At 69.8% G+C, this 57671-nt stretch carries 38 protein-coding genes and 7 pseudogenes (1 of these 45 running past the window's edge); 22 read left to right on the forward strand and 23 right to left on the reverse strand.

Annotated elements, in window-relative coordinates:
- Positions 1-135 precede the first annotated feature (135 nt).
- The 7 genes and pseudogenes from ABZW10_RS17815 to ABZW10_RS17845 form a co-directional block, all read left to right on the forward strand.
- On the forward strand, positions 136-597 hold the full coding sequence (locus tag ABZW10_RS17815; protein ID WP_355366074.1) for a hypothetical protein: 462 nt from the start codon (positions 136-138) through the stop codon (positions 595-597).
- 150 nt (positions 598-747) lie between these two features.
- Entirely contained in the window at positions 748-1668 is a 921-nt protein-coding gene (locus tag ABZW10_RS17820) for a hypothetical protein (RefSeq protein ID WP_355366077.1), read from the forward strand.
- Positions 1653-5159, forward strand: coding sequence for a DEAD/DEAH box helicase (locus ABZW10_RS17825; protein ID WP_355366080.1), 3507 nt, complete (start codon positions 1653-1655; stop codon positions 5157-5159). Before ABZW10_RS17820 ends, ABZW10_RS17825 begins: the two co-directional genes overlap by 16 nt.
- 249 nt (positions 5160-5408) lie before the next feature.
- Positions 5409-5591 (forward strand): annotated as a pseudogene (locus tag ABZW10_RS17830) (HNH endonuclease); the annotation flags it as partial.
- Between the two features lie 151 nt (positions 5592-5742).
- On the forward strand, positions 5743-6075 hold the full coding sequence (locus tag ABZW10_RS17835) for a trypco2 family protein (RefSeq protein WP_355366083.1): 333 nt from the start codon (positions 5743-5745) through the stop codon (positions 6073-6075).
- 78 nt (positions 6076-6153) lie between these two features.
- The gene (locus ABZW10_RS17840; protein WP_355366085.1) at positions 6154-9444 is read left to right on the forward strand and encodes a tetratricopeptide repeat protein; all 3291 of its coding nucleotides are present in this window, start codon (positions 6154-6156) and stop codon (positions 9442-9444) included.
- Between the two features lie 66 nt (positions 9445-9510).
- Positions 9511-9642 (forward strand): annotated as a pseudogene (locus ABZW10_RS17845) (HNH endonuclease); the annotation flags it as partial.
- A gap of 153 nt (positions 9643-9795) precedes the next feature.
- Here ABZW10_RS17845 and ABZW10_RS17850 read toward each other — a convergent pair.
- Positions 9796-10437, reverse strand: coding sequence for an alpha/beta fold hydrolase (locus tag ABZW10_RS17850; RefSeq protein ID WP_355366088.1), 642 nt, complete (start codon positions 10435-10437; stop codon positions 9796-9798).
- Between the two features lie 420 nt (positions 10438-10857).
- On the opposite strand from ABZW10_RS17850, the gene ABZW10_RS17855 reads away from it, so the two are divergent.
- The gene (locus tag ABZW10_RS17855) at positions 10858-11493 is read left to right on the forward strand and encodes a hypothetical protein (protein WP_355366091.1); all 636 of its coding nucleotides are present in this window, start codon (positions 10858-10860) and stop codon (positions 11491-11493) included.
- Between the two features lie 190 nt (positions 11494-11683).
- Complete coding sequence (locus tag ABZW10_RS17860; RefSeq protein ID WP_355366094.1) at positions 11684-13912, forward strand: hypothetical protein; 2229 nt, start codon at positions 11684-11686, stop codon at positions 13910-13912.
- A gap of 118 nt (positions 13913-14030) precedes the next feature.
- Here ABZW10_RS17860 and ABZW10_RS17865 read toward each other — a convergent pair whose 3' ends face one another.
- Positions 14031-15173: an ATP-binding protein gene (locus tag ABZW10_RS17865; RefSeq protein WP_355366097.1), complete on the reverse strand. Its 1143-nt coding sequence runs from the start codon at positions 15171-15173 to the stop codon at positions 14031-14033.
- A gap of 188 nt (positions 15174-15361) precedes the next feature.
- Positions 15362-16129 carry a transposase gene (locus ABZW10_RS17870; protein ID WP_355366100.1) on the reverse strand — a complete coding sequence of 256 codons (768 nt, stop codon included), beginning with the start codon at positions 16127-16129 and terminating at the stop codon, positions 15362-15364.
- 34 nt (positions 16130-16163) lie between these two features.
- Here ABZW10_RS17870 and ABZW10_RS17875 point away from each other — a divergent pair, with 34 nt between their 5' ends.
- Positions 16164-16583 (forward strand): hypothetical protein, encoded by a 420-nt coding sequence (locus tag ABZW10_RS17875; protein ID WP_355366103.1) that lies wholly within the window; start codon positions 16164-16166, stop codon positions 16581-16583.
- A 386-nt stretch (positions 16584-16969) separates the two neighbouring features.
- Here the strand turns inward: ABZW10_RS17875 and ABZW10_RS17880 are convergent, their stop codons facing one another.
- On the reverse strand, positions 16970-19039 hold the full coding sequence (locus ABZW10_RS17880) for a Shedu anti-phage system protein SduA domain-containing protein (RefSeq protein ID WP_355366106.1): 2070 nt from the start codon (positions 19037-19039) through the stop codon (positions 16970-16972).
- A 166-nt stretch (positions 19040-19205) separates the two neighbouring features.
- The gene (locus ABZW10_RS17885) at positions 19206-20729 is read right to left on the reverse strand and encodes a recombinase family protein (protein ID WP_355366109.1); all 1524 of its coding nucleotides are present in this window, start codon (positions 20727-20729) and stop codon (positions 19206-19208) included.
- A gap of 138 nt (positions 20730-20867) precedes the next feature.
- Between ABZW10_RS17885 and ABZW10_RS17890 the strand changes: the two are divergent.
- The 3 genes and pseudogenes from ABZW10_RS17890 to ABZW10_RS17900 form a co-directional block, all read left to right on the forward strand.
- Positions 20868-21005, forward strand: a pseudogene (locus ABZW10_RS17890) (exodeoxyribonuclease III); the annotation flags it as partial.
- A gap of 549 nt (positions 21006-21554) precedes the next feature.
- Positions 21555-22004 (forward strand): endonuclease domain-containing protein, encoded by a 450-nt coding sequence (locus ABZW10_RS17895; RefSeq protein ID WP_355366111.1) that lies wholly within the window; start codon positions 21555-21557, stop codon positions 22002-22004.
- Between the two features lie 397 nt (positions 22005-22401).
- Positions 22402-24291 (forward strand): hypothetical protein, encoded by a 1890-nt coding sequence (locus ABZW10_RS17900; RefSeq protein ID WP_355366114.1) that lies wholly within the window; start codon positions 22402-22404, stop codon positions 24289-24291.
- A gap of 258 nt (positions 24292-24549) precedes the next feature.
- Here the strand turns inward: ABZW10_RS17900 and ABZW10_RS17905 are convergent, their stop codons facing one another.
- Positions 24550-26694, reverse strand: coding sequence for a CHAT domain-containing protein (locus ABZW10_RS17905; RefSeq protein WP_355366117.1), 2145 nt, complete (start codon positions 26692-26694; stop codon positions 24550-24552).
- Positions 26695-27077: 383 nt separating this feature from the next.
- Here ABZW10_RS17905 and ABZW10_RS17910 point away from each other — a divergent pair, with 383 nt between their 5' ends.
- Positions 27078-27680, forward strand: a complete 603-nt coding sequence (locus tag ABZW10_RS17910; RefSeq protein ID WP_355366120.1) for a hypothetical protein — start codon at positions 27078-27080, stop codon at positions 27678-27680.
- Between the two features lie 337 nt (positions 27681-28017).
- On the opposite strand, the gene ABZW10_RS17915 is transcribed toward ABZW10_RS17910, so the two are convergent.
- The 3 genes from ABZW10_RS17915 to ABZW10_RS17925 are packed head-to-tail and all read right to left on the reverse strand — an operon-like array spanning position 28018 to position 32879.
- Complete coding sequence (locus tag ABZW10_RS17915; RefSeq protein WP_355366123.1) at positions 28018-30075, reverse strand: hypothetical protein; 2058 nt, start codon at positions 30073-30075, stop codon at positions 28018-28020.
- Positions 30076-30120: 45 nt separating this feature from the next.
- Positions 30121-32202: a hypothetical protein gene (locus tag ABZW10_RS17920; RefSeq protein WP_355366126.1), complete on the reverse strand. Its 2082-nt coding sequence runs from the start codon at positions 32200-32202 to the stop codon at positions 30121-30123.
- A complete protein-coding gene (locus ABZW10_RS17925; protein ID WP_355366129.1) occupies positions 32199-32879 on the reverse strand; it encodes a hypothetical protein in 681 nt (226 codons plus the stop codon). Before ABZW10_RS17925 ends, ABZW10_RS17920 begins: the two co-directional genes overlap by 4 nt.
- Before the next feature lie 463 nt (positions 32880-33342).
- Here ABZW10_RS17925 and ABZW10_RS17930 point away from each other — a divergent pair, with 463 nt between their 5' ends.
- Positions 33343-35889 carry a tetratricopeptide repeat protein gene (locus tag ABZW10_RS17930; RefSeq protein ID WP_355366132.1) on the forward strand — a complete coding sequence of 849 codons (2547 nt, stop codon included), beginning with the start codon at positions 33343-33345 and terminating at the stop codon, positions 35887-35889.
- 444 nt (positions 35890-36333) lie between these two features.
- Here ABZW10_RS17930 and ABZW10_RS17935 read toward each other — a convergent pair whose 3' ends face one another.
- The gene (locus ABZW10_RS17935) at positions 36334-37848 is read right to left on the reverse strand and encodes a recombinase family protein (RefSeq protein ID WP_355366135.1); all 1515 of its coding nucleotides are present in this window, start codon (positions 37846-37848) and stop codon (positions 36334-36336) included.
- A 138-nt stretch (positions 37849-37986) separates the two neighbouring features.
- On the opposite strand from ABZW10_RS17935, the pseudogene ABZW10_RS17940 reads away from it, so the two are divergent.
- Positions 37987-38127 (forward strand): annotated as a pseudogene (locus ABZW10_RS17940) (exodeoxyribonuclease III); the annotation flags it as partial.
- A 398-nt stretch (positions 38128-38525) separates the two neighbouring features.
- Here ABZW10_RS17940 and ABZW10_RS17945 read toward each other — a convergent pair.
- From ABZW10_RS17945 to ABZW10_RS18005, 13 genes and pseudogenes are all read right to left on the reverse strand, one after another.
- The gene (locus ABZW10_RS17945; protein ID WP_355366370.1) at positions 38526-39098 is read right to left on the reverse strand and encodes a family 20 glycosylhydrolase; all 573 of its coding nucleotides are present in this window, start codon (positions 39096-39098) and stop codon (positions 38526-38528) included.
- Positions 39099-39135: 37 nt separating this feature from the next.
- Complete coding sequence (locus tag ABZW10_RS17950) at positions 39136-40791, reverse strand: DUF4127 family protein (RefSeq protein ID WP_355366138.1); 1656 nt, start codon at positions 40789-40791, stop codon at positions 39136-39138.
- Positions 40788-41489 carry a putative N-acetylmannosamine-6-phosphate 2-epimerase gene (locus ABZW10_RS17955; RefSeq protein WP_355366141.1) on the reverse strand — a complete coding sequence of 234 codons (702 nt, stop codon included), beginning with the start codon at positions 41487-41489 and terminating at the stop codon, positions 40788-40790. The genes ABZW10_RS17950 and ABZW10_RS17955 overlap by 4 nt, the downstream gene beginning before the upstream one ends.
- Positions 41486-42523 carry an ROK family protein gene (locus ABZW10_RS17960; protein ID WP_355366144.1) on the reverse strand — a complete coding sequence of 346 codons (1038 nt, stop codon included), beginning with the start codon at positions 42521-42523 and terminating at the stop codon, positions 41486-41488. Before ABZW10_RS17960 ends, ABZW10_RS17955 begins: the two co-directional genes overlap by 4 nt.
- On the reverse strand, positions 42520-43359 hold the full coding sequence (locus ABZW10_RS17965) for a carbohydrate ABC transporter permease (RefSeq protein WP_355366147.1): 840 nt from the start codon (positions 43357-43359) through the stop codon (positions 42520-42522). The genes ABZW10_RS17960 and ABZW10_RS17965 overlap by 4 nt, the downstream gene beginning before the upstream one ends.
- On the reverse strand, positions 43349-44311 hold the full coding sequence (locus tag ABZW10_RS17970) for a sugar ABC transporter permease (protein WP_355366150.1): 963 nt from the start codon (positions 44309-44311) through the stop codon (positions 43349-43351). The genes ABZW10_RS17965 and ABZW10_RS17970 overlap by 11 nt, the downstream gene beginning before the upstream one ends.
- A gap of 2 nt (positions 44312-44313) precedes the next feature.
- Positions 44314-45597, reverse strand: coding sequence for a sugar ABC transporter substrate-binding protein (locus ABZW10_RS17975; RefSeq protein WP_355366153.1), 1284 nt, complete (start codon positions 45595-45597; stop codon positions 44314-44316).
- A 29-nt stretch (positions 45598-45626) separates the two neighbouring features.
- Complete coding sequence (locus ABZW10_RS17980) at positions 45627-47222, reverse strand: FAD-dependent oxidoreductase (RefSeq protein ID WP_355366373.1); 1596 nt, start codon at positions 47220-47222, stop codon at positions 45627-45629.
- Position 47223: 1 nt separating this feature from the next.
- Positions 47224-48249 carry a LacI family DNA-binding transcriptional regulator gene (locus ABZW10_RS17985; RefSeq protein ID WP_355366156.1) on the reverse strand — a complete coding sequence of 342 codons (1026 nt, stop codon included), beginning with the start codon at positions 48247-48249 and terminating at the stop codon, positions 47224-47226.
- Between the two features lie 604 nt (positions 48250-48853).
- Positions 48854-48979, reverse strand: a pseudogene (locus ABZW10_RS17990) (transposase); the annotation flags it as partial.
- A 98-nt stretch (positions 48980-49077) separates the two neighbouring features.
- Positions 49078-49149 (reverse strand): annotated as a pseudogene (locus tag ABZW10_RS17995) (TetR/AcrR family transcriptional regulator); the annotation flags it as partial.
- Positions 49150-49281: 132 nt separating this feature from the next.
- Positions 49282-49428: pseudogene (locus tag ABZW10_RS18000) on the reverse strand (ATP-binding protein); the annotation flags it as partial.
- 181 nt (positions 49429-49609) lie between these two features.
- Positions 49610-50047 carry a helix-turn-helix domain-containing protein gene (locus tag ABZW10_RS18005; RefSeq protein ID WP_355366159.1) on the reverse strand — a complete coding sequence of 146 codons (438 nt, stop codon included), beginning with the start codon at positions 50045-50047 and terminating at the stop codon, positions 49610-49612.
- Positions 50048-50172: 125 nt separating this feature from the next.
- On the opposite strand from ABZW10_RS18005, the gene ABZW10_RS18010 reads away from it, so the two are divergent.
- From ABZW10_RS18010 to ABZW10_RS18035, 6 genes are all read left to right on the forward strand, one after another.
- Entirely contained in the window at positions 50173-51657 is a 1485-nt protein-coding gene (locus tag ABZW10_RS18010) for a DHA2 family efflux MFS transporter permease subunit (RefSeq protein ID WP_355366162.1), read from the forward strand.
- Positions 51658-51990: 333 nt separating this feature from the next.
- Positions 51991-53637, forward strand: coding sequence for an ABC transporter substrate-binding protein (locus ABZW10_RS18015; RefSeq protein ID WP_355366165.1), 1647 nt, complete (start codon positions 51991-51993; stop codon positions 53635-53637).
- A 1-nt stretch (position 53638) separates the two neighbouring features.
- Positions 53639-54616 carry an ABC transporter permease gene (locus tag ABZW10_RS18020; RefSeq protein ID WP_355366168.1) on the forward strand — a complete coding sequence of 326 codons (978 nt, stop codon included), beginning with the start codon at positions 53639-53641 and terminating at the stop codon, positions 54614-54616.
- Positions 54613-55467, forward strand: coding sequence for an ABC transporter permease (locus tag ABZW10_RS18025; RefSeq protein WP_355366171.1), 855 nt, complete (start codon positions 54613-54615; stop codon positions 55465-55467). Before ABZW10_RS18020 ends, ABZW10_RS18025 begins: the two co-directional genes overlap by 4 nt.
- Positions 55464-57242: an ABC transporter ATP-binding protein gene (locus ABZW10_RS18030; RefSeq protein WP_355366174.1), complete on the forward strand. Its 1779-nt coding sequence runs from the start codon at positions 55464-55466 to the stop codon at positions 57240-57242. Before ABZW10_RS18025 ends, ABZW10_RS18030 begins: the two co-directional genes overlap by 4 nt.
- Positions 57239-57671: the start of an acyl-CoA dehydrogenase family protein gene (locus ABZW10_RS18035; protein ID WP_355366177.1), read on the forward strand. Its footprint extends 758 nt past the window's final position; only the first 433 of its 1191 coding nucleotides appear in the window; its start codon is at positions 57239-57241; its stop codon lies beyond the right edge, outside the window. The genes ABZW10_RS18030 and ABZW10_RS18035 overlap by 4 nt, the downstream gene beginning before the upstream one ends.

A 57671-nucleotide genomic window follows, 5' to 3' on the forward strand; every position in this document is an offset into this window, starting at 1 on the left:
CGCATGGCTCCACACCTACAATCACCACCGCGGACACACCGCACTCGCAGGCAAGCCACCCGCCAGCCGCGTCCCCAACCTCACGGGGCAGAACAGCTAGTCTGCGGCGACGTCCCCGCGCTGCTGTGGGAGGCCATGATCGGCTCCGCGCCTGTCCAGCTCCGGCGCCTGGACGGGCCCGCCGGTCCGCTGCACACCTCGCACATGGACGGCACCCACCGCCTGCACCTGTGGCGGGTCCTGGACCTGCCGGTCTTGTACGCCTGGGTCGAGGCCACCGCTCTCCCCCGGCGGCTGACGCCGAACGCGGTGTGCGGCGACGGTGCCGGGCGCGGTGCTTCGGAGCAGGTCGCCCGGATCTGGGCCGGCCTGCACAACAAGGGCCTCCTGCACGGCGACCTCACCCACCCCGGCGAGTCGTACGGCACGCTGGAACTCCACACGGTCCCGGCGCTGTGGCTGCTCTACCCGCCCGCCCTCGCCGCGGCCTACGGCCGCCGCTACGCCGAGGTCTACCCCGGGGCCTGGGAGCACACCGGAATCCCGGCGGACGTCTTCACCACGGCGGAAACCTGGAGCGCCTGGGCAGCCGGCTGACCCGTCGCAGGGTGGCAGGAGCGGCCCAGCAGACCGACAGGCCACTGCCGGGCGCCCGGTCGCTGGTAGCCGTCGGCGGGCAGCAGCCGGATCAGCGGCTCGCTCCGCTTGGACGTCGGGCGCGGTTCCCCGCATCGGTAGGGTATCGGCGTGTCCCTGCGGTGGGGCTCGATGCGGCTGGAACGGGAGGTGGGGCGGGTGACGGTACCTGCGCAGCGGGCGATGGAGCGCGCTCTTGCCGCCGGCAACCGCCTGGTCGACCTCACCCGGCGCGAGCCCCGAGGCCAGGAGCAGGTGTGCCGCTGGGAGCTGGTGGTGACCATCGGGCAGGAACCCGAAGACCGTGCGGCGGCGGCTTGGATCATCGCGGACGAGATCATGAAGGCCCGCACCGACCTGGACGACCTCGGCTACCGGCTCTGGCGCGAGAACGTCCTGGCCGGCACCAAGCCGGTGGGCGTCGACCGCGAGCACGTCCTGCTGCACGCGTCCCCGGTGTTCGAGGCCAACGACACCACCGGCGTGACCGGGTACGTGGGCGAGTGGCTGTGGTACCTGCTGACGCGCGACCTGCCGCCCGAGCCGGGGCGCAGCGTGGTGGTGCTGGATCCGCCGAAGTCGGCGGTGAACGACGGAGGGCCGGACGGGCTGGTGATCCACCGGGTGCCCGGCAGTGAGCTGGGGTTCGTCTTCCGGCTGTGGGAGATGAAGAAGTTCACCGGAAAGTCCGCCACGCCGGCCGACACGATCCGCAAGGCGTGGCAGCAGATCAATAACGAGGGCTCCCGCTACATGGGCCAGTTCTCGTGGGGAGGGCGGGCGCTCGCACCTGACCTGCGGATCTTCGTCGGCTCGATGCCGCGGCAGTGGGTGGATCGGAAGGAGTCGGGCAACGGCGGTGTCAGCATCGCGCTCAACGCTACGGACACCCCGTCCGCCGCCTTCGACCTCTCACACACCCACTTCACCACTCATACCCACGAGGGTGCGCTGCAGGGCCTGATGGTGGCGATCGACGATCTTGAGAACTTCGCGAAGGACGTGAGGAGGTACATATGGAGCGCACTCTAGATCCGGAGGTGCTCGCCTCGGCACTCGGCGAGTACCGGCCGGGCGGCGTGCTGCCCAGCGCGCAGGACCTGCTCAGGGCGATGACCGATCTGGAAATCGCGGCGTTCCGCGGCGAGCGCGAGATCGAGGACGAGACCCTCGCCACCGCGTGGTACCTGCACGGCCTCGCCGCCCTCGACCCGGACACGCCCGGCTACGACGCGGATCGCGTGCGTCGGGCGTTCGCCGCGAGCGCGCACCTGATGGACCTCGCCGTGGGCGACCGGCGCCGGCCGCCGGCCGAGCGGCTCCAGATCGCCTTCGCCGCGCAGGCCGGCTACCGGCGCTGCGAGCAGGATCCGAATGCCACCGCCGTCTACCGGCAGGTGCGCGGCCTGATCGACACCAGCGGGGAACTCCGTCTGCACATCGGCACCCTGGCAGTCGAGGCCGGTGTCGTCTTCCTCGGCTTCGAGAGGACGGATCTGGGCCGGGCACTGCGGAGGTGGCGGCGGCAACTGCGCGAGGTCCGTGCGGTGATGCGCCGCGACTCCCTGGCGCGGACCATGTACGGACCGGCGGAGGCCGTCGTGGAGGCGGTCTTCCACCTGTACCAGTACCTGGGGACCGGCGAGGAAGCGGACCTGGCGAGCGCGCGGCGGCTGCTGGTGGACGTGATGACCGAGACGGCGGGCCGCGGCGACGGTCTGGCACGGTGGGTGGCAGCTCACCTGTTCCAGTTGAGCGGCGAGATGGCGCGCAGCAGCCTGTACCGGCTGCTGCCTGCGGGTACTCCTGCGGCGGTGGCGCGCAGCTTCGCCATGTCGGAGCCCCCGGTGATGACCCTGTGGCCGCCACAGCGCCAGCTCCTGCAGCTGGAGCGGGGCAACCCGCTCGACCCGGCCACCTCGCGCAGCCTGATCAGCGTGCCCACCAGCGCGGGCAAGACGCTGATGGCCCAGCTGGTGATCTGCTCGCACCTGGCGCAGCGGCCCGGTCGGGTGGTGTACGTGTCGCCGATGCGGAGCCTAGGGCGGGAGATGCGCTCGGCCCTGCGGGGCCGGCTGCGGGTGCTGGGGCGGCGCCTGGCCGCGGAGCAGCCGGAGTTCCCGCTGAGCACGTGGGCCTCGGCGGCCGAGTCGGACGGCGGGGACGTGGAGATCGTCACCCCCGAGCGGCTCATGCACATGATCCGCAACAACCCCGAAGGGGCGCTGGAGGACGTCGGTCTGGTCGTCGTCGACGAGGCCCACCACCTGGGCCAGGGCGACCGCGGCTTCGTGCTGGAGAGCCTGCTCGCACTGCTGCAGGCCCGCGCCGACATCCGGCTCATCCTGCTCTCAGCGGCGGTCGGCAACAAGGGCGACATCGCCTCCTGGCTCGACCCGACCCGCGACGAGCGGGAGGTCTACTTCACCGACACCTGGCGTGGCCCGCGCCGGCTGCACGGGCTCATCTACCCGAACCTCATGACGGACCAGGCCGAGCTGACCGAACGCCCGGCGACCGCGAGAACCTCCTCGCAGGTGATCGCCACGGTGCCGGTCGAGGCCATCTTCGCCGTCCGGCCGACCGCCGCCTCCGACATCAGCCTGCTGACCACCGGCGAGGTGGGAACCCGGCGCTACCACGGCCGCAACCCCCGCCAGTGGCGCAAGGCCCTTCCGAACGGGATCGTCAACTACAGGGTCTTCGCCGCCGGTGCCGCCGAACTCACCAACGCCGGCAGCGTCCTCATGGTCGTCGGCACACGCCGTGATGCCCGCAACGCCGCGCTCGCCATCGCCGAGCACCTCCCCCCACGCCCCCGGGCCGCAGCGCTGGCCGACTACCTCGCCGAAGCCCTCGGCGAGGAACACCCGCTGGTGCGCTGCGTCCGGCACGGCGCCGCCTACCACCACAGCGCCCTGCCCGAGGACGTCCTGCACGCGGTCGAAGGCGCGCTGCGCCGGGGCGACCTCCTGGCGATCGCCAGCACCAGCACCCTCACCGACGGCGTCAACCTGCCCGTGCGCACCGTCATCGTCCACCACAAGGTCGACGGCGACCCGCTCACCTACGACGGCGAGCGCACGCTGTCGCCCGCCGAGCTCCTCAACGCCATCGGCCGCGCCGGGCGCGCCGGCCGCGAGAGCGAGGGCTGGATCTTCCTGACCCGCCCCTACGAGCCCCGGCCCGCCGAGTTCGAGCACCTCGACCCCGACCCGGAGCAGTTGCGCGTCGCCTCCACCCTGATGACCGATGAGGCGCTCGCCTCGCTCGCCGCCGCCGAGCAGACCCTGCGCGACGACGCCGACGGCATCTTCGCCCTGGCGGACAGCGCCGCCGCGGACTTTGCCTCCTTCGTCTGGCTCGTGCTGCACCTGCACGCCACCGTCGCCCAGCCGCAGGGCCACCCCCTCGACGCCCTGGACGGGCTGTTCGGCCTCTCCCGGACCGGCAACGCTCGCGCCGCCGACCGGTGGTACGCCCTCGCGGACCGGATCGCGGAGAAGTTCGAGAACACCGATCCCGCCCCAGCCGGCCGGTGGGCCGCCACCGGCACCAGCCTCGGATCCGCCCGCTACCTGGACTGGCTCGCCAAGCGCCTGGCCGTGTACCTCGAGCGGTGGGCCACCGAGAACGCCGACGGGATGTCTGCCGAGCCGCAGGAGTGGCCGCTGCAGCGGACCCTGGACTTCCTCATCGAGCACCAGGTCTTCGACCTCCTCCTCGAACACTGCCCCGAAGTCACCCCGCACTGGGCCTTCAAGGACAAGGAGACCAGGGGCACGGCGATGACCGTCGCCATCGCGCCCGCGCTGCGCGAGTGGGTCTCCGGTGTCGCCATCCCCGACCTCGCCCGCTCCTGGCAGCCCGGCGTCCCCGCCGCCTGGGCACTGGACCAAGCGGTGCGCAACATCAGCACCGCCTTCGGACACGCCCTGAGCTGGACCGTGGGCGCGCTGATCAACCTCGTCAACACCAACCCCGCGCTCTCCCCCGCCGTGCCCCGGCTCAACACCCACACCGCCTGGCACATCCGCCACGGCGTCGACACCGAGCAGGCCCTGACCCTGCTCTCCGCTGGCGTCACCTCCCGGCGCATCGCCCACCTCCTGGGCCGCGAAGCCGCACTCCTCGGGCACCGAGCGGACGCGCTACGGCAGTGGACCGCCCAGCACCACATCGACGGCTGGACGGAGCTCTACAGGGCCGGTGAGTACGAGATCCAGGACCTCCTGGAGTACGTCCGCACCCCCGCCGACCTGATCAACCGGATCATCGACGGCGGCACCGCCACCACCCCCCTGACCCGGCTCGTCCCGGGCACGCCCGACGGGCCGGTCACCCTCGCCCGCCCTAGCAGGGACAGACCGACCATCCGCATCGTCCGGGACAAGCGCCGGGTGGCGACCGTACCGGCGGACCGCCACCTCGACGTCCTCGCCATGCTCGACAGCGGCCTCGACCTCCGCCACCAGCTGCACGGCAGCGACCTGATTACCAGCCGCGCGAACCTCCTGCGCTAGGCGCCGCGCTGACCGAAGCCGACAACCTCGGCCGGGACAGGCGCAGTACGTCACGAGGTCCGGGTCGTTCGCTCACCGGCGGCGGGGCGACGGAAGGTCACGTCGACCAGTGGGTGTCCTCGGCATCCGGCCGGAGGGTCTCGGTGGGCCTGATGAAATCCGGAGAGTACTCGACGCCGCCGGCGTGGATGGAGAGCGTGAGGATGAGCATCCCGTCCGGGCCCGGCACGAGGCTGACGTAGATCGTGCGCGGTGTCCGCCGCCTCGAACAGGGCGAAGGCCGACAAGTCGCCGGACCAGTGGCGGCCGCCGCTGCGATCGTACTGGTGCACCTACAGCAGGGCCTGGACCGACATCAAGCACGTCTACGGCCTGTCCGTCACCGAGCCGGAGGAGGCCGCGCTGAACGAGATGCTCGACACTTGCGCCTAACGACTTCACTCGGCCTGCCCGCCCTGTGTTCTGGTGGGCGGGTTGGTCCGGTCGAAGTCGGCCTTCCCCTGCGCAGGCCTCCGCGCGGGCTCTACGGTGTCCGCATCGGAACGACCACGCGGTCGGGTACTCAAAGGGGTGGGTGGGTCTCATGGATGTTCCGCTGGCGGACGCGGTCGCGGCGGTACGCGACGAACTACTCGAAGCCGCCGCGCGGGCGGGTGACGACCCTCAGGTGGTGTTCGCGGTGGGGCCGGTCGAGATGGAGTTCGAGGTCGAGCTACGCGCCGACGCCAAGGCCAAGGCCGGCTTCAAGCTCTGGGCGGTCGGCGCGGAGACCGAGGCCGGCCTCTCCCGTGCCCGCACCCACCGGGTCTCCTTCACCCTCACCCCTCAGCGCCCGGACGGCGGCGACCTGTTGGTCCACTCCGCCGCGCCGGGCCCGGAGGGCCCCGGCGACAGCGCCGGGCGCATCAGCGACTGAGAACCGGACCCGCGGTCGGCGATCTGGTTCGGCCGCGGCCACGTGGCGGCACGCAGGGCCGAGCGGTAGGGGGCGCGGGTGGAGCGGGTACGGCTGGCCGGGGTGAACGGCCCGGGCGGGCTCGGCTCGGGGTACGCGGTCGGCGGACGCCTGGTCCTCACGTCCGCCCATGTCACCGGCCTGGTCGGTACCAGGGTGAAGGTCTTCCACCCGGCCGGCACCGGCACCGCGGGCGGGACGGTCGTGTGGGCCGATACCCCGGGCGGGCGTGACGACGCCGCGCTCGTGCTCGTCGACGACTCCCCGCACTGGCGGCCACCCACCGCCCCCGTCCAGTGGGGGCGCCCGGACACTGCCCGTCCTGGCACGCCGTGCGAGACGTGGGGCGTCCCCGACGAGGCCCAGCGCGAAGGCCGCGCCGTTGAGGCAGTCCAGCTGGGCGGGGAGGTGAACCCGGGCAGCGGTTTCGTCGGCAACCAGTACGTCATGGACCTGCGCACCCCCGCCACCGGATGGCCCGGCGACGGGACCTCACCGTGGGGCGGCCTGTCGGGGGCGGCGGTGTTCTGCGACCGCCACCTCATCGGCGTCGTCGCCTCCGACCGGGCCCACTCCGCCCACAGCCGCCTCAACGTCGTCCCCGCCTACGTCCTCCACCACGACCCCGCCTTCCGCGCAGCTCTCGCGAACCATGCCGACGGCCCGACGACCGGGCTGGCGGCGGTGGAGTTCCAGGACATCGCCGACCCCACCATCCACGCCGCCGCCCGACGCGCCCCGGAGACACCCGCGGCCCTGCTGGAGGCCGGACGCCAGACCGTGCCCTTCCACGGCCGCGACACTCTCCTCACCGAGCTGAAGGCTTGGTGCGACCGGGCCGGGTTCGGGGCGTGGCTGCTACACGGCCCCGGCGGGCAGGGCAAGACCCGCCTCGCCCACCACCTCGGCCGCGAACTCACCGTCGCTGGCTGGAGCGTGCTGTGGCCGCGCGCCGCCGCCCGCCCCGACCAGCTGCTCGAACTACGACGCGCGGCCAAGCCCCTGCTGGTCGTCCTCGACTACGCCGAGACCCGCCCCGAACAACTCGCCGCCCTCGTCGAAGCCGCCGCCGAACACCCCGGCACCAGCCCGCTCAAGCTCCTCCTCCTGGCCCGCACCGCCGGCGACTGGTGGCAACAGGCCCGAACAGGAAGCAGGCAGGCCGAAGAACTCCTCGCCACCGCCCGCACGCGCCGCCTCACTCCTCTGGAGGACGACCCCGACCTGCGCGTCGGCCACTACCGCGACGCCGCTCACGCCCTCGCCCTTGCACTTCCCACCGTCCCCGACACCGCCGGCCACGACTGGAACGCGGCCGCCGCGGCCCTGAAACCGCCCCGGCGACTCGGCGAAGACGCCTACGGCAACGCGCTCACCCTCCACATGACCGCCCTCGCCGACCTCCTCGACACCGCGCACACCGAACCCGCCGACCACACCGGAGACGACGAGGACGTCCAGGACGTCGAGGACCGACTCCTCGGCCACGAGAGCCGCTACTGGAAGGGCAGCGCCAGCGCCCGCAGCCTCACCCTGGCTACGGACACCCTGGAGACCGCACTCGCCGCCGCCCACCTCACCGGCGCCACCGACCGCGACCAAGCCGACATACTCTGGCGACGCCTTCCCGCCCTCGCCGACCAGCCCCGCGACCGCCGCAACACCGTTACCGCCTGGCTCACCACCCTCTACCCCCCGACCGTGGCGGCTCCCGGCGGACCACCGTGGGGTGCACTGCAGCCCGACCGCCTCGCCGAACGCCATGCCGGCCGCGCCCTCGAAGCCGACCCACGCCTCGCCGACCGCCTCCTCGACGGCGCCGACGACACCCAGACCGAGCAACTCCTCACCGTCTACAGCCGCGCCGCCGCCCACCCCGTCTTCCAGGGCCGCCTCGACAGCTACCTCACCGACCTCTGCGTCCGCCACCACGAGAAGCTGGCCGTCCACATCATCACCACGGCCACCCGTACCGACCACCCGACCCCGCTCATCACCGCCCTCGACACCCTCACCACCGACCCCACCACTCCGCTCAACACCCTTACCGCACTCCACGGCCAACTCCCCGGCACCAGCCACCGCCTCGCCATCACCGCCACCCGCCTCACCACCACCATGACCAGGCACTACCGCGCCTTGGCGAGGACAGACGCGGATGCCTACCTTCCCGACCTCGCCATGGCACTCAACAACCTCTCCATCCGGCTGGGCGAGGTGGGACGGCAGGCGGAGGGCCTGGCCGCCGTTGAGGAAGCCGCCGCTCTCTACCGCAGCCTCGTCGAAGCCAACCCGGACGCCCATCTGCCCAACCTCGCCATGGCACTCAACAATCTCTCCATCCGGCTGGGATCGGTGGGACGGCAGGCGGAGGGCCTAGGTGCCACAGAGGAAGCCGTAGCCATCCACCGCACCTTGGCCGAAGCCAACCCGGACGCCCATCTGCCCGACCTCGCAGGCGCTCTCAACAATCTCTCCGTCGACCTCGGCGAGGTGGGGCGGTGGACAGAGGGCCTGGCTGCTGGGGAGGAAGCCGCCGCTCTCTACCGCAGCCTCGTCGAAGCCAACCCGGACGCCCATCTGCCCAACCTCGCCATGGCACTCAACACCCTCTCCAACCGGCTGGGATCGGTGGGTCGGCGGGCGGAGGGCCTGGCCGTCGTCGAGGAAGCCGTCGCCATCCGCCGCACCTTGGCCGAGGCCAACCCAGATGCCCATCTGCCCGACCTCGCCCTGGCACTCAACAACCTCTCCGTCAATCTCGGATCGGTGGGTCGGCGGGCAGAGGGCCTGGCCGTCGTCGAGGAAGCCGTCGCCATCCGCCGCACCTTGGCCGAGGCCAACCCAGATGCCCATCTGCCCGACCTCGCCATGTCCCTGAACAATCTCTCCGCCGATCTTGGCGAGGTGGGGCGGCGGGCGGAGGGCCTGGCCGTCGTCGAGGAAGCGGTCGGTCTCTACCGGGATCTGGCCGAGGCCAACCCGGATGTCCATCTGCCCGACCTCGCCATGTCCCTCCACACCCTCTCCGACCTGCTGGGATCGGTGGGTCGGCGGGCGGAGGGCTTGGCCGCTGTTGAGGAAGCCGTCGCCATCCGCCGCACCTTGGCCGAGGCCAACCCGGACGCCCATCTGCCCGAACTCGCCAGCGCCCTCAACACCATGTCCAGCAGGCTTGGGGAGGTGGGTCGGCAGATGGAGGGCTTGGCCGTCGTCGAGGAAGCCGCCGGTCTCTACCGTGCACTGGCCAAAGCCAACCCGGATCTCTTCGGACCAGCCCTGCAGCAGTCCCTGGCCGTGGCTCGGAGGGCTCGATCCGTAGCCGGATGAAGCGGCTGCTGCCGCACGCTCCGGCTCAGGAATATGGCACGTTCGGAATGACGCTCCCCGCCAGTCGGAGCCGATGGCTGGACCACCGCCAAGCGCCGCGCGTTCGCCAACGACCTGACCCACTCGCAGTTGATCGCGGTCTCCGCCGCCTCCAACCGCAGCAAGGGCGACAAGAGCCCGGACGCGTGGAAGCCTCCGGGGGCCCGCCGACCGTGCGGCGGTGGCCCCGGGCACGGCGAGCGAGGGCGTGGGCAGCGTCGCGGTAGTGGCCGGCGACCGCCCCGTCGAGGCCGTGCAGCTGCACGGTCGTCGCGCCCGCCCGGGGCGCCAGTAGGGGAGATCGCTGACCGTTCACAGCCGCAACAGGGATCGACGCGCCGGGTCGGCAGCGTCGTGCGTCCGACCGGTCGGACGCCCAGGTTCCCCGAGCTCCCGTCTATCCGCCGTATTCGCGAAATGCGGAATTACGATCCCTCTGAGACCGCCGTGGCCGTCAAGGCGCTGGCAGGATGTGCGGGGGCGGGCCCGGCTGCTCCCGCCCGCGACTGGCGCAGGGCGGTGCCCGCGTACTGCGGCCCCGATCGCCTCGTAGGTGTGCAACCGCCGTACGCGTTCGCCCCGGGAGAGGCCCCGGAACACCCTGACCTCCGCGAGGGCGTCGAGGCCTGCAGCCCCCCGGGTGTGCGGCTGTTCCGAGCTCCTCGCCGAGGGTGAGCCGAATCTCCGTGAGGAAGTCGGCGCTGACGTCGCCGGATGGGCCGCACCGGTCGGCAGCACCGCGTCGATCAGGACCAGTCCGGCCACCTCGTGGCCGAGCGCGGACAATTGCTCGGCCACGGCGTGCGCGAGAACTCCGCCAAAAGACCAGCCGCCCACATGGACGGGATGGCCCGGAAACTCCCGCGCGATCAGCTCCGCGTACCCCCGGGCCATCTCCGCCGCGGAGCCCGGGAGCGGACCGCCGTGAAGGGCCGCCGCGGCAATCCCCCACACCGGTAGCGCCCCGCCTACCCCCTGCGCCAACGGCGTTCACGTGGACAGGTGGACCATGTGGCTCAAGTCTTCCTATAAATAGTCGAATTGACTGCGTGAGGGCAGTGGATCTAGCCTGGGCGTGTACGAGCCCTCCACGACCTAGTGACCGGCATTCGGCAGACGGCCGAACGCTACCCGAACACTCTGACTGGCGGACCTCACAGACTCGTTGAGTCTCAGTAGGCCGTCGAGACAGGACCCGGGGAGCCTGGTGGTGGGGAGACGCAGCACGTATCGCCCGAATCCGTGTCTCCGACCGTGTCTCAGCCCGGTTGGTCGATCAGTTCGAAGCGGTGCAGCCGCAGATCGTCCTGATCGTGTTCGGATTCGAGCGAAAGGCCGGGAACCACCATCAACGCCCATCAGTCGGTCGACCGTTTGTGGTACGTCGACGATTCCGGGATCCCCAAGACCGGCCTCGCGCTCTACACCGCGATCGGGTCTTCCCCCGTACTGGCCCCTGAGGTCTTAGCCGACTGGCAGAACATGCGCCACCGGTGGAACCACGAGCACAGCGTGCCAGTCGGTTTCGAGCTGCACGCGACCGACTTCCTCGGAGGGCGTGGCCGTCCGGGCGGGTTGAATCCCCGCAAGATCGAGCGGTACCGCATGGCCCAGGAGGCCCTCTCCGTGATCGGCTCCTGGCCCTCATTCGACATCGTGACGGTCTACGCCGAAGAGCCCTCGCGCCGGGGGACGGCGAAGCGGCGGGCTTACGAGGGGCTGCTCCGTCGCCTGGACCGGCGGCTGGCCGAGATCGGTGAACCTGCTGGGCTGATCGTCGACGGGGACGGGACCGAGGGGCTCTACGAAGAGGTCCACCAGCTAGTGAACCCGCGGTGGATCCCACTGCCGGCCGCGCAGGCTCCAGCTGACACCTCGGAGTGGCTCCAGATGGCGGACCTGGTGGCACACGCCGCATGCCAGTCGATCGCCAGGCAGGAGGCGAAGCGAATGATGTGGGGCTGGTTCGGCCGGCACCTGCCGAAGGCCCCAGCTCCGGAACGGAGTTAACTGAGGGATCGGACAGGGCGGCGGTATGACGAGACCCCGGCCGTCGGCCGGGGTCCGTGAAAGCAGACCTGGCACGCGCACGGGGCGCGAGCCCTGACTGCGTTCCCCAGTCTAACTGCCGAGGCAGTGGCCAGCCAGTAGAGCAATCGAGGAAACCAGCCAACTTTGACAGCCTCTTGAAAGGAAGAACATGCCTGATGCCAGCGAATCCCAGGTCATCAACGAGGAAGATGGCGACCACGGATCCAGTGTCGTGACACCGGCGAGTAACCCCGAGAGCATTTCGTTCCGCTTCGCGGGAGAGGAGTTCACGGTCTCGGGATTCGAGCGGACCTTGCCGACTCCCGCCACCGCAGGTGATCGTTCCGCAGTGGTTCGAGCGGGTCTGGCAGCTGAAGGCGCTTCACTGGACGAGGACGGGTGGCACGTCGTGGCTCGTGCCGTCGTCTCCCCTGACGCGGCGACAGCCCAACTGCGCTCCTCCAAGGGGCAAGCGCCCGCATTGATCGAAGAACACGTGGAGGGGGCAACGCTCCGCTCGCTCCACACTAGGGTATGGCTGACCGAACTGTTCCCGGGGCACCAGCCGCGGACCAGCCAGGGAGCGCTGCCCGTGAACGATCCGGAGGTCCACGGCGATGTGGACGAGGGCGGACGGCCCTACGCCCGTGTGGTCTACCGCTACCGCGACCGCGATCATCTGCGGGACCACCTGACGCAGACCATCGAGCAGACTCGACACGCCAATCCGAATCCCTACGACCGGTCGATCCTGGCCCGGCGGATCACCCGTGCCGTCATCGCGCACCCGTGCCGGCTCGAGTTCGCCGACGGCAGCGAACACATCGACGTCCTCGCCGTGCGCGACGGCATCACGCGTCTGACCAGTGCCTGGGCACTGCTCACCGAAGGGGAGGCACCGTACGCCGACGACATCGCCGCGACGGCTCTCAAGGTGCTGACCGCCGAGAAGCCCCAGCGACGCGGTGCCAGCGAGAAGGCGCTCAGCCAGCGCATGGCGCTCGGCCGGCAGGAGGCACTCGCCGGCTTTCTCGCCGAATTCCAGCGCGGAGTGAACGAGGCGCAGCCGACAGACCGCGCGGTGCGCCTTGGCCAGACCCTTGTCCTGCCGGCCCAGGTCACGGTCGGCGTCCACCGGCACAGCTCGGCCGGGCTCTCCGCGGAGGAGGTCTTCGACGACGCGATCCGCTCCATCCTCGCCTCGATCCACGTCGAGTTCCGGCATTGGGACGCGGCAGCGCAGAACGTCGAGGTCGGCACCCGGGCGATCAGCCGCATCCGCCTTCCCGGGCTGCCGCAGCACAATCTCCTGGAGGAGATCATCGGGCTCGCGATCGGTCGCCGGAAGCCAGCGGAACTACCCGCTGTCTTCCAGAACAACCGCATTCCGGGCACAGCACTGTGGCGGGCCGTCTACCTGGTGAACTTCCTCACCCGGCCCGAGATCTTCGAGCAGGTCAAGCGGTTCGCCAAGGACATCAAGGGCACCAGCAAGATGAAGACGGCCGGGTACGCGGAACTCCTCGGGCCGGTCATCGACCTGCCTTGGCGCGGGTACAAGGCGGGATCGCTCCAACAAGCGCGGAACGCCTGGGCGAACGGCGGCGTGCTCACCAAGGGCGTCATGGGGAACTGGCAGCCGGTTCCCACGGCGGACTTCGCCGAACTCGTCCAACCCGCGTTGAACGGCAACGAGAGCGCACGGCAGACCCTCGCGGTGGCCGGAGGGGTCGCGCTCATCACGGACAAACTCATCACGCGCAACGTCGGGTCGGCGGTGGGTCGGACGGTCCCGTTCCGCGCCAACGCGGACCAGATCATCGCCGGGCTCACGGAGTCCGAGGAGGGGTTGTGGACCCTGGCCTTCGCCGCCAAGGCCTTCGACCCGGAGCGGGAGTGCCTTAACGCCTTCACCGACACGCAGCTCCTCGGACGCAACACGGCCACGATGTACTCCGTCCCGGCGGTCGACCTTACGGCTGAGGACAAGATCCGCAAGGACGCGGGGGGTGTGGCCCCCGAAGCACTCAGCCAGTGGAGCATCGTGGTGCTCTCCGACCCGGGGAAGGCTCGCGAGGTCGAGGACGAGCAGAACTCGGAGAAGGAGAAGGCCAGCGCCGATCAGTCCATCCACGCCCAGTTGGCGGCCGAGCGGCGAGCCCTGCGCCATGCCGTGAACGACGCGCGGCAGGCCGTGAAGCGGCTGATGGCCCTCGCGGAAGCTCCTGAGGCACGGGCCACTACCTCGCACCCCTTCGGATCAGTCGAGGAGCAGAACCGCATCATCGACGAGGTGCGCAAGTTGGGTGGCGATATCCTCGTGAACTCCCCGGCCGTGGATCGTCGAGATGACGAGGAGCACGAGGACGACGACGAGGAGCACGAGGACGTCGATTAGCCGGGCCTCGTCGGGACGCGAGGGGTGGGGGTGAAATTGACGGGGTGGGGTGAGGGGTGGGCCGATAGGTGGCGCGGACGGAAATTCGTGTTGCTTCTGATGAGGACTGGCCAGGCATCTATTCGTTCCACTCCGTGATCACGGCCGAGGGACGGACGTACGTGTTTCCCGAGAGGCAGGAGTTAGAGGAGCGCGGCCGTCGCGGACGGGAGGATCGTGAGCTCGGCGAGTATGGAGCTGAACAAGCCGGGGCACTGGGTCGCCGCGATCCCGTCGAGTCGCGGATCATCTTGTCCGCCTGGCGACCGACCGGACCGGCATGGGCCGTGGGAAAGCGATCCATCTCGTTACCCCTGCGGCCATGCGGTCGGACCTGGGTCGGACGTGGGCCTTGCAAAGCGCCTGGTAGCGCGGGGAGGACGCGCTCCTCCGGCACCCGGCTGCGGACCAGGACCAGCTTCAGACGCCCGCGGCGCAGTGCCACCTCCTCGATCCTGAGACCTCGGCCCTTGTACAACGTGGTCACCCGCCACCCGAAGACGACGCGCTTCGGGGCGGCGCCGGCCTGGGTGTGGGACACCACGACCGTGGCCAGACAGTCGAGGAAGAGCTCGAAGGGCGCGCTGTCGTCGGTGAGTTCGCGCAGCTGCCCGGCAGCCGAGTCGCGGGCCTCGGTGTCCTTGAGGGGCAGCCGGACGACGGTGACGATCCCGCGACGACAGAGCTGCCGCACCGGCTCCGGGACCTCATCGACGGGCACCGGGAGCATCAGCGCGGACAGGTTCTCGCGCAGTTTGTCGGCCGCGCTGGGGTCGTCCGGGGCCGCCTCGGCCGCCAGCCGGTCGAAGTCCGACGGCCAGGCGAAGCGGAAGCCGTAGCCGTCGAAGGCCTTGGCGCCTGGGCGGGAGACGCTGTAGACCTCCGGGGCCTCGGTCAGCTGACGGACGCTCTTGAAGCCCACGCCCTTGTGCCCGATCCCCTCGTCCGGCCGTTTGGGCGACGCCGCGACCCGGCGCAGCGCGTCGAAGCGCTCCCGCGTCACCTCGCGGCCGCCGTTGGCCACGTAGAGGACCCCGTGCTCGCCCTCGGTCTCGTCGAGCAGGATCTCCACCCGCCCGACGCCCGCCTTGGCCGGGTGCGCGTCGTGGGCGTTCTGCAGCAGTTCGACAATCACTCGCCCCTTGTACTCGAGGGCCAGTACCTCCTCGATCACCGCCTTCAGATCGCGCGAGTCCGTATCGCCCTCCGCCAGGCTCCTCAAGCACGTCCGCGCCTTCCTCACCGACTGTGCCCACACCTGCCGCCGACGGGAACCCGCCGCCCCGGAGTCCTTCAACCGCCGCCTCCACATGCCGTACGAAATCATCCGCAGCCACGCCACTAAAGGCTGTCCCGCAATTGATCTCCGATGGACCGCGGCAGGGTGGTCCGTCTCTGGGCGAGCGTCGCCTACGCGGCCTGGATGAGGTTGTGCAGGCGGGCGATGCCGAGCACGGCATGGTGGACGCCGTCGCCTTTGAGGCGGCAGTCGCGGAGGATCTTCCAGGTCTTCATCCGGGCGAAGACGTGCTCGACGCGTGCGCGGACCTGCTTGTGCTCCCGGTTGTGCTCGGTCTGCCACTCGGTGAGCTCGCCCCCGCGCGGCCGGCGGTGTGGGATGACCAGGTTGGTTCCCGGATAGCCGCCATCGGCGATGACCGTGGTCCTGCCGACGGCGGCCTTCGCGCCGGATTCCTCCCATGCCTTGCAGTCGTTGCGGTTGCCCGGCAGGGGTTTGCCGACAGCGACGACGAGCCGGGTGTAGGCGTCGACGACGACCTGGTGGTTGGTGGAGTACCGGTAGTTCTTCGACTGCGCGGCGATCGTGTGGTCACGGGTGGGGACCAGAGTGCCGTCGACAATCAGTACGGTGCCCTTGCGGAACCGGCGCCGGGGCTTGAGTGCGAGCAATGGCCCGACGTGGTCGATGATCCGGCCGGCCGCCGACTTCGACACCCCGAACAGCGGCGCGAGCTGCCTCAGTGTCAGGTTCGTACGCCAGTAGGCGGCGACCAGCAGGACCCGGTCCTCCAACGGAAGGCTCCACGGGCGGCCCCGGCGCACCGTGTCGACGCCCTCGCGGCGGAGCATCGTGATCAGCTTGCGGAAGTCGCGCGGGCCCAGCCCGGTGAACGGGCCTATCCATGACGGCTCCGACGCCGTGATCACACCAGCCACGCGGTGATCATCTCAGTTGCAGCCTTCCCCGCCCGTGGCCGATCCTGTGCCTTCGACCGACGAGGAGTACGTGGTGGGGCTTGTTCTGTTTCCCGGAGACGACAACACGGACAGCCCGGACATTTGCTGGTCCTACACGGGCTTCGGGATGTTCCGGAAGTGGCTGGCGGACATCGAGGGCATCACCCTCGACGGGATGCACGGCTTCGGAGGGACACGTGCCTGGCGTGATGTGTCCACGGCGCTGGCACCGCTTCTCGACCACTCGGACTGTGACGGCCCCGATCTCACGCCGGCGCAGTGCGCTGCGATCCTCCCCCGTCTCAACGAGATCGCAGTGATGGCGCACGACCCGGGCGATCCCATCTGGCAGCGTCGTATCGAGGACGTCCGCCAACTCGTAGTCGTCTTGCAGGTCTGCATCGAGAAGGACGTGGATCTGCTCTTCGGCTGACCACCAGTCGACGTCCCTCCTTGTCCGGCCGCTATACGGGACAGCCCTTAGGGCACGCATTTGGTCATGATCAATGGGTCCGAGGCCTTGATCCACCAGCTCGGCCTTGTCCAGCACCCTGCGCAGCGCGTCGCCAGGACTGCTCAAGTGAATGAGCGTACGGCCCGTGCACACCGCCTCCGCAGCCGTGCAGTGCCAAATTGTCGCAGCTGCCGACTGGGCTACCGCGAGCTGTCGGATAAACCGTAGCTTTCGGCCACCGGAACAGATCGCACTTCAAGTCAAGACGCCGATTGGCCACGCATTCTGAACCGGGGCGGCGACTTGTTCCGCCGCAATACCCACGCGATGGAGCTCTCGAGCCGATGCTCTTACACCAGCCAGACTCAGCGGTCCTCGACGATGAAACACGCCCGCTGGTAGAGCTCGTCGAACGTGATGATCTCGACGTCCTGGATCGACGTCCGGTACAGCTCGAAGGAGCTGAGCATCGCCGGATTCACAGCACCGTTCTGGATGAACTCCTGGAGGCTGCCGATCACCACTACCTGCCGAGGGCGGGTGGTAGACAGACCTATCTCGACTGGGGTGCCGTCGTCTTCGTAAATGCGCTCGAGGAACTCGCGGGAGATGAGCTGCTGGGCTTTGTTGACGGTCGTCTGCACTTGAGCTACGCCTCCGCCCAGCTCCTTCGATGCCTGGTAGACGCCCGATCGGTACGGGGTCTTGGCGAGCAGCTCTGTCGCGTGGGTCTTGATCTCGCAGAAGAGCATGCTGCTGATCAGTCCCCTGGAACGCATGATGGCGTCGATGCGTTTCCCCGCACCGCTGAAGATGTTGGCGCCTGTGGTGATGCGTTCCAGCTTGCCGTCGTCGACGGATTGGCAGGCGATGAGGTTGAGGCCGTACCCGAAGATCCACTGGTTCTCCTCGAAGAAGGCCTGCCAGACCGCCTCCGGCCCGCGTGTCGTGGCCAGGCTCTCCGCCTGCTGGAAGTAGTCCGGATCGGTAAGCAGTCGCTCGAACCTCTGGAGCTGTTCCTTGCGGTTGCTGATCAGCCGGATGTCCTCTTCCGTGAGTCCGCCGCCGATCGCGGACCTGACCGCACCAAGAACCATCGTCCGGTCCTGACCAGTCAGCAGCTGGACCAGCTGTGCTTCGTCCCCGGTCGCCCACTGGTGGAGGTCGCCGGGAGTGCTCAGGCCGGCGCAGCCCTGGAGGAAGTTGATGACCTTCCAGAAGTTCTCGTGAACGTCGCCGGTGTCGACGAGCGCCTTGACGGCCCGGGTGGCGCCGGTATCAGGGATCATCTGGGAGATGGGGGTGTCCGGCGCCTTATTCTTGTCCTTCTTCCAGAGCTTGATCCTCGGCGTGTAGCTGTCGCCCTTCTTGATGATGGTGACGTTGAGCAGGGTCGCTACCTGGGGCCGGTCGTCGAGGACGAAGCTGGTGATCATTCGGCGTGCGCGGGTGTCGTAGAGGTGCTGGAGCCCGTCGCCGTGGTGGGAACCGCGGATCTCCAGGCTGGCGAAGTCCCCTTTGGTGACGTCGAACTCGGTGGTGGTGAAGGGGAGACGGAAGCCGCGAACGATGGGGGTGGCAGGTGCAGCGGCCTGGGTCCGCCAGTCCGGCGCGATGTTGGGCATCGGCCGGGGATCGCCCTCGACCACGAGGCCCTGGACGTCGGTGCGCCCGAGCTGGCCGAGCACGGTCTCCAGCGTCCGCCAGATCAACCCCTTCGTCTCTTCGGTGACGGTGTGCAGGAGCTCGCGCTCCACCGTCAAGACCGCCTCGTAGGTGTCCGCCGTCCAGCTGTCACCAGGCATGGGGTGGAAGAACCCGCCGTCGCGGCGCAGGGTCAGGACCGCGGTGCGCAGCAGGTCGCGTGCGCTCTCCTCGCCGGCGCAGTCCAGGAGGCTGTAGGTCTGACCGAGGACCAGGTCGAGCTTGCCAGTGTCTTCGTCGCCCAGTGGCAGCGGGATCAACGGGCCTGTCGGGGTGACGCGGACCGGGGTGTACAGCGGTCGGCCGGAGACGAGCTCGTAGGAGCGCAGGCCCCATCCGTCTGGCGCCAGAAGCCGGTTCAGTTCATCGACGTACGCCATCGCCTCCTCGACATCGGCTGCCACCTCGGGATGGACCATCCGTGCCAGAAAGGCGAGCAGTACCTCGTCCGGCCCGTGGGCAAGCTCCAACCTGGGGTCCTCGAAGATCCAGTCGTCGGGCAGGTCATCGTTGTTGAATCGGTGCTGCTGGATATCGTCCCGGACAGTCGGAAGCTGGCTGTTCTCAGGCTGAGGATGGTCAAGGTCGTATAGGCCCTCCAGGAACGTGACCTCGTCCAGCTTCCCCCACCAGGGGCTCGACATCCCACGCAAGTACTTGAAGATGTCTTGCCGCGTCACCACAGTGATCTCTGGTCGAGCGTGCGCTGGGTCGGAGTCATTGGACGTCATGCCTACATGATGGACGGCTGGTGTGCCATGCGGAGGGCTATTGGGACATTCCGCTCTCACTCAGACATCAACATGTCTGGCTGGCTGGCCGCGAGAACGCCGCAGCACGTCCGGGCGAGGCTGCGGGTGGCGGCAAGGCTCTGGCCGGTCCCACCGTCGGTCCGGGTCACCCGACGGACGCCGAGCCATCGACGCACTCCAGCTCTCGCACTCGCTCTTGAAATTCGGCGGGCAGATACCAGCCCTCGATGGCCGGTGTCATGTAGAGGCGGGCCTTGAGGCCGAGGAGCAGCTGGCGACGATGTTCCTGGTCCGCCTGGGTCCAGGCGTCGCCGAAGGTCTCGCCGGTCTCGACCTCGACCCAGGCGGAGGGGCGTTGCGGGAGGGCGGCGAGGCGGCGGCGTTCGTCAACGAGGACTTCGAGGGCTTCGGCGTACTCGTCGTCGCCGCCGGGGTAGTCGAACAGGCCTCGGCGCTTCTCCTCACGGAGATCCTTCATGGCCGCCGTGACGTGGTTGAGCTGCTCGGTGTGGTCCTCACCGGGGATGAACCTGCGCACCGTCATCGCCAGCCCGGCCAGACCCTCGACCAGGGCGGTGATCGCGGCGGTGACGCGCTCACCCTTGACGGACTGGCCCTTGCAGGCCGGCTTTCCGGCGGTCTTCGCGCAGCGGTAGTACTCGTAGACCTTTCCGTTCTTGGCGAGGTTCACCTGCCGGTAGAACCGGTCACCGCACCGGTCGCAGAGCGCAACGCCCAGCCAGGGCGAGGCACCGTTCGAGCGCTCCTTCGTCACCGAGCGCTCGTCCATCACCGCCTGGACCGCCGCCCACTCCTCCTCCGCGAACAGCGCCTTGGCCATCCGGATCGGCAGCCCCTTGGCGTCGCGGGCGATCTTGCGCGCCTTCACGGAGCGGCCGGTCAGCTTCAGGCCCATCGTCGCCGGCGAACGCAGGATCTTCCCCACGCTCGTCGGGTTCCAATGGTTCGACGGCGCGGTTTTGCGCTTGCTCGAATACGACTCGCCCTGGTTCTTGAACGCGTGCATCGACGGAGTGTCGAAACCCGCCGCTTCCAGGGCCGTTGCGATCATCCACTGGCTCTGCCCCTCCAGCAGGAGCTGGCCCATGTACCGCACGGCCTCGGACGTGACCGGGTCGGGTTCAAGGGTTCGGCCACCACCGACACGGTCGACGATCCGGTACCCGTACGGCGGCTGCCCACCGGCCCAGCGGTCCGTCTTGCGCAGGTGTTTGTGGGCGGCGGTGACGCGGGCCTTGATCCGCTTGAGCTCCATCTCCGCGAAGATCGACGCCAGCATCAGGAAGGTCTTGGCCAGCTCGTTCCCGAACGACGACTCGCGGCCCTCCCGGTAGTCCAGGGTGATCCCGTCGTCGGTGAAGACCAGGACCTTGTGGTTCTCCTCCGCCCAGTGGGCGACGTCCGCGCAGTCCTTCGCCGAGCGGAACGCACGGTCGACCTTCGCCCACACCATCGCGTCCCACTCGCCCTGCCGCTCGGTCAGCCACGGCCCCAGGTCGGGACGCTCCCACGGCGTGATCTGGGCAGAGACGTCCAGGTCCTCGAAGGACCCGACGATCTCCCACTCCTTCGAGACCGCGTGCCGGGCAGCCGACTCCGCCTGGACCAGGTGCGAGACCTTGCCCTCGTCCCCGTGCGTGTCCGACACACGCGAACCAACCACCGCCCGAACCGGCGCCAAAGCTGTCATGCTGCCCATGGGCCTCCCCTACCGCCAAGGCCAGCAGACACCCTCGAACAGCCCACACTCGAATGGGTGGACCTTTTACAAAAGGCGTCGTTCCGCTGGAGAGTAGACCTAAGTGTTTGTACAAAAGGCATGGCCGACAGGGCAGTCGAAGCCTACGTCGAACGCGCCGCCACCCATTCCGAACGCTGGAGCGACCACGCCCCCGTCACCGTGGTGTTCGACATGGACAACTGACGCATGCCCTGACTTCCAATGCACGAGTTCGAGCTCTACTACGACCTCTGAATCAGCCCCCGTGGGCCACCTTGGCAGGAGGCCACTTTATGGCCCCTGACCTGCGAAAACGTCTATCACAAGCTCTCGCTGCTACTCGCCCGTCCTCGCCCTCTGACATGAGTGTGAAATGGCGGCGCCAATAGCTGACAAGGCGTCAGCCGAGCGGTGTCGACGCCGAGGGCCCGCCGCTCTCCTCGCCGAGGGTGACGGGCCCAGCTTGCGCCACCCTCCGCCCAGGGCAGCACCCGCCGTCGCCAGTCGCTCGGATCGCCACACCCTTGTCAGTGCAACCCGCCAGGATGCGCATGGGCTCGTTTGCACAGGGCGAGCGAGCGACTGCCGTGCGAGGGATAGTTGATGGCCGACTCTTCTGCCATGACTCCCGACTTCGTGGAGCAAGTGCTGGCCGCGCAAGCCGTCGTCAGGCGGGATTGGGCGGGGGTCCGCTGCGCAGCCGCCGTGCGCGATGGGCCCGTCGCAGCAGGGACATATTCTTGCCGTCAGTGCATGACCGACGAGGAGCGGGAAAGCGCGGCCTTACTGCGCCGCTGGGCGAAGCCGTTTGTCGAACGATGGCTGCCGCACATCTGGCCGGCGTGCTGGTTCTGGCCGCTCCCCGACACGGGAGGAACGCACTGGGCGTCCGAGACCACTTCTCTGTTCAACTGGCAGCAGGGCCGGTGCGCGATCTGTTGGTGGCAGGAAACTCGCCCCGAGGCCCGCCGCTGCCGAGAATCGGGATTGGTTCAGGATCATGATCACGCCACCGGCATGCTGCGTGGATATCTTTACACTTGGTGTAATTCATCCGAAGGTAACCGCACTACGGATGGCCGGTTCCTGAACTACCGACTCCGCCCACCTTCCGAATTGCTCGGAATCCGCTTCCGGTACGGCCGCAAGATGCGGTCGGTTCAAGAATCACCAGGCCAGCTTTCCTTCGGCGATGCGTTCTAGCCCCCATTGCAAGCGGAGGCAGCCGGCTCCCTATGCTCTTCCAATATGCGGCGGCTACTGCCTCGGCCGGCAGCCACTCCGGAGACCATACTCGGTGGCGACCATCTGCTTTTATAGGACCGCACTAGGGGCGGTGCACCGGATGGCTTGTCGACCACTCGTCTCATCCCCCAATCGAGTGAATAAGTCCAGCGGACGCCAGAAGTACCGACTGCGACGCCCTAGGATTTGGAATCAGCCTGGCCCGCGCGAGGGGCCAGATCCGGGTGCCTCATCCGACCTGCCGGCACCGACGGAGAACCTTCTTCGTATATATGTCCGCATGCCATCGCCAAGGACAAACTCACCACGTATTTGCGTCAGTTCGCGCCGGGTCGGGGCACCTCACTTCTCCAGAGTGGAAGCGATCATGATGCACCAGCAAGCAGCAGCCGCGCGTGCCGACTTCACCCAGGAGCCGCTCGAAGTAGTCCGACTCCGCATCGGCCAGTTCGACAACTTCGCTCGGCTCATTCCGCAGGCCGATGGAACCCAGGCGCTCCTCGAAGCGCTCTTTCTCTCCGCGGTCGCCCGCAGCACAGCCGAGGTTGATCTCGGCACTGCTCCGTTCGGCGTCGTCGATGTGAGCCCGCTGCCGAATCGGCTGGACATCCATCTCGCCGGGCCCGAGGCGTTCCGGCCGGTGCTCGATCTGCTCCCGACCCGGGACAGCGACAAGACGATCCACGGAGTCGCTGGCCTCATGGCCCGACCTGTCCGTACCTCCGTGCACGTGGCTTTCGACCACAGCCAGGCCAGCGGGGAGTTGCGGTTGTGGACCGAGGGTGCTGACCTGACTGAACTCCTGGCTGAGCACGCGGCTGCCACCACAGCGCGAGGGCATCGGGTGCTGTGGAGCACCAGTTCGCCGCTGCCTAAACCGAAGCTCCTGCACGGGCGCAGGGCCGTTCGACCGCTGAGTCGGCAGAAGCCCAGCCCCATCACACCGCCGGTCAGGACTTCACAGTTCCTGGCCAGCGCCCTGTTGCGTCGTCCCGGGATCTGGACGCGTCTGGAGGGCCACCTGGACCTGAGGGTCTCCAGCTCGGAAGTCGAGCACGGCGTCGACTGGCTGCTCGACCGCATCGTCACCCCGAGGACGGCTGTCCACGACGACCGCATTGCCTGCCTTCTGGGCGACGCGATTGCAGGGCCCGACCTCATCTGGGATCGGGCAACCCACACCTGCGGACCCAATGAGTGCCGTATGCGGTTCGTCCCCCGCGAGGCCGGCCACGGGTGGAACGGCGTGCTGACCGTGCGAACTGTTCGGGCCACCTCAGACCACCTTCCAGCACGCCGCCCCAGGCCGTTCACCGTCCTCTCGGAATCTCTTGTGGAGAACAAGGTCTCGCCGCTCCGGCCCACACGCAATGGCGCGCTGCCGTCCTCGGACAGACACGACCGGAACCCCGGACTCGTCGTGCAGCTTGAGTCGGTGGGCTACTCCCTGAGCAAGACGTCCTGCTGGAAGATCGCCTTGCACTTGGGCGCCGGCTGGGCCCAGCACGGTTGGCGAGTGCTCGTCGTTCACGACGTCAGCGAGGCATCCGCGCAGCCGGCGGCTTATCCCCCTCCGACGTGGCCCGAACGGCCTCGTCCGAAGGCCCCGACAGAGGATGCGCCCTGGCAGCGTCTTCGCCTCACCAGCGGCCCAGGAGAGCTTCACGTCCACGTGGGAAGCCACGGCTGGGAAGCGCTGGAGAAGCTCATCCCGCGGGCCCGATCCGACTTCGACTGGATCATCCTGGCGGACAGCATCTCGAACAGTTACAGGTACATGGGCCCCACGATGCTGGACGGCATCACCGATCGCTTCGTCGTCGCGGTGGAAGACCCGGGCTACACAACCACGATCGCCGTCGCGAGTGCTGGCGGCCAACAGAGCACGAACTTGGACCGCCACGTCGACCTGACACCGGCCGAGTCCGCGACTGTATGGCGGGAGCAGAACCTCCGGATGTTGGCGAGCAACATCCCGGTAGCTGGCCTCATTCTCGTTCCAGGGAGCAAGCATCACCAGCCCTCGGTGGAGTTCCGGGACGCCGCCGACGCTCGACTTGCCGATTTCGGCACGCCCGTCCTTGCCCGTCTTACCAGCGAACTGATCTTCGAGGAGCGCACCGTCCTGGACAACGTCAGTCCTCGCGCGCGCGAAGACCTCCTGGCCACCAGTGCGCACCTCGCCCACCTGCTCGCGATGCACGCGGCCGGGTGGTCGGTCCCTTCTCTAGAGGCTCGTGCCTGACTCGGAGCCACGGGCCCGGAGGCAACCACCCGGGCCCACCAGCATGTTGTGGAGAAGCAGCACCGCGCCCGCCGGTCTACGTCCCTCGGCCCTCGTCATGCCATCCACCTGGTCCGGCCAGACTGGTCAACAGCACCATCCGGATCGCCAGCCTGGCCGGCCGCCGAGGTGGCGACGCATAACCTGGACGGCAGCGGGCCACCCTGCATGACCCGCTCCAGTTCGGAATGCCCCGATCGAAGCCTTACAGAACAACCTTTAGCCAGCTAGGGCTCGTTCGGTGTGGTGGCGAAGGGAGGAGAGGAAGATTCGGTCGGGGCGGCCGGCGAAGACATAGAAGAGGGACTCGGGGATGTAGCCGGGATGGCGGAACCAGTTGCGGATGCGGGGGCCCTGGCCCTGGTCGTCGGCGATTTCGCCGAGGATTTGTTCGGTGTCCTCGTAGACGTGTGCCCGGCGGATCTGGCCGTTGGCGCGGTTCGCCATGAACTCGACGGCCACAGGGCGGCCGGTGGGGGTGGGGCTGGCAGCCCACTTCTTGAGGTTTGGGGTTGCGGTGAGGATGTCGTTGACCGCGTTGGATGTCTGGACGTGATGCCAGACATCCAGGAGGGTGGCGAACTGTCCCGGCTTGGCGATCTCTTCGGCGAGGTACACCAGGAATCGGTTCATCAGCATGGCGTTGTGCCGGACGTCGACCGGGACTTGGGTTCCGAGCACCGCCAACGCGCCCTCCCGGAGTAGGAGATCGGTGATGGCCACGGCTCCGGAACCACGCGGGGCGACGTGGCAGGCGCTGAGCATGACTACCGGGGGCATGTGGTCGATCCCGAGGAACAGGCGTGGGGCGCCACCGACCTGGAGTGCGGCTGAGTTACCGACCATCGTTCCGTGCGCGCTGAGGACGAGGATGTCAGGGCGGTGTTCGGCCACCGCCTCTTGCAGGGCATCGAGGGTGAGTGTCTCGGCCTGGACGACGGTGAGCGCGTCGGGGGTGGCGATCTGGCGGGCCAGCCGCCAGCCTTCGCGGGAGAGCCGCCCGATCCGGTCGCTGACGGGGATGCACTCGGCGATCAGCACCTTGATGCGGTGATTCAGGCCGAGCGGCGGCCGGGTGACGGTCTGGAGCTGGAGCGTCCTGGTCAGTGGCTGGAGCGGCCGGTAAGCGACGGGCAGTCGGGCGCACAGGGGGGAAGTGTCCCCGGGCATGGTGAGCAGCCCGAGGGGGAAGTCGGAGAACACCGTCAGGGCCGAGGCGCGTTCGATCGCGGCCCGCAGTTCGTCGCTCCACAGCGGCCGGACGGCGTCATTCAGCCGGGTGAGCAGACGTCGGGTAGTGGCGCTGCCGGGGCCATCGATGAAATGCCGTTCGAGGTCAGCGAGGGCGAGGAACGCATCCCGGGGTACGGTGGGCAGCATCAGGCCCAGCCCGCTGCTCGCGATGGCTTGGTGGGTCACCGCGAACTCGACGGCCGCCCGTTCGACCAGGTGATCGGGACGCTCGTGGAGGTTGACGGACCAGGTGTCGTCCGGGCTAGCGGCAGGCTGCGGTTCCAACTGCCGCCGGAGTTCGCCGTCGTAGGCATTGCGGGTGTACGCGGGAGCCGCCCCGGGCAGGCCCAGCGCGAGCGGTACTCGCAGTCTGGCGGTCTCCTCCCCTGCCGTTTGAGGGAAGCGGCGTTCGGCGACTTCCGGGGAGGCACCTTCCCGTTCGAGACGGGCCAGGGTGGCCAGGTGAATCTGCCCGTTGAGGGCCTGGGTGAAGGCCCGGTCGATATCCGTGTCCTGGACGGTCGACTCCATGGTCGGCCAGCCCATCTGCCGGGCTAGCCTGCGGTGTGGCAGGGTGAGCGGGGCCAGGTCCAGCCGACGGGTGAGGGACAACTCGCCGGTGAGTGCTGGTAGCTCGGAGGCGTAGTGCTGCTGGATGGCGCGCCACTGGGCGGCGAGGGTGATGTCGTTCATCTGCGAGTAGGGGGTCGCGGGCAGGGCGAACCCCAGTGAGGAGGACCGCTCCCGAGCCTCGTCGAGCAGTTCGTCCGGGCAGACGGCGAGGACGGGGTGACGGCCTTGCGGGAGATCACCGATCCGGTCCGCATCGAAGCAGTCGATCGGCACCATCAGGATGTGATGGTCGAGAAGCAGATGCTGAGCCGCCTTCAGCTTCTGGATGGGGACGTCAACTAGGTCCAGCAGCGTGGCGGGGAGGTGCAGGCAGTACCAGAGCCCGGGGAGCGCGGTGGCCACGGACTTGGCCAGGCCATGCGGCGCCGTCGACTCCGCGTCGGCCGGCCGTTCAAAGACGACCGGTACGTACGGCAACGCGTCCTGGGCGCGGCCTTCCCCGGGCCCGGGGGCGAACAGGACCGCGTACAGCGGGGGCAGTTCCAGAGGTGACGGCATTGACGTGGGGGACCTCATGTGCGCTCGGCCGGTGACCCTTTCAACCTACCCTGCCGGCAGTCGAGTTGCTCGGGGATGGGAGCAGCGGCAACAGTCCCTTCCGCCATCGGCGAGGGCCCCACCACGAAGTACGCGCCTCCGGGCCCCTGCCGGCACCGCGCTGGTTCTCGGCGCACCGGCGTGGCGAGGTGCTGATGACAACGGGTTCCCCTATCCTCGACATTGGGCCCGGAGGTGGTCCACGGCTGGCCGTTCGCCCGGACGAATTGTGCTGTGAGCCGGCGGGTGGGATGCCCAACCTCCTCGCGATTGGCCGTGCCATCAGATGACATCACCGTCTCACTTCGCGGCGCAGTCCGGGCTGTCGCCGGCGAGGATCTTCAATGCCGCATGTCAACGACCGTGCGCGCCTCAAGCAGTACCTGGCCCTCATGTCCGTACCCCAGCATGTGCTGCAGGCGGCCACGGTCAACGGACGGATCGAGCTGGACACCAAGGACGCCGGCCAGGAGAACTTCCAGGCCCTGCTCTGGGACCTGCTGTTCAGCTCCGGTCACTCTCACCCGTGGGACCACCGCGGCGGAAGGTCCTTCCGCGAGCTCGCCGGGTACTACGAGTGGATCATGCCCGCACCGCACAAGCTGACGATTCAGGCGAGCGTGGCTCCGCGGGTAGCGCAAAACCGGCTCCGAGAAGAGTCCGGAGAACCTCACGTTCTGGCGAACCTCGGGTATCACGGCTGCGGAGGAGAGTGCTTCCCCTCACTGGGCCCCCACTCCCTGTACGCCGTTGCGCAGTCGGCTGATGGTGCGCGCGAGCACCTGGTGGAGGCACTGGCCCCACACCGCCGAGATCGTGCCCGCGCGCCGGAGCAACACCAGCCGATGCCTGACCTGGCGAAAGGGGCCATCCTGGGCGGAGGTGGCGGAGCTTCTGGTCAACAGCGCCATCCGGATCGCCTACGCCGTCCAGGTCTCCGACCCTGACGAGCTCGACGTCAGTGTGCTGAGGCTCGGGCCAGCCGCCATCGAGCTGGCTCGCCCCAGCTAACTTGATCTTTAACCGGTGCGGTGAGGTGGCGTCGGCGCGGTGTGCGGCTCGGGTCCGTCGGTGCCGGGGTCGGTGCGGGTGGTATTGAGCAGGTCGGCAAGCGGTCATGTGAAGGGCGAGAACGACGCCGCCCTTGCAGGGAGCGGGGTCAGTGGTGGCGCGCAGTGTATGGACGGGCCGGTGGCAGCAAGGTGGAGCTGGGCGGTGACGTCGTCGGCCAGGTCGCGGTGGGGCTGGTCCGGGAGGGTCTCGAGGGTGAAGCCCTCACCGCTGCTATGGCGCTGCCCGAAGCAAGTTGGGGTTGTCGCGTCCACCAGGCACGCGAACGATAGCGACGTAACAGGGTTCTATTTCGCCTTGGCGCTGGACAGGCTCGATCCAGATGCTGTTGAACAGGTTGACGGCGCCTTCGGCGCCAACGGTTTTGTCGAGTACGAGCAAGATCGCGAAGGCAGCGCTGGTGTTCTGGTACTCGGCGGCCTGGGCCACGTACTTCCGTAGCCCTGTCTCGGTTGCGTCGTCCTCTTCGATCTTGCATTCGACGTTGAACCGCGTCGCAGGAAATGAGACGAGGATGTCGGCACGGCCACCGCCTCGGTCGATCACTTCAGAGTTGACGATACCGAAGAGGGCGGAGAAGGTGAGCACCTCGCGGTAATGCTGGTGGAAGAGGGCTTCGTCGACCTTCTGCTTCTTGCCGTCCTTGTCGCGTAGGCGCAGGTATTCGGTGTAGGAGCCTCCCATCTTCCGGCCGATGTCGTAGCAGATGTAGGCGTACCTCACGGTGGCGTCGAGGAGGAGGGCAAACGGGTCGGCGATGTCGGGTAGCCAGTCACTGGACTTGGCCAGCTGGCTGGTGAGGTCTCGCATCAGCCGGCTGTATTTGGCGTCGGTGATGGGCGCGACGACGTCCTCGCGGGCCCGCAAGGCCAGTTCCATGGCGTCGAGGGCTCCTTCATCGATGCTCTCGACCAAGGCGGCAAACTCCTGGGGAATGGTGGCGGCCAGCCGATGCCAGCGTCGTGCTTTTCCCGGATCACCTGCCGTTGTGGTTCCAACTGCCCCGTCGGGCGCGGCGGCGCGCTGGAGGAGTGCGGCGTAGAGCTCTTGGGCGGCAGGATCCTGGCGTAGTTCGTCGTCGTGGGTCAGGGCGTACCTCAGGGTGTCGATACGGTTCTCTCGCTGCAGGAAGGTGTCCTCGATGACGGGTGCCACCAGGGTCTCGATCACGGCGGCTGCCGGCGCGCCGGTGAGGACCGCGACGGTGCTGTGCGCGGTGTATGCGCTCAGCAGCGCGGTGAGGATGCCTTGGCCGCGTTCGTACCAGGGGTTGTCGCTGCCCATGTGGGGGGCGGCTGTATCAAGGCGGAGGGTGAGTTCGATCCAGGCGGTGATGTCGCGCTGGCGGGGTTGTGCCCAGGCTGGAGTGGTCGTGTGCCAGCGCCACGAGCGATAGCGCTGAAGGGTGCTGCGCAGGGTCGCTGCGGCGGCCGGGACCCTGGTGGGAGCGTCCGGAGCGGAGAGACCGAGGACAGCGTCGATGGCTGAGTGGTAGAGCTGGGCATCGAGGCGGTCCGGGTCCGTGGCGATCACTTCGGCCAGGCGTTGTTGGGTCGCTGCCAGCTGGGCGGCCATGGTGGCGTACTGGTCCTGTTGCAGGGCTTCGCGCAGGTCCGCAAGGGCCAGTTCGAACGCGGCGTCCCGGCAGGTGTGGTCCAGCATCAGGCATCGTTCCAATGCCTCGCGGAGCCCGGCGCCGGGGTGCTGGCCTTCTAGGACGCCCAGTAGGCGTGGAAGGCGGGCGGCGAAGGCCTCGGGCAGGGCAGCGGCGTCCTCAGTGATCGCGTCCATGGCGCCTAGGAGCCGGGCTGCGCTGGTGATGCCGGCCAGGGTGAGCTGGACGAGGCAGTCGGCGGCTTCGGCGCCTATGAGGGCGGTCGCCACGTCATCGCCTGCTTCTTCGGCGGCGGTGAGTCTTGCCAGCAGGACGCGCACCAGTGGCTGGCCTAGGCCCCGGGAGAGAGCGGGGCGGGTGGTGAGGACGTCCAGAGCACCGGTGAATGCTGCATGACTGTCCTGTTCGCGTAGGCCGGTAAGCACTGCCGCGCACAGTGGAAGTGCAGCATTGGTCCCCGCCCCCGTGTCGGCGTGTTCGAGGAGGTGGGCGGCGGCACTGGCGAGAAAGGGCAGCAACGGCCCTGTTGCCAGTTCGTCTGCGGCAGCTGTGACCTCGTCGAGGCCGCCCAGGTCGGCCACGGTGGGGCCGGCGCGGCGCTCGGCCGGGGTGGCTTGCCGCGCCCACGTGGAGAGACGCTGCTCGATGGCTTGCATCTGGTCTCCCTCCTGAGCACGTGGTCGATGCGCCAGCCCGGCTTGTCAGAACAACTGGCGGCTATCGTGCCCGGTCACGATACGGTCCGCGGGAAAGGTGTCCCACACTGCGTCCTCGATCGACGTGATGACGATCTGCATGCCGGGAACGGTGCTCGCCGTGTCGTAAAGGGTCTGGAGCGTCGCCCGGGCGTGCTCAGCGACGAGTTCTTCGGCGGTGGGGGCATCGATCAGCAGAAGGCCGGGGTGGGACATGATGCCTCGCCTGCGGCCGACGGTGATCATGCTGACCACCGTGGCGATCCTCATGCGCAGGCGCTCGGTGGGGCTGAAGGCGGAGAAGCGGTGGCGGGCACCCGACTTCTTGGCGTTGACGTTGCCGTTCAGCGACAGGTTGACGCTCGTCAGGTTGGTGACACCCAGGCGCTGGGCGAGCGTGACGATCTCCTCGTTCAGTTCGGCGAAGAGGCTGCGGCTGTGCTCGGCAACGATGGGGCTGAGCACGTCTGCCGCAGCGCCGAGGATGGAGTCGTCCAAGCTTGGCGGAGCCGTCGGGGTGGCGCCCGCCTCGATGTACTCGCCGACCACGGCGGGCATCGCACTGGAGGTTCCCTCGGCGACGGCCAGGGCGCCCTGGAGCTGGTACAGCTCCTGCTGTGCCGATTCGAACTGGGTGTACCAGTCGGCCGAACGCGCGGCCTCGAGAAGCCTGCTCGCCTGGTTGTATGCAGCGCGGCTCTGGTCCAGAGCCTTCGCCGCCGCGTCGAGGGCAGCCTGGGCGGTCTTCTCTGCAGTACGAGAGGCGTTCAGACGGTCGTCGAGGCGGCTCAGTGCTGCTGCCTGGGCCTCGGGGTCCTCTGCGGGCTGCTCCGGGAGGTCGTTGGTGCAGAGCGAGCACACATGCCGGCTGTCTTCTGCCTTCCGTCGGTCGTCGTCGAAGACGGTCTCGCAGCGGGGGCAGGTTTCCGGGTCCAGTGCGCCAAGGAGCAGCCGGGCGGCACTGCTCTGCCGGGCGCGTCGGACTGCCCGCTCGTCGGCCAGGCGATCCTTGCGCGCTGCAGCGCGATGTTCTTCGGCCTCCTGGTGCGTGCGCTGGCATGCGGCAACCTGGCGGGCCGCGGAGTCGACGCCGGCGAGGAGCCGGGTGAGGTCGGGCTTCGACGTCTGGAAGGACTGGAGCCGTCCCTGCACGGTCTCCAGAGCAAGCCGCAGCGGCTCGGCCTGATCGTGCCGGGCCTGGGCGTCCTCCTTGGCGCGCCGTACCACCCGATTGCTCTCCTGGGTGTCCTTCTTCCGCGCGGTGGTCAGCTGGCTGAGTTCAGAGGCGTAGGGGACGTCCAGGAAGAGCTGCATGAGCTTGACGGGAAGCTGGCCATAGGTGGTAGGGCCGAGGAGGACTTTGCCGCTGGCCGAGTTCAGGGCGACCCCGTAGAAGAAGCTCGCCCATCCGTGCCGGTCCTCGCGGCTGTCGCGTTGGCCGTCGGCGTCCTTCGGCGCTCCTGGCTCGGCAGTCCAGACGTAAACGGGCTTCAGGCCAAGGCGGTCGAGCATGAACCTGTCGATGAGCTGCTTCACGCCCTCCGGCTCCGCCCTCGCCGCGGTTCGCACACCCGGGCCGCTCTCCTGACGGTCCTCCAGCCCCAGCAGCGAGGCCACGGTGTCGGCGGTCAGCAGAGTGGCGCTAGGGTGGCCGGCCCTGTCGAAGGTGAGGCGGATGGACGCGGGAACGCCGGCGACCTCGATGTCGGCGCGCACGTACGAGAACCAGCCCACGGTCTCCGGTCTGCAGAACTCGTCGAATCCCTCGCCCCGCAAGGCGAAGCTGAGGGCCCACAGCAGGCTGGACTTGCCTGCGGAGTTGATGGTGCTCGCGATCGCCCACGGGCCCGCGCCCAAGCGCATGCGAAGGGTGAACGGCCCGTCGTTGTCGTCCGTGCCGCTCTTGGTGCCATCGCAGTACACGTAATGGACGACAAGCTCGCGCCGGACCGGCAGCGGGCTCGTCAGGTGGATGCCGTGTGCGGCAAGTACGTCCCTGACCATCGCCGGATCGGCACCGGGGACCTGGGCGGCGATCCTGCCGATCAGCTCGTCCTCCTGCGGGACCGGCAGGTGCTCGGTGGTCATGCGGCGTCCCCCTGGGATGAAGCGGCACTGCGCAGCGCCGCGAGGCGAGCGCGGGCGCGGGCGGCGATCGACGGGATGGTCTCGTTCAGCGGTGTCTCGGCGTAATCCCGCTGGAGGTACTGCCTGCGCCTCAGGGCAACGGCGGAGTGCCCCGTCGCCTCTGCCAATGCCCTCACCAGCAAGGCTCGCTCGGTGTACCAAGCGAGTTCGGGGAACCGCTCGGAGGCCTGCTGGGCGACTTGCTGACCCTTTGCCGTCAGGAAGTAGTTGTCCTGCAACACGCGATCGTCCGTGCGGCGCTGGGTGATGACGAGCAATCTCGGCGCAACCAGAACGCTCAGGGCAAGGTCGAGATACTCGAAGGCACCGAAGAGGTAGCGCAGCATAGGGATGGCACACACCTCAGGCTCATCCGAGTCCAGGATGTCCGCAGCCAAACCCAGGAGGATCTCCTCATGGCTGCGTTCGTAGTCGTTCAGGAGCTCGTCAGCCAGGTAGTCCGGGTTCCGCAGCCAAAAGTCAAGCTTTTGCAAACGACTCTCGGCTCGAAGCACGCCGACTGCATTCTCGGGCGCCGTGGCCTTCCCCGCCTCGTCCAGCGGGTCCGCAACGGCAGCGATCAGGAGCAGCAGCCGAATCGCGTCGGAGAACCGATCCCCATCGTAGTCCTCATCCACTCACACACCGTAATAGCGAGTTCAGGTTGGGATCAATCCCCGGTGCGGGTGTTCCAGTGACCGTTGGGTCGTCTCAGAGGCGGCAGTGATGGAACTCGTCGCGGCGGTAGTGAACTTGACGGCAGTGAAGCCCGTGAACCTGGTGCCAGTGATCGTCACGCACGTCCCGCCCGCGGCCCGGCCGTGGCCAGGACGAGGACGAGGACGAGGCCCAGCAGGCTGGAGTCGACCACCGCGATAGTGGAGGTGATGGTGTTGGTGGCGGGGTCGACCACCGAAACGCTTCCAGGGTCGTCGGCGACGTAGAACGCCGCTGACGGCTATGCAGAGGCTGAGCCCGGGCGCGACCTCGACGCTTCAACAACCTGACGAGCAGTCAACCACGTCGCCGGGCTCCCACCCGGGTTCGGCTCCGCGAGTTTCGGTAGCCTTGGCTGCCGCCTGTTCGATGTGTGGAGGGTCCGTGTCGGAAAGCACCGCAGCGGTTGGGGCGGGTGTGCCGCCGATCAACTTCGTCATGCATCAGGCGCGCACCGGCAGCATGGGCGGGGCGCGCGAGGATTTCGAGACGATGATCGGCCTACTGGCCGCTGCGACCACGCCGAACGTGCGGAACATTGCGGCGAACCCGGGCGACTGGGGAATCGACGCGTTCGCCGGTGACCTCGGCGATGCCGTTACCATCTGGCAGTCCAAGTACTTCTGGCCGATCACCGAAGGGGGAACTCACCAGCAGGCGATCCGGGAGTCCTTCGAATCCGCCGTGAGAGCCGCCGCGGAGCACGGCTACGCGGTGGCGAACTGGATCCTGTGCATCCCCTCCAGCATGGACGGTGCCACTGCCAAATGGTGGGACGCATGGAAGAAGCGCAAGGAGAAGGAACAAGGCGTCGTGATCGAGCTGTGGGACGAGACCGCACTGCGTCAGAGGCTCCACACTCCCGAGGCGGACGACGTACGGCGGGCCTACTACGAGCCCTTGCACGGGAAGTCGCCCACCGACTGCGGAACCAGTTGTCTCCGGGACCTGTCCCGATGGCCGTTGGTGAAGCACTGGGACGTGCTCCAGGCGGGCGTGCACCGGGTGCGCCGAGGGGGCAATGGCGACCGCGTCACGCCGTACGTGGCGCGGGACATCGACGAATGCCTGAAGCTGCGGATTTCCGAGGCTGCCGTCCAGGGCGGACTGGTGCTGGTGGTCGGCGACTCCACTGCCGGTAAGACGCGTGCGGCCTTCGAGGCAGTGCGCGCTGTGCTCCCTGAGCACCGAGTCCTGAGCCCGGAGAGCGGCAGCGACCTTCAGTCGATGGTCGAGGTCCTGGAGGGAACCAGCGACCCATGCGTGGTGTGGCTCGACGACCTGGAGCTGTACCTCGGCCCAGAGGCGTTGACCCCAGCGCTGCTCGCGAGGTTCACACGGTCGCGAACTCCTGTCGTGGCGACGATGCGGTCCTCCCAATATCTCCTCCTCAACAGCTTTGCGGACGCCGACGGCGCCATGGCCGCCAGAGCCTCCAACCAAGCTGTCGCCGCAGCGGCAGCCAGGGTCCTCAATCTCGCGGAATCCGTTGACTTGAACCGGCTGTGGAGCGAGGTGGAGCTCGCCCATGCGGCACAGAGTACAGACAGCCGTGTTCTCGAGGCCGTGGAGCACCACAGCCCCTACGGCGTGGCGGAGTACCTGGCGGCCGGGCCCGCTCTCCTCCAGGGATGGCGGCGCTCCTGGCGCGCGGGTGCTCACCCCAGAAGTGCCTCCATCGTCGCCGCGGCGGTGGACCTCTCTCGCACCGGAATGCGCGGCCCCTTCACGGAAGGGCAGTTGAAGGAACTGCACGACATCTACCTCGCGAGGGAGGGCGGCCCCGTTCTCCGTCCCGAGTCGTGGTCGGACGCGATGGCCTGGGCGACCAAGGTGCACTACGGGGTGACGAGTCTGCTCATTCCATCGACCGATGGCGCATGGCGGGTCTTCGACTACCTGGCCGATCACACGACCAGTGAAATCCCTGCTCAGGCCTGGGACTTTGCCTTGGAAAACTCCCACTCGCCCGCAGATCGGTACACGATCGGCGTCAATGCCTACCGGCCGGCGCCCGCGGTTGCCGAGCGCGTCTGGCGTGAACTGGCCGACCGCGGCGTGGTGGAAGCCATGCACTCCCTCGGCGTTCTGCGCCTGAACGCCGGGGACGACGGAGACGAGGCGGAGCAGTGGTTCCGTCGTGCGGTGGACGCCGGTCACCTCATGGCGGCGAACAATCTCGGGATCGTGCTCGTCCGGTCGGGTCGATCGGAGGAAGCAGAGGCGATGTTCCGGTTGGCCATGGCCGTCGATCGAGGGCTCGCTTCGCAAAGTCTCGCGACGCTCCTCGTGGAAACCGGCCGCCGGGACGAGGCGGAGGGGTACTACCAACAAGCCATCGAGTCCGGGCACAGCGCCGCAGCCATCGGCTACGGGAAGATGCTGGCGGAGGACGGCCACCTCGCCGAAGCCGAGGTTCTGTTTCGCTTCGCCATCGAGGACCATCCCGGGCCGGCCATGATGAACCTGGGGTGCGTGCTGGCGGCCGTGGGACGCTTGGAAGATGCCGAGCACACGCTGACGCAGGCCCTGGAGTCCGGACACACGAAGGCCGCAGCGCCCCTTTACCAGCTCTACAGCGCCGCAGGGCGTTGGGCGGAAGCGGAGGAGCTCGCCGAGCAGGCTGCCGAGGCCGGAAATCCCGAAGCGGCACTTGGACTCGGACTGGCGCTCATCGAGGAAGGTGAGCCCGACCGCGCCGAGCGTATCCTTCGACGGGCTGCCGAGAGCGGTCTGATCACAGCGGCCGTGAGTCTCGGACTTCTGCTGCGACGCCAGGGCAGGGCACCCGAAGCGGCGGAGATGCTGGCCGGTTCGCTCAGTCAGCTGACCTCCGGTAAGGCACGTCAGTACGCTGACTTCCTCGCGGAGTGGGGCCGCCAGGATCTGGCCGAGGTCGTTATCGGGCATGTCGACGGCCGGGATCGATGACTGTCGGCTGGCGGATCGGTCGCCGGATCGGTTCGGGTTCCACAGTCACGGAGCCGTGACACGGTCCTCGACAGCGCGCCCGACAGAGCGTCGGGCGCCAGCACGCCGGCCGTCGCCGTCGCGCCAACGGCAATCATGGTCGGCCAGCCGCCATAGGCCCAGGCGAGGGGGCCGAGGGTGGATCCGACGACGATTCCGGTGAACCGCAGGGTCAAGCGGCAGGTGACGAGTCGGCTGTGCGTGTCCGTCCCCAGAGTGACAGGGCACCCCGGCAGGCCACCTGGTTCGACCAGGTGGCCACGGCCAGCCGCGACGGCACCCTGCCGGCGCTCACCGGCGTCTGGGTCGAGATCGAGAGCCACGTCCAGGAGCACCACGCCAGCCGTCAGCCAGCTCCGCCTGGACGGAGGTTTCGGGTCCAACAGCGATCCCAGGGCAACCGACCTACGCCAAACTGCCGGCGCGGTCCAGCTTCGGTACTCGTGCTTCGAGTTCGGCGGGTAGGTACCAGCCTTCGGTGGCCGGTGTCATGTAGAGGCGGGCTTTGAGGCCGAGGAGGAGTTGGCGACGGTGTTCCTGGTCGGCCTGGGCCCAGGCGTCGGCGAATGTCTGGCCGGTCTCGACCTCCACCCAGGCCGAGGGGCGTTGCGGGAGGGCGGCGAGGCGGCGGCGTTCGTCAACCAGGGTCTCGAGGGCTTCGGCGTACTCGTCGTCGCCGCCGGGGTAGTCGAACAGGTTGCGGCGCTTCTCTTCGCGGAGATCCTTCATCGCCACGGTGACGTGGTTGAGCTGCTCGGTGTGGTCCTCGCCGGGGATGAACCTGCGCACCGTCATCGCCAGGCCGGCCAGACGCTCGACCAGGGCGGTGATCGCGGCGGTGACGCGCTCGCCCTTGACGGACTGGCCCTTGCATGCCGGCTTGCCGGCGGTCTTCGCGCACCGGTAGTACTCGTAGATCTTGCCGTTCTTGGCGAGGTTCACCTGCCGGTAGAACCGGTCGCCGCAGCGGTCGCAGAGCGCAACGCCCAGCCAGGGCGAGGCGCCGTTCGAGCGCTCCTTCGTCACCGAGCGCTCGTTCATCGCGGCCTGGATCGCGGCCCACTCCTTCTCGGTGAACAGGGGCTTTGCCATGCGGATGGGCAGGCCCTTGGCGTCGCGGGCGATCTTGCGGGCCTTCACGGAGCGGCCGGTGAGCTTCAGCCCCATCGTCGCCGGCGAACGCAGGATCTTCCCCACGCTGGTGGGGTTCCAGTGGTTCGACGGCGGCGTCTTGCGCTTGCTCGAGTACGACTCGCCCTGGTTCTTGTACGCGTGCATCGACGGCGTGTCGAAGCCGGCGGCCTCCAGGGCGGTGGCGATCATCCACTGGCTCTGCCCCTCCAGCAGGAGCCTGCCCATGTACCGCACGGCCTCCGAGGTGACCGGGTCGGGTTCGAGGGTGCGCCCGCCCCCGGGGCGGTCGACGATCCGGTACCCGTACGGCGGCTGCCCGCCGGCCCACCGGTCTGTCTTGCGCAGGTGCTTGTGCGCGGCCGAGACGCGGGCCTTGATCCGCTTGAGCTCCATCTCCGCGAAGATCGACGCCAGCAGCAGGAAGACCTTCGCCAGCTCGTTCCCGAACGACGACTCGCGGCCCTGCCGGTAGTCGAGGGTGATGCCGTCGTCGGTGAAGACGAGGACCTTGTGGTTCTCCTCCGCCCAGTGCGCCACGTCCGCGCAGTCCTTGGCCGACCGGAACGCCCGGTCGACCTTCGCCCACACCATCGCGTCCCACTCGCCCTGCCGATCGGTGAGCCACGGACCCAGGTCCGGGCGCTCCCACGGCGTGATCTGGGCGGAGACGTCCAGGTCCTCGAAGGACCCGACGATCTCCCACTCCTTCGACAGCGCGTGCCTGGTCGCCGACTCCGCCTGCACCAGGTGCGAGACCTTGCCCTCGTCCCCATGCGTGTCCGACACACGCGAACCAACCACCGCCCGAACCGGCGCCAAAGCTGTCATGCTGCCCATGGGCCTCCCCTACCGCCAAGGCCAGCAGACACCCTCGAACAACCTGCACTCGAACGGGTGGACCTTTTACAAAAGCCGTCGTTCCGCTGGAGGATCGACCTCCAGGTCGCCACCCCCACCCTCGCCGCCCGCGCCACCGACGCCCGTGTCGAGCGCGCCGACACCCACGCCGAGCGCTGGTCCGACCACGCCCCGGTCACCGTCAAGTTCGACCTCAGCCTTGACTGACGGCGGGATTCACGCAGTTGAGGGCCCACCAGGCCGTTGACCCCAGGCCGGCCGCACACAGCCGGTCCAGGCCCCATCGCATCGACACACTGCCCGCGGTCGTCCAACCGGCTTGACGGGCCAATGACGAATCGACCTGCTGCGAGCATGCGGAGCAGGTCGACGGGGAGTCCGCGCGGCGGCGTCGGGGACGGCGTGGAAGCTGCCGTCCGGCTGTTGTCGGCGGGCGATGCCCGTACGGCCGCCCGCGCGCAGGGCGCGGTCCCGTCGCTCCGGAGGACGTCCGGAGCGACGGGACACACCTTGCGGCGTCCAGGCCGGGAGGGCTCGGACCGGTGGCCGCGGCGATGCCCGGCAGCCATGTCCGGCAGCGATCACCCGATCACCGGGTCACCGGGTCACCCCCAGGGCACCTCCACCGATCGGTGGTAGTGCCACCCGAGCCCGGACCACCGCGGCGCGTGCGTGGCAAGCCGTACCCGGTATTCCTCCCATTCCCGCCCGTCGACCGGCGACCACCCGATCTCCGCGACGCCGGGGAGCCGCGGCAGCGTCATGTACTGCACTTCCTCGAACGTCGCCACCCGCTCCGTCCACAACGCGGCCTCGGCGCCGTGCACCTGGCTCTCGGTGACGCCGGGGATGTAGGTGACCGGGTCCCAGGTGTAGCCGTCCTGGACGTCGGTGTAGCCGGCCCAGTCGTGCCCGATCGGCGTGTCGGCGTCGTACTTCATGTCGAAGTACGCCTTCTTGCTGGGCGAGAGGACGAGCGTGGCGCCCTGGGCCAGCGCGCCCCGGGCCTTCGCGGCGTTGGCCCAGAACTGGACGACGGTGCCGGGGGCGATGTCGGCGAGGCCGACCTCCTCCCAGCCGGCCATCCGCTTGCCAAGGCGGTGCACGGTCTGCAGGACGCGGCTGATGAACAGGCGGTAGTCCTCGGGTGCGGTCGCCAGCGCCTCGTCGCCACCGATGTGCCGGTAGGGCTGTGCTGCCTCGTTCGTACTCCGCTCAGGCCAGGGTGAGGTGGGGTTCGAGCGTCACCTCGAAAAGGCGGTCCCAAGGCAGTTCGATGTGGATGTCACTGACGGCGGCGAGCCTGGCGGTGCGGGTGGTCGCACCGCGGTGGCCGAGGACGAGGTGGTGGCCGGCGAAGTGGTCGGTGAAGTACTGGCGGGTCACCGGGGCGAGGCGGTCCTGGACCCAGCTGTCGAAGACAGCCTTCTGCGCGGCCGTCAGGTTCAACGGGTTCCACCCCTTGGACCTGGCCTCCGCGTAGGCGGCCTTCTGGAGGACGTTCTTCCAGTGGTCGTCCTTGACGAACCGGTAGAGCAGGTACTCCGCGTGCGCCCGGCCCGGGTCGGTCAGCGCCGGCACCCCCATTCCGCTGGTCGAGCGCTTCAGGAAGGCCCAGCGAGCGGTGCCGTGGGCCAGGGCCAGACCGAGGGCGTTGCCACCGGTGTTCCAGCCGGAGTACGACAGCAGCGCGGCCAGGTCGACGCGCTGTTCCAGCTCGGCCACCAGGTCGTGGTCGGCACGGTTGACGAAGATCGGGTCCACCACGACGACCGACTCCCCGGCCGACGTCAGCCCGGCGACCCGACGGGCGAACGCGGCGAGGTCGGCCGGCCGCTGGTCCTTGTCCGCCGAAGGGGTGTTGACCATGAGCACCAGGTCGGCGCGGCCGTCGACGACGGTGCCGCCGACGGACTTCACGTGCCGGCGGATGTTCTCCGCGAACGGGATGCCTTCGAGTTCCGCCGTCCACTGCTCGCCGGAGATCCCGGCGTACTCCACCCGGTAGGTGGGCGAGGTGCCCGCGGCGATCAGCCGGGCGACCAGCAGTGCGTCGACCTCGTCCGCACCGGGGAAGACCTCGACCCGCCGGCCGACCCCCAACTGCTCGACCAGCTTTTCGAGCTCGACGCGTTCGGCCCGGGCCAGGCCCACCGGGGCGGTGTCGTCCTCGGAAAGCACCAGGTGGCTGATGGTGCCGTCGGCGACCCACTCGACCATCTGCCGGTTGACCTCGTGGTTGCGGGCCCGCGCCTTCAGGTAGTCGTCGACCACCGCGTCCGGGATGGTGGCCCGCACCGCCGTGAGCCGGGGCCGCAGGTCCTCCCTGCCGAGGTTCTCCACCTGGTCGTACAGCTTGGCCCACTCGACCAGCGCGGCCACGTACTGCTCGAGGTCGGGGTTGCCGGGGGTCAGCGCGAGGCGCTGGATGGTGTCGTGGACCACGATCTGCGCGCCCGGCCGGGCCGCCCGCAGGGCCCGGATCGCCGCGATGTTGGCCCGCGCCGACTCAAGGGTGGGCTTGCCCGTGCGGGAGGCGATCAGGCCGCCGTAGGCGAGCATGCTGACCGAGATCACGTACTCGTCGGCGCCGACCGAGCCCAGCCAGCGGGCGACGGCCGCGCCGTCCCCGGGCTGGAAGAAGCGGCCGAGGGTGTCGCGCGGCGGCAGTGCGAGGTCGACACCGGCGACGGCGGCGGTCATGGTCGGGCAGTAGACGTTGACGGGCCGGTCGTCGAGAGGGACGAGGGCGATCCGGCGGCTCGCACGCGGGGCCGCGGTGGCCGTCTGCGAGGTGAGGCCCACCAGCGGGGCGGCCAGGACGGCGGCTCCGGCGGTGAGGCCGGCAGTGAGGACGGTGCGTCTTCTCATCGGGGGTGCACTCCGTTCGCGTCGGCGTGAGCGGGAACTGACCGGGCCAGCTCCCTGGTCAGGTACAGCGGTGAGGTGATGGCGTTGCCCACCACCACGGCGTGTGCCCCTGCGGCGTAGGCGCGCCGCAGGTCGTCCGCAGTGCGGTAGCGGCCTTCGGCGATCACCGGGACGGACAGCCTCGCGACCAGGCGTTCCAGCAGGCCGAAGTCGGGCCCCGGGGTCTTCCGGGTGTGCGGGGTGTAGCCGGAGAGCGTGGTGGCGACGGCGTCCGCGCCCGCGTCGGCCGCGGCCTGTCCCTCCTCCTCGGTGGACACGTCCGCCAGGACGAGGGCGCCGGCCGCGTGCGCGGCGGCGACGAGGGCCGCGAACGGCTCGGGCCGCGGACGGTCGGTGGCGTCGATGGCGACCACGTGCGCCCCGGCCTGCGCGACGGCCCGGGCGTGCCTGCTGGTCGGCGTGATCACGACCGGCCCTGGGCCGTCCTTCCACAGGCCGATGACCGGCACGTCCACCGCCGCCCGCACGGCGGCGATGTCCTCGGGGGCGTTGGCGCGGATGCCCGCCGCGCCGCCGAGGACCGCCGCGGCGGCGACCCGCGCCTGCACGGCTGCGTCGCGCATCGGGTCGGCGGGTTCGTCCGGCAGCGGCTGGCAGGAGACCACCAGGCCACCGCGGAGGGTGTCGAGAACGTTCACCGGGGCTCCGTTTCGGTGGTGTGCGGGAAGGTGTGCGGGAAGGTGTGCGGGAAGGTGTGCGGGAAGGTGGCCGACCGCGGCCGGCTGCTGGGTTCGGCAGGTCCGGGACCGGGACCGGGCCCGGCACCGGCACCGGACGGCGGGCCCATGGCCGGCCGGGTCATCGCCGCCCGGGCCGCGCCGACGGCGACCGCCGCGTCACCGAGCGCGGCCGGGACCAGCGACACGTCGGCGTGGACCGGCAGCCGCTCGGCGGCGTACGCGCTCCGGGCGTACGGCAGCAGCGCCCTGCCGGCGCCTCCGGCCACCACCACCGTCGTCGGATCGAGCAGCGCCACCAGACCCGCGAGGGCCCGGCCGAGGGCGTGGCCGGCGGTGGCCAGGACCTCCAGGGCGGCCGGGTCGCCGGCGGCGCAGCGGGCGGCGACCTCGCGGCCGGTGACGTCCGCCCCGGTGCGCAGCCGATAGGCGCGGGCGAGGCCGGTGCCGGAGGCCACGGCCTCCAGGTGTCCGGTGCGCCCGCAGCCGCAGGTCAGCTCGCCGGCGTCGGGCGCCGGAAGGTGAGCCAGCTCCCCGGCGCCGCCGCGCGCCCCGTGGTCGACGGCGCCGCCGCGGACCAGGCCGCCGCCGAGGCCGGTGCCGACCGCGACCAGCAGCACATGTGCGTGACCGCGGGCGGCCCCGGCCCAGCTCTCGCCGAGGGCGGCGGCGTTGACGTCGTTGTCCACCACGACGGGCCGGCCGATGCGCTGGGCCAGCTCATCGGCCACCGGGGTGCCGGCCCAGCCGGGCAGGGAGTCGGTGGCGTACCGGACGGCGCCGGTGGCCGGGTCGATGAGACCCGCGGCGCCGACGCCGACCGGACCGGCGCCGCCGAGGCGCCGGGCCAGGTCGGCGGCGGTCCGCAGCACCGCGTCCGGGCCCTGCGCGGCCGGGGTGTCGGCTCGCGCCTGGTCGACCACGGCGCCGTCGGGTCCGACGAGGGCGGCCAGCGTCTTGGTGCCGCCGATGTCGATGCCGAGTGTGGCGTTCACTTCAGCCCCGTGTGGGCGAGGCCCTCGATGAACTGCTTCTGGGCGATGACGAACACGACCAGCACCGGGACGGCGGTCAGCGACGCCGCAGCGAGCTGGACGTTCCACATGGCCCCGCCGTAGGAGTCCACGTACTGGGTGAGCGCCTGCGGCAGGGTGAACATCTCCGGTGAGGAGAGGTACACCACGGGCTCCAGGTAGAGGTTCCAGCTCTGCAGGAAGGTGAAGATCGCGACGGCGCCGAGCGCCGGCTTGGCGAGCGGCAGGGCGATCCGCCAGAACGTGCCGAAGTAGCCGATGCCGTCGATCCGGGCGGCCTCCTCCAGTTCATTGGGCAGACTGATGAAGAACTGCCGCATGATGAACGTGGCCATGACGCTCGGCGCGCCGAAGATCGGCACCAGGATCAGCGGCCAGTGGGTGTCGACCAGGCCGAGGTCGTTGAACATCTGGAAGAGCGGGACGATGGTGACCTCGCTCGGGATGAGCAGGCCCACCAGCACCACCAGGAACAGCGCGTTCTGGCCGCGGAACTTGATGCGGGCGAAGGCGTACCCGGCGAGCGAGGAGACGATCATCGTCCCCGCCGTCACCAGCGCGGCGATGTAGAGGCTGTTGACGTACTGCTGGACGAACGGGCGCCCGTCGAAGACGTCCTTGTAGGCCGAGAACGTCGGGTTGGTCGGGAAGAGCTTCGGCGGGTAGGAGAAGATGTCGGCGATCGGCTTGAACGACGACGTCACCATCCACCAGGTCGGGAAGACGAAGGGGATCGCGAGCACGCAGAGCAGGCCGTACAGGGCGACCCGGGTGCGCAGCGGGATTTTACGATTCATAGAAGACCCACCTCTTGCGCATCTGCCACTGGAGCACGGTGAGCGCCAGCACGATCAGCAGCAGCAGGATGGACAGGGTCGCGCCGTAACCGAAGTGATGGAACTGGAAGGCCTGCTGGTAGAGGTAGTAGACGAGCACGGTGGTGGACAGCTTCGGGCCGCCCTGGGTGAGCACCGCGATCTGCGCGAACACCTGGAGCGAGCCCACGATGGTGATCACCGACGTCAGCAGGATCGTCGGGCTGATCAGCGGCAGGGTGATGGACCGGAACCGGACCCACGCGCCGGCGCCGTCGACCCGGGCCGCCTCGTACAGCTCCTTGGGCACGCCCTGGAGGGCGGCCAGGAACAGCACCATGTTCAGACCGACGTTCTTGAACACCTGCACGACGATGACCGAGAACATGGCGGTGCCCTCGCCACGCAGCCAGTTGGGTCCGTCGATGCCGACGGTGTGCAGCAGGCCGTTGATGCCGCCGTTGTTCTGGAGCAGGAAGCCCCACACGATGGTCCAGGCGACCAGCGACACCACGACGGGCGAGAAGAACAGCGTGCGGAACACCGTCATTCCGCGCAGCTTCTGGTTGAGCAGGACGGCGAGCAGGAGGGCCAGGGAGAGGTTGAGCACCACCAGGCCGACCGAGAACAGGGCCGTGGACTTCAGTACCTCGGGCAGGTTGGCGTCGTCCAGCAGCTGGGTGTAGTTGTCGCCGCCCGTGTAGCTGAAGTCGCCGGCCAGCACGTTCCACTCATGCAGGCTGTACCGGAAGACCAGGGCGATGGGCAGCAGCACGAAGACGGCGCTGCCGAGGAGTTGGGGCGTGATGAACGCGAAACCGGCGAGCTGGTCACGTCGGCGCCGGGTCCAGAACGGAGGTCGCGGCGGCTGCCCCGCGGTGGCGGACCCGCTCTTGAGCGGGTCCGCCACCGCTGTTGGCGGGGAGACGGGCATGGTCACTTCTCCAGCAGCGGGGAGATGTTCTTGCACAGGTCGTCGAGAACGCCCTTGACGTTGGCGTTCGGCGTCCACAGCGGGTCCAGTCCGGCGCGGACCCGCTGGGCGAGTTCGGCCTGGCCGGCGTGGCCGGGCTTGACCACACCCTTCTTGACGCCGTTGACGACCACGCTTTCGAGCTGCTCGTTCTTCAGCAGCGGGTTGGTCTTGGCCAGGTTCTCCGCGGTGAGCTGGGACTCCCGCGGCGGCGGGAAGTAGGCGGCGAGCTTGGCGGAGTTCTCCGGGTTGGTGAAGTAGGCGAGGAAGTCCTTGGCCTGCTTGGTGTGGCCGCCCCGCTTGACCACGCCGACGCCGGCCTGGCCGATCACCGAGTAGTCGCCGGCCGGTCCGGCCGGCAGCGGCACCAGGTCCCAGTCGAACTTGGCGTTCTCCAGCAGCGACGCCCGGCTGATCTGGGTGATGGTCATCGCCGCGTCGCCGGTGAAGAAGTCGGCGGTCTCGCCGGGGCCCGGCATCGCCTTGTCCTCGAAGATCCCCTTGTGCAGGGTGGTCATCGCGTCGACCATCGGCGTGCTGTTGAAGGTGCAGGTCTTGCCGTCGGCGCTCCAGGGCTCGGCCTTCCAGCCGCCCCAGAAGGTGGCCGCGTTGCTCCACTCCTTGTACTCGAAGTCACGGATCACGAGGCCGGCCTTGCCGGTGGAGCGGTGCACCTCGGCGCCCTCGGCGAGCACGGTCGTCCAGTCCCACTTGCCCGCCTTGGCGAGCTCGTCCGGGGTCTGCTGGCCGGCCTGCTTCAGCAGGTCGCGGTTGACGAAGACACCGAACGGCGAGGTGGAGAACGGGTACGCGTACAGCTTGTCGTCGCTCTTCCAGAGCTTGGTGGTGCTCGGGATCAGGTCCTCGTACTGGTAGCCGCTGGTCTGCTTCAGGGTGTCGTCGAGCGGCACCAGGGCCCCGGAGCTGACGAAGTCGGCCGCGTCCTTCTCGAAGACCCACGCGAGGTCGGGGGCGTTGCCGCCGGTCATCTGGGTGGTGAGCGCCGTGCTGTAGCTCTCGAACGGCAGCGGGTCGAACTTGATCTCCTTCACCTCGGGGTGGGTCTTCATGTACTCGGCGGCGATGTCGTTGAACAGCTGCAGGTGCGGCTTGTTGGCCGTCCAGACCGTCATCCGCAGGCTCACCGGACTCTTGTCGTCCTTCGAGTCCTCTCCACCGCACGCGGCCAGGACGAGCGTGGCGGACATCGCGGCGGCGACCGTGGCCAGCCCTCTTCGTATCATCATGGTGTTCTCCCTCGGTGGTGCGTGGAGGCCTAGTAGCCCGTGATGTCGGGCCAGCGCAGTTCGACGCCGGCCGCGGTGAGCTGGTCCTGGAAGGCCGAGAGCAGCTCGGGGTTCTCCCGGACCGCACGGGGGCGGGTGCCGTGAGTGAGGCAGAAGGCGGCGAGCGCGCCGGCGGCCTCCCCGATGTTCCACTCGACCGGGTGGACCCGGTAGGCGCCGTTGGTGATGTGGGTGGTGCCGATGTTCTTGCCGGCGGGCAGGAGGTTCTCGACCCTCTGCGGCAGGAGCGCGCCCAGCGGAATCTCGAACGGGCTGCAGCCGACGTCGATGTAGTTGTCGCCGCCCGTCGAGGGGTGCAGGTCGATCCGGTACATGCCCAGGCCGACGGAGTCCGGGTACCGCACGGCGCCCCGTTCCCCGCGGACGGCGAGCGAGAGGTCCTGCTCGACGACGGTGTAGTCGGCCTTGATCCGGCGCGCCTCGCGGATGTACGGGGCCTGGGCCAGGCCGTCGGTGCCGCCGGTGATGTCGCCGCGCAGCCGCAGCCCCGGGAATCCGGTGCCGCCGTCCGGGCGGGGCGCCTCGGTCTGCATCCAGTACAGGAAGGCGAAGCTCAGCTCCCTGGCCCGGCGCAGGTGGTCGGCGGCGTCGGGGACGTCGAGGACCGGGCCTTCGAGGTAGTCGATCATCGGCCAGTTGACCAGGGTGATGTCGCTGGCGTACGCGCCGTCGGTGAAGGTGCCTCGGGCGGCGATCCGGCGGAACGTCCACAGGTTGGCGTTGCCGGGGTTGACGCGCTGGTCGGCGATGACCGACAGCGGGTCGTCGTCGGGGTTGGGGCTGAAGTCGTGCCCGACCCGCTCCAGCGTCCGGGGGTGCGGGTACTGCCAGGACAGCAGCGGTCCGCCCCACACCTCAGGCCGGTAGGACCGCCAGAAGTCGTAGTCCGCGGGCTTGTCGATGGTGTGGTCGCCGTCGACGTGGTCCATGGCGAAGCACACCGACACGGCCTGCATGTTCAGCGGCTGGGCGACCGACGGGGCGCTCGGCTCGCCGGTGTCCACGGAGGACTCGAAGCCGGTGACGTACTCGGTGCCGGTGAGCGGCAGCAGCTCGCCGGTCTCGGTGGCGTCCAGCACGTAGCTGGCGGTGGCGTGGACCTTCTCGCCGGTGTCGCGGTGGGTCAGGGTCACCGCGGTCACCCGGTCGCCGTCGGTGTCGGCGGCGGTCGGCCGGTACGGCTGGAGGACGGTGAGCCGCCCGCTGGCGCGGTAGGGCGCGAGCATCGCCTCGATGACCGCCAGCGCGACCCGCGGCTCGTGGCAGAGCTTGCTCACCCAGCCCCCGCCGGGGTTCAGTTCGAGGCGGGCCCTGGCCCGTTCGGTGAGCGGGTAGTGCCGGCGGTAGTAGTCGCGGATGCCGTCGCGCAGGGCCCGGTAGCTGGCCGTGACGCCGAACTGCTCCACCCAGGAATGCTCGTCCGGCGGCACCGCCTGGCTGGTGAGCTGCCCGCCGATCCAGTCGAACTCCTCGGTCAGCACCACGGTCCGGCCGGCGCGGGCGGCGGCGAGCGCCGCGGCGACGCCGCCCAGCCCTCCGCCGACCACCAGCACGTCACTGCGTATCTCAGTCAAAACGGTCCTTTCTCGGTTCGCCGAGGGTCCGCCCCTCGACGAAGTGGCACGGCAGAAGCCGCTGGAGCGTGGTGGTCGACCGGTCTTCCAGTAAGGCGGCGAGGAGTTCCACCGACTGCCAGCCCATCTCCCGGCGCGGAATGCGGAAGCCGGTGCCCGCGATGTCGGCGTCCGGCGACTCGGCCGGTACGCCGGTCACCACGACCGACAGGTCGCCGGGCACGTCGACGCCTCGCTCGCGGGCCGCCCGGATCAGCGCGACCCCGTCGGCGTAGCCCTCGACCACGGCGACGGTCACCCCGGTGGCGAGCAGCGCGTCCAGGGTCTCCCCCGCGGACCGGCCGGCCGTCCGCTCGTGCCGGCCGCTCCCTCGGGTACCGGCGCGGAACCCGTTCATCCGGTCGTCGGCGGACTCCGCTCCCTCCCCCGCCCCGACGTAGGCGAACTCGCGGTGCCCGAGCTCCCGGGCCCGCTCGACCAGCTGCTGGGTGGCGGCGGCGTAGTCCGCCCCCACGCAGGGCACCGGGCCACCCGCGTCGTCGCGTCGGCCGACGGCCACGAACGGGTAGTTCTCGCGATTCAGCCGGGCCAGCTCGTCGTGCGGAATGTCCCGGCCGAGCAGGATGCAGCCGTCGGCGATCCGCAGCCGGTTGTTCTCGTGGAACACCTTGCGCCGCCCGTCGACGACCGGAGCGCTGGTGAACAGCAGCAGGTCGCACCTGAGCTGCTCGGCACACTCCTCGATGCCGCGCAGGAACGGGTAGTAGAAGTCGGCGCTGGTGCTCGGGAACACTGATTCGTAGGTGAACACGCCGACGATCTGGTTGAGCTGACGCACCATGCGGCGGGCCACGGGGTCGGCCGCGTACCCGGTCTCCCGGATCACGTCGAGGACACGCTGTCTGGTCTCGGGAGCGATGCGGGTCGTCGCGTCGGTCCTGTTGTTCAGCACGAGCGAGACCACCGCCTGGCTGACGCCGGCGAGGCGAGCGATGTCACGCTGCGTGATCCTTGGCACGGGGGAACTCCTCCGAAGGCTGCGAGGCCATCGCTGATAATACGTATTATCAGCGCGATGATCAGTGACGCTACTCGGGCCGTTACGCGGTGTCAACGGTTCTGAGGGGTTTTGCAGGGGTCTTGAAAATTTGGGGCAGGTGGTCGACATGTCGGAACAACCATCGATTTGCACCACCCCCGCGTTCCCGAGGTGGCCAGCGCCCGTTCATCCGTAGTCCGGCGGGGCGGCACCCGGGCTCCGGCAACCCCTCCTGGGCCCATGCACCGACTACCGCCTGTGAGCCACCGAGGCCGCCGGTTCACCGCACTCCCCCGCCGCGCACACTTCCGACAGCTCCGCCTCCACGACGCGGGGGCCTCGACCACGGCCCTCCTCCTGGAACAGGGCGTCGAACCCATCCCGTCAAGGAACTCCTCGACCGGGCGACAGAACCGCCGTCTTCCCGCGGACAGGCGCCACCCCTGCTTTCGCGGTGACGGATCATCAGGTCGACCGGCGAGGCGGGACCTTGGGGCCGTGGGGCACGGGTGGACCTTTGACAAAAGGCGCCCATCCGCCGGCGCATCGACCTCCAGGTCGCCACGCCCACCCTCGCCGCCGAGCGCAGGAACTTCAACGGCCGCCCGGCCCGGCGCGAGTTCCGCTCCGGAAGCAGAGGCTCGATCACCGCCCACTGAGCATCCGTCAACGACGAGTCGTAGGCAGGCTTGCCCGCACAGACAGACATGACGGTGATCGTCGCGGACGCCTCGCCCGCGACGATCACCGCCGGTGCATCACGCCATACAGTTGATCAATTCGCCTGGGCCTGCCCGCCGGCCGGGTCCTGCTCCGACCGGGCCCGGCAACGTTCTCCAGCAGCCCCCGGAACAGAGCCACCAGGCCCTCGCGGTCCGGGCGCGAGGTGGCGGCCTGGTGCGCCGCGCCCTCTCTGCAGTTCTCCGGGCGGTCTCGGGCCGGGCGGTTCGGGGGCCCCGGGCGGTCTCAGGCCGGGCGGTTCCGGGGCCGGGGGCGGTGGGCCGGGCGGGATCACCGCTCGGTGTTCGGCGGCTCGCCGGAGGGGAGGGGCAGCAGGATGCGGAAGATGCAGCCGTGGCCGGGGGCCGTGTCGAGGGTGATGCGGCCGCCGTGGGCGGCGACCAGGGACCGGGCGATGGCGAGGCCGAGGCCGGAGCCGGAGCCGCCAGCACGCGGCCCCCTGGTCAGTGAGAGGTTGCGGGTCTTGGCGACGGTGCGGTCGACCCGCAAACAGAGCCAGGTTCTCGCAGCCGAACACCGCCCTTGTCCCGGCGGGACGGGACGCCGGAACGGAGACGGCCTCGCGGCGTTCGCGAGCGGACTGGTGGAGGGCCGGACCTCAGAGGTCCCCGGCGCCCGCCGCTTGCTGCTTCCGGTCGTAGGAGTCGCGCGAGCGGGCGATGGCGTCGCGGTGGCGCTCTGCCCAGGCGGTGAGGCCCTTGAGGGAGCTGTAGAGCTCGTCGGCCATCTCGGTGCCGCGGTACTCCACCTTGGGCGGCACGGTCGCGTAGACGGTGCGCTCGATCAGTCCGTCGCGTTCGAGGTTCCGCAGCGTCAGGGTGAGCATGCGGCGGCTGATCCCGGGTACGGACCGTTCGAGTTCGGTGAAGCGGACCGGACCGTGGCTGAGGTTGAGCAGGATCCCGATCGCCCACTTGCCGCTGATCCGGTTGAGCGCCTCCAGGACGGTGCACGCCTCGCGGATGGGGGCCGGGTCGTCGACGCCGCCGTCGGCCTCGCCGATGTCCTCGATCACATCGTTGTTCCCCAGGAACATGAAAGTGCCTCCTTACGGTGGACTTGATGGTCACACAGGATGGTCGCTGTAACAAGAAGTGCCCTCAGGGAGCGCGGGCGCCACCGGGCGCCCCTCCCCGGCCATTTCCCCGAAGGACTCCTCCGATGACCACGCAAGCCCCGCCGTCCCTCCAGCCTTCCAGGTCACGCTGGTTGGCACTGGGGGTCCTCTGCACCGGCAACCTGATGATCATCCTCGACGGTTCGATCGTGACCGTCGCCCTCCCGACCATCCAGACCGACCTCGGCTTCACCCAGTCCGGCCTGGCCTGGGTGGTCAACGCCTACCTCATCGCGTTCGCCGGGCTGCTGCTGCTCTCCGGCCGGCTGGGCGACCTGCTGGGCGGCCGGCGCGTCTTCAGTGCGGGCCTGGGCCTGTTCACGGTGGCCTCGCTGGTCTGCGGCCTGTCCTCCTCCTCGACGGCGCTGGTGGTGTTCCGGTTCGTCCAGGGGGTCGGCGGGGCGCTCGCCTCGGCCGTCGTCCTGGGCATGATCATCACCCTGTTCCCCGACGCCGGCGAGCGCGCCAAGGCACTGGCGGCGTACGCGTTCGTCTCCGCGGCCGGCGCCTCGCTGGGCCTGATCCTGGGCGGCGTGCTGACGCAGAGCTTCAGCTGGCCGTGGGTGTTCTACGTCAACGTGCCGATCGGCCTGGTGGCGCTCGTGCTGACGCGGAGCGTGGTGCCCGGCGGGAAGGGACCGGGGCTGCGCGAGGGCGCCGACCTGGTCGGTTCGGTGCTCGCCACCGGCGGTCTGATGCTGCTGGTCTACACGATCATCAAGGCCGAGGAGTACACCTGGCGCGACGGCCGCACGCTGGGCCTGCTGGCCGGCTCGCTGGTGCTGCTGGCCGGTTTCGTGGTCCGCCAGGCCTACGCGGCCAAGCCTCTGCTGCCGCTGCGCATCTTCCGCTCCCGGGCGGTCTCCGCCGCCAACGGCATCATGGTCCTGATGGTCGCCGGCCTGTTCGGCTACCAGTTCTGCACCGCGCTGTACTTCCAGAACGTCCTGGGCTACGACGCGCTGAAGACCGGGCTCGCCTTCCTGCCCGCGCCGGTCACCATCGCGATCGTCTCGCTGGGCTTCGCGGTCGAGCTGAACCAGAGGTTCGGGCCCCGCCGGGTGCTGGTCGTCGGTCTGCTGCTGGTGGCCGCGGCGCTCGCGCTGCTGGCCCGGGTGCCGAGCGACGGAAGCTTCCTCGCCGACATCGTGCCGCCGTTCGTGCTGCTCGGCCTCGGCTTCGGCGCGGCCATGCCGGCGCTGATCGGCCAGGCCATGTCGGTCACCTCGCCCAACGACGCCGGCATCGCCTCCGGACTGGTGAACACCACCCAGCAGGTCGGCGCCTCGATCGGCACCGCCGTACTCGCCACGGTGGCCGCCTCCCGCACCGCGACGCTGCTCGGCGAGGGCGACAGCAAGGTGGTGGCGCTCACCGGCGGCTTCCACCTCTCCTACGGGCTCAGCGCCGTCTTCGTCGCGGTCGGCGTCCTGGTGGCCGCCTTCGTCCTGCGCAGCCCCGCGGCCGCCGCCGGGAGCACCCCCGGACCGGACCTCAAGTCTGCGGATTCCCCCGTGCCGCACCTGTGACGGTCCCCGTGCGGCCGTTCCGCACGGCTCCCCGGAACAGCCGCACCACCCTGACGGCGCGCACCGCCGCAGGGGCCACACCGCACCCCGCGCCACGTCAGAGCCCGCCCGCCGAGCGCACCCGCCGAGCACACCCGCGAGCGTCCCGCCGCCAAACCCACGGGCCCCGGAAAGGGCCCGCACAGGGGGACGGTCAGGGGGTCGGATCCGGACGGAGCCAGCAGACTCGTCGCATCGTCCGTGGCCGGGGCCATCAGCGCCTCCCCCTCGGGGGTGGGCGGGCCTTGCGCCGCCCACCGTTCCCCCGCCTCGCGCAGGATCGAGAAAGAACCCATGTACACCAGACGCCGTTTCCTCCGTCTCCCGGTCACCCTGACCGCCGCCGCCGTCATCGGCCCCGCCGTCCTCACGGCCTGCTCCGACTCCTCCGCCCCGCCCTCCGCGAGGAACGGCGGCGGCACCCTGCGCTACGGCGCCGCCGTCGAACCCGACAGCTGGGACCCGCACGCCGCGTCCACCGCCGTCACCGGGCGGCTGCTGCGCCCGGTGCTGGAGTCGCTGGTCGCGATCGCTCCGGACGGGACCGTCAAGCCGTGGCTGGCCGATTCGTGGACGGTCTCGCCCGACGGCCTCACCTACACCTTCACCCTGCGCACCGGCGTGACCTTCAGCGACGGCACCCCGTTCGACGCGGCGGCCGTGAAGGCGAACTTCGACCACGTCACGGCGGCGAAGACGGCGTCCAAGCGGGCGGCCGGCCTGCTCGGCCCCTACAAGGAGACCGAGGTGGTCGACCCGCGCACGGTGGCCGTTCACCTGACGGCCCCTCACTCCTCCTTCCTCGGCTCGGTGGGGAGCACCTTCCTCGGCCTCCACTCCCCCGTCGCACTGCGCGACCACGCGGGCGACCTCTCCTCCGGCGGCGCGTTCGTCGTCGGCACCGGCCCGTTCACCTTCGAGTCGGTGACGCCGGGCCAGCAGGCGGTGTTCAAGCGCCGGACCGACTACGACTGGGCCCCGCCGACCGCCGCCCACCAGGGGCGGGCGAAGCTGGAGAGCATCGTCGTGCTGCTCCTGAAGGAGGACGCCTCCCGGGTCGGCGCCCTGACGTCCGGCCAAGTGGACGCCGCCGAGCTGATCCCCGCCAACCGGCTGGCCGGCCTGCGCGGCCGGAACGGCGTCCAGGTGGTCCGCAAGGCGATCCCCGGCGTCCCCTACACCTACTACCTCAACACCGCCCGCGCGCCGTTCGACGACCCGCGCGCCCGGCAGGCCGTCCGGCACGCGATCGACTTCGCCGGGATCGTCAAGGGCATCTTCCAGGGCGAGTACGAGCAGGCCTGGGGGCCGCTGGCGCCCTCCACCCCCGGCGCCGAGCCGTCGTTCGCCAAGCCGGCCTGGGAGTACAGCAAGGAGAAGGCGGAGAAGCTGCTGGACGAGGCCGGCTGGACCGGGCGGGACGCCGAGGGCTACCGCACCAAGGACGGCAAGCGCCTCACCGCCGAGCAGCCGTACGTGCAGACCTTCGTCTCGGCCCAGAACCACACCTTCGACGTGGGCGTGCAGGACGCGCTGAAGCAGGTCGGCATCGAACTGAAGCTGGTGCCGCTGGACTCCGCGGGCTCCATCGGGCGCACCGGCAAGGGCGACTACGACGTGTTCGCCTTCGCCTGGCAGGGCTCCGACCCGAGCCTGCTGGGCAGCCTCTACCACTCCAGGTCCCAGTTCGGGGGCGGCGGAGCGAACGGCAGCCGGGTCAAGGACGCCGAGATCGACGGCTGGCTGGACCAGGCCGACGCGACCGTGGACGCCGCGCAGCGCGCCGAGCTGTACCGCAAGGTCCAGCGGAGGATCGTCGAGCAGGCGTACTCCTTCCCGGCCTACATCGCCACCATGGACGTCGCCCGGCACGGCAAGGTGGACGGGCTGGTCCTGGACGTCGACGCCAACACCGACTTCTACGGCATCGGGGTGGCCTGAGGTGTCCGACCGCGCCCGGCGCATGCCGCGACGGCACGTGCCGCCCTGGGCCAGGTTCGTCGCCCGGCGGCTCGCGGCGGGGCTGGTGGTGGTGTGGGGGACGCTCACGGTGACGTTCTTCGCCCTCCACCTCGCCCCCGGCGACATCGTGGACGGACTGATCGGGCCGGGCGCCGCCGCCACCCCGGCCCTGCGTGACCAGGTGATCGCCGAGAACGGCCTGGACGACCCGCTGCTCGTCCAGTACGGCCGTGAGCTCGCCCAGTTGGCGAGCGGCGGCCTCGGCTGGTCGTACCAGCTCAACGAGCCGATCGAGCGGCTGCTCGGCAGCCAGCTCGGGCCGACCGTCGAGCTGGCGGTGTCCGCGCTGGTCACCGCCCTGGTGCTGGCGGTGCTGGCGGCCGTCCTGACGGCCGGCCGGGGCCGGGCGGTGCGCGGTGCCGCCGGTCTGGCCGAGCTGCTGATGGTGTCGATGCCGTCGTTCTGGCTGGGCATCATCCTGCTGACGGTGTTCTCCTACCGGCTGCACGCGCTGCCCTCGATCGGGGCGGACGGGCCGGCGGCGCTGGTGCTGCCGACGCTGGCGCTCGCGCTGCCGCTGGCCGGAGTGCTCGCCCAGGTGATCCGCCAGGAGCTGGAGAGCGCCGACGGCCGCCCGTTCGTACTGACCGCGCGCTCGCGCGGCCTGGGCGCGACGGCGGTACTGCTGCGGCACACCCTGCGGCACGCGCTGCTGCCGCTGACCACGCTGGCCGGCTTCGTGCTGGGCAGCCTGTTCGGCGGCGCGGTGCTGGTGGAGAACATCTTCACCCGGCCGGGCCTGGGCCGGGTGCTGGCCAACGCGGTCGGCTCGCGCGACCTGCCGGTGGTCAGCGCCCTGGTGGTCATCTCCAGCGCGGCGTTCGTGGTCATCAACACCCTGGTGGACGTGCTCCACCCGCTGATCGACCCCCGGCTGCGCGAGGGAGGCACGGCATGAGCACCGTGACCGCCCTCCTCGACCGGCCGGCCGCGGCCACCCGCCGGGGCACCCTGTTGCGCTCGCCGGCCCGCCTGGCACCGCTGGTCCTGCTGGCCGCGGTGGCGCTCGTCCTGGTCTTCCCCGGGGTGTTCGCCACCCACGCCCCCGAGGCGACGGACGTCGCGGCGGCGCTGCGCCCGCCCGGTGCCGGGCACTGGCTGGGCACCGACCAGCTCGGCCGGGACGTCTGGTCGCGGCTGGTGCACGGCACCCGGCTGTCGCTGCTGATCGCGGTCGGCGCGACGCTGATCGGGGTGGGCGGCGGCGCGCTGCTCGGCCTGGTCGCCGGCTGCGGCGGACGGCACGTCGACTTCGCCCTGATGCGGGTGGTGGACGTGCTGCTGGGCTTCCCCGAACTGCTGCTCGCGCTGCTGGTGGTGGCGCTGCTCGGCGGCGGCACGGTCAACGTGGCGATCGCCATCGGCATCGCCGGGGTGCCCAACTACGCCCGACTGGTGCGCGGCCAGGCCCGGCTGGTGCTGCGCTCGGAGTACGTGGAAGCGGCGCGGGTGCTGGGGGTGCCGGTCTGGCGGTCGGTCCTGCGCCACGTGCTGCCGAACGTCGGCGGCCCGCTGGTGGTGCTGGCCTCCATCGGGCTGGGCTCGGCCATCATCTCGGGCTCCGGGCTCAGCGTGCTCGGCCTGGGCCCGGTCCCGCCGGAGGCGGACTGGGGCTCGATGGTCGCCGACGGCAAGGACTTCCTCCAGACGGCCTGGTGGATCTCGATCGCGCCCGGCCTGGCCGTCTCGGTCGTGGTGGTCTGCACCACGCTGATCGGCCGTTCGATGCAGCTGAGGGCGGTGCGATGACGACGACAACGGAAGCGACCGCGGCGCAGGCGACGGCCGGGGACGCCGGTGCGACGGTGCCGGGCCCGCTCGTGCGGGTGGAGGGGCTGCGGGTGTCGTTCCCCGGCTCGCCGCGGCCCGCCGTGGACGGGGTGTCGCTGGCCGTCGGCCCCGGGGAGTGCGTGGCGCTGGTCGGCGAGTCCGGCTCGGGCAAGTCGGTCACCTCGCGCTCCCTCATCGGGCTGGCGGGCACCAGGGCCCGGGTCTCCGCCCGGACCCTGGAGGTGGCCGGGGCGGACGCCGCCGGCTTCGGCGAACGGCAGTGGCGCGCGGTGCGCGGCCGGCGGATCGCCGTGGTCTTCCAGGACGCGCTGACCGCGCTGGACCCGCTGCGCACCGTCGGCGCCGAGATCGCCGAGGCGGCCCGCCTCGGCGGCACCGCCGGCCCGGACGTCGACGCCCGGGTGGTGGAACTGCTCACGGCGGTGGGCGTGCCGGAGCCGGAGGCCCGGCGCACCCAGCACCCGCACCAGCTCTCCGGTGGACTGCGCCAGCGCGCGCTGATCGCCTCGGCGCTGGCCGCCGACGCCCCGCTGCTGATCGCCGACGAGCCGACCACGGCGCTGGACGCGATCGTCCAGGCACAGATCCTGGCGCTGCTCGGCCGGCTCAAGGCCGAGGGCCGGGGACTGCTGCTGGTCAGTCACGACCTTGCGGTCGTGGCGCAGTTGGCGGACCGGGTGCTGGTGCTGCGGCGGGGCGAGGTGGTGGAGAGCGGGCCGGTCGGCCGGGTGCTGTCCGCCCCGGAGCACCCGTACACCCGGATGCTGCTGGACGCGGTGCCCTCGGGCCGCCCGCCGGCCCGTCCCGCCCAGGCCCCGCGCAAGGCACCGGGCAGCGAGGCACCGGACACCGAGGCACCGGACACCGAGGATGTGGCCCCGGTGCTGACCGGGCGCGGGCTGGTCAAGTCCTTCGCCCCGGACGGGCCGAGAGCCCTCGACGGGGTCGGGTTCACCCTGCGGGCGGGCGAGGCCCTGGGCGTGGTCGGCGAGTCCGGCTCGGGCAAGAGCACGCTGGCACGGGTCGCGATGGGCCTGTCCCGTCCCGATGCCGGGGAGGTGCTGCTGCACGGGCGGCCCTGGTCGGCGCTGCCGGAACGGCGGCGCCGGGCCGAGCGCCCGGCGATCCAGTTCGTCCAGCAGGACCCGTACGCCTCGGCGGACCCCCGGTTCACCGTGGCGCGGATCATCGGCGAGGCGCTGCCGGGACTGCGGCGCGCCGAGCGGGCCCGGCGGTGCGCGGAACTCCTCGACCAGGTCGGCCTGCCGGCCGAACTGCTCTCCCGCCGGCCGCACCAGCTGTCCGGCGGCCAGCGCCAACGGGTAGCCATCGCCCGGGCGTTGGCGGGCCGTCCGCAGGTGCTGGTCTGCGACGAGCCGGTCTCGGCGCTGGACGTCTCGGTGCAGGCGCAGGTGCTGGAGCTGCTGGACCGGCTGCGGCGCGAACGGGGCATCGCCCTGCTGTTCATCACCCACGACCTGGCCGTGGTGCGGCAGGTCGCCGACCGGGTGCTGATCATGCGCGGCGGGTCGGTCGTCGAGGAGGGCGAAACCGAGCGGATCTTCGAGGCCCCCGCCCACCCGTACACCCGGGCCCTGCTGGACGCCGTCCTGCGGCTGCCCGGCGCGGGCGGGGCGCGCGGCGCGGACGTCACCGGCCGCGACGACCCCGAGCAGGACACCGAACACGTCGCCGGACAGGACGGCGAGCACGTCACGAAGTGGGAGACATGACTGACACGACGACGGACGCCGTCCCCGAGGCCGCCGAGGTGTGGCTGCGGCGGGCCGAGGAGGTCGCGGCGCGGCTGGCACCCGGCGCCGCCCGGCGCGACCGCGAGGGCACCCCGCCGGTGCGGGAGATCCGGCTGCTGAAGGAGACCGGCCTGGTGACCCTGTTGGGGCCGGTCGAGTACGGCGGGGCCGGCCAGAACTGGTCCACCGCGTTCCGGGTGGTGCGCACCGTCGCGGCGGCCGACGCCTCGGTCGGCGAACTGCTGGCCCACCACTACGTGTGGGTGTCGATCGCCGAGTTCATCGGCACCGACGAGAAGATCCAGCACATCGGCGAGGTGTCGGCCCGGGCCCGGTGGTTCTTCAGCGGATCCTCGAAGCCCCGGTCGGCGCCCCTGGTGATCCGGGACACGGGCGACGAGATGCTGT

The organism is Kitasatospora sp. NPDC004723, assembly GCF_040609255.1.
Taxonomy (GTDB): domain Bacteria; phylum Actinomycetota; class Actinomycetes; order Streptomycetales; family Streptomycetaceae; genus Kitasatospora.

Excerpts from the sequence above, each read along its gene's own strand:
- ABZW10_RS17815 (WP_355366074.1), top strand. The coding sequence starts at position 136 with ATGATCGGCTCCGCGCCTGTCCAGCTCCGGCGCCTGGACGGGCCCGCC.
- ABZW10_RS17825 (WP_355366080.1), top strand. The coding sequence starts at position 1,653 with ATGGAGCGCACTCTAGATCCGGAGGTGCTCGCCTCGGCACTCGGCGAG.
- ABZW10_RS17835 (WP_355366083.1), top strand. The coding sequence starts at position 5,743 with ATGGATGTTCCGCTGGCGGACGCGGTCGCGGCGGTACGCGACGAACTA.
- ABZW10_RS17860 (WP_355366094.1), top strand. The coding sequence starts at position 11,684 with ATGCCTGATGCCAGCGAATCCCAGGTCATCAACGAGGAAGATGGCGAC.
- ABZW10_RS17880 (WP_355366106.1), bottom strand. The coding sequence starts at position 19,039 with ATGACGTCCAATGACTCCGACCCAGCGCACGCTCGACCAGAGATCACT.
- ABZW10_RS17895 (WP_355366111.1), top strand. The coding sequence starts at position 21,555 with ATGACCGACGAGGAGCGGGAAAGCGCGGCCTTACTGCGCCGCTGGGCG.
- ABZW10_RS17905 (WP_355366117.1), bottom strand. The coding sequence starts at position 26,694 with ATGCCGTCACCTCTGGAACTGCCCCCGCTGTACGCGGTCCTGTTCGCC.
- ABZW10_RS17910 (WP_355366120.1), top strand. The coding sequence starts at position 27,078 with ATGCCGCATGTCAACGACCGTGCGCGCCTCAAGCAGTACCTGGCCCTC.
- ABZW10_RS17915 (WP_355366123.1), bottom strand. The coding sequence starts at position 30,075 with ATGCAAGCCATCGAGCAGCGTCTCTCCACGTGGGCGCGGCAAGCCACC.
- ABZW10_RS17920 (WP_355366126.1), bottom strand. The coding sequence starts at position 32,202 with ATGACCACCGAGCACCTGCCGGTCCCGCAGGAGGACGAGCTGATCGGC.
- ABZW10_RS17950 (WP_355366138.1), bottom strand. The coding sequence starts at position 40,791 with ATGAGAAGACGCACCGTCCTCACTGCCGGCCTCACCGCCGGAGCCGCC.
- ABZW10_RS17965 (WP_355366147.1), bottom strand. The coding sequence starts at position 43,359 with ATGAATCGTAAAATCCCGCTGCGCACCCGGGTCGCCCTGTACGGCCTG.
- ABZW10_RS17970 (WP_355366150.1), bottom strand. The coding sequence starts at position 44,311 with ATGCCCGTCTCCCCGCCAACAGCGGTGGCGGACCCGCTCAAGAGCGGG.
- ABZW10_RS17975 (WP_355366153.1), bottom strand. The coding sequence starts at position 45,597 with ATGATGATACGAAGAGGGCTGGCCACGGTCGCCGCCGCGATGTCCGCC.
- ABZW10_RS18005 (WP_355366159.1), bottom strand. The coding sequence starts at position 50,047 with ATGTTCCTGGGGAACAACGATGTGATCGAGGACATCGGCGAGGCCGAC.
- ABZW10_RS18010 (WP_355366162.1), top strand. The coding sequence starts at position 50,173 with ATGACCACGCAAGCCCCGCCGTCCCTCCAGCCTTCCAGGTCACGCTGG.
- ABZW10_RS18015 (WP_355366165.1), top strand. The coding sequence starts at position 51,991 with ATGTACACCAGACGCCGTTTCCTCCGTCTCCCGGTCACCCTGACCGCC.
- ABZW10_RS18025 (WP_355366171.1), top strand. The coding sequence starts at position 54,613 with ATGAGCACCGTGACCGCCCTCCTCGACCGGCCGGCCGCGGCCACCCGC.
- ABZW10_RS18030 (WP_355366174.1), top strand. The coding sequence starts at position 55,464 with ATGACGACGACAACGGAAGCGACCGCGGCGCAGGCGACGGCCGGGGAC.